Source organism: Pseudomonas sp. NFX71, from assembly GCF_048079215.1.
In the GTDB taxonomy this organism is placed as follows: domain Bacteria; phylum Pseudomonadota; class Gammaproteobacteria; order Pseudomonadales; family Pseudomonadaceae; genus Aquipseudomonas; species Aquipseudomonas fluorescens_B.
On record NZ_CP182230.1, the window covers coordinates 1,452,857 to 1,509,985 of the forward strand.

52 protein-coding genes and 1 riboswitch (2 of these 53 only partly in view) are annotated in these 57,129 nt (G+C 60.5%); of the genes, 22 read left to right on the forward strand and 30 right to left on the reverse strand.

All coding sequences use genetic code 11. The annotated features are described in order from the left end of the window. Positions 1–1,360 carry the 5' portion of a transketolase gene (gene tkt / locus ACM1ZW_RS06705; protein WP_017341228.1) on the reverse strand. It extends 638 nt beyond the left edge of the window, so the window shows 1,360 of its 1,998 coding nt (coding positions 1–1,360); it begins with the start codon at positions 1,358–1,360; its stop codon lies beyond the left edge, outside the window. A 273-nt stretch (positions 1,361–1,633) separates the two neighbouring features. On the opposite strand from tkt, the gene ACM1ZW_RS06710 reads away from it, so the two are divergent. The 4 genes from ACM1ZW_RS06710 to ACM1ZW_RS06725 all read left to right on the forward strand — a co-directional run bounded on the left by ACM1ZW_RS06710 (position 1,634) and on the right by ACM1ZW_RS06725 (position 6,261). Continuing rightward, on the forward strand, positions 1,634–2,629 hold the full coding sequence (locus ACM1ZW_RS06710; RefSeq protein ID WP_017341229.1) for an ArsR/SmtB family transcription factor: 996 nt from the start codon (positions 1,634–1,636) through the stop codon (positions 2,627–2,629). Between the two features lie 18 nt (positions 2,630–2,647). Further along, entirely contained in the window at positions 2,648–3,838 is a 1,191-nt protein-coding gene (metK, locus tag ACM1ZW_RS06715) for a methionine adenosyltransferase (protein WP_008033298.1), read from the forward strand. Between the two features lie 253 nt (positions 3,839–4,091). Further along, positions 4,092–5,765, forward strand: a complete 1,674-nt coding sequence (gene ligB / locus ACM1ZW_RS06720; RefSeq protein WP_416740342.1) for an NAD-dependent DNA ligase LigB — start codon at positions 4,092–4,094, stop codon at positions 5,763–5,765. A gap of 100 nt (positions 5,766–5,865) precedes the next feature. Further along, on the forward strand, positions 5,866–6,261 hold the full coding sequence (locus ACM1ZW_RS06725; RefSeq protein WP_017341231.1) for a DUF1090 domain-containing protein: 396 nt from the start codon (positions 5,866–5,868) through the stop codon (positions 6,259–6,261). Positions 6,262–6,455: 194 nt separating this feature from the next. On the opposite strand, the gene ACM1ZW_RS06730 is transcribed toward ACM1ZW_RS06725, so the two are convergent. After that, positions 6,456–6,905 (reverse strand): c-type cytochrome, encoded by a 450-nt coding sequence (locus ACM1ZW_RS06730; protein WP_017341232.1) that lies wholly within the window; start codon positions 6,903–6,905, stop codon positions 6,456–6,458. A gap of 128 nt (positions 6,906–7,033) precedes the next feature. Here ACM1ZW_RS06730 and ACM1ZW_RS06735 point away from each other — a divergent pair, with 128 nt between their 5' ends. Then, on the forward strand, positions 7,034–8,206 hold the full coding sequence (locus tag ACM1ZW_RS06735) for a murein transglycosylase A (protein WP_017341233.1): 1,173 nt from the start codon (positions 7,034–7,036) through the stop codon (positions 8,204–8,206). Positions 8,207–8,314: 108 nt separating this feature from the next. Here ACM1ZW_RS06735 and ACM1ZW_RS06740 read toward each other — a convergent pair whose 3' ends face one another. Both ACM1ZW_RS06740 and ACM1ZW_RS06745 read right to left on the reverse strand, forming a co-directional pair. Further along, complete coding sequence (locus tag ACM1ZW_RS06740; RefSeq protein ID WP_017341234.1) at positions 8,315–8,698, reverse strand: MAPEG family protein; 384 nt, start codon at positions 8,696–8,698, stop codon at positions 8,315–8,317. Positions 8,699–8,753: 55 nt separating this feature from the next. Next, positions 8,754–9,587, reverse strand: a complete 834-nt coding sequence (locus ACM1ZW_RS06745) for a DMT family transporter (protein WP_017341235.1) — start codon at positions 9,585–9,587, stop codon at positions 8,754–8,756. 558 nt (positions 9,588–10,145) lie between these two features. On the opposite strand from ACM1ZW_RS06745, the gene ACM1ZW_RS06750 reads away from it, so the two are divergent. Then, on the forward strand, positions 10,146–12,179 hold the full coding sequence (locus ACM1ZW_RS06750; RefSeq protein ID WP_414880175.1) for a patatin-like phospholipase family protein: 2,034 nt from the start codon (positions 10,146–10,148) through the stop codon (positions 12,177–12,179). A 45-nt stretch (positions 12,180–12,224) separates the two neighbouring features. Here ACM1ZW_RS06750 and ACM1ZW_RS06755 read toward each other — a convergent pair whose 3' ends face one another. Together ACM1ZW_RS06755 and ACM1ZW_RS06760 are read right to left on the reverse strand one after the other, a co-directional pair. Further along, positions 12,225–13,112, reverse strand: a complete 888-nt coding sequence (locus ACM1ZW_RS06755; protein ID WP_017341237.1) for a formate/nitrite transporter family protein — start codon at positions 13,110–13,112, stop codon at positions 12,225–12,227. A gap of 209 nt (positions 13,113–13,321) precedes the next feature. Further along, positions 13,322–13,723, reverse strand: a complete 402-nt coding sequence (locus ACM1ZW_RS06760) for an acyl-CoA thioesterase (RefSeq protein ID WP_017341238.1) — start codon at positions 13,721–13,723, stop codon at positions 13,322–13,324. Positions 13,724–13,921: 198 nt separating this feature from the next. Beyond that, positions 13,922–14,020, forward strand: a riboswitch (S-adenosyl-L-homocysteine riboswitch). A 23-nt stretch (positions 14,021–14,043) separates the two neighbouring features. Between ACM1ZW_RS06760 and ahcY the strand changes: the two genes are divergently transcribed. From ahcY to ACM1ZW_RS06780, 4 genes are all read left to right on the forward strand, one after another. Further along, positions 14,044–15,453 (forward strand): adenosylhomocysteinase, encoded by a 1,410-nt coding sequence (ahcY, locus tag ACM1ZW_RS06765; protein ID WP_017341239.1) that lies wholly within the window; start codon positions 14,044–14,046, stop codon positions 15,451–15,453. A gap of 128 nt (positions 15,454–15,581) precedes the next feature. Further along, positions 15,582–16,427 (forward strand): methylenetetrahydrofolate reductase [NAD(P)H], encoded by an 846-nt coding sequence (gene metF / locus ACM1ZW_RS06770; protein WP_017341240.1) that lies wholly within the window; start codon positions 15,582–15,584, stop codon positions 16,425–16,427. 208 nt (positions 16,428–16,635) lie between these two features. Beyond that, positions 16,636–17,451: a substrate-binding periplasmic protein gene (locus ACM1ZW_RS06775; RefSeq protein ID WP_017341242.1), complete on the forward strand. Its 816-nt coding sequence runs from the start codon at positions 16,636–16,638 to the stop codon at positions 17,449–17,451. Between the two features lie 223 nt (positions 17,452–17,674). Continuing rightward, entirely contained in the window at positions 17,675–19,549 is a 1,875-nt protein-coding gene (locus ACM1ZW_RS06780) for a DEAD/DEAH box helicase (RefSeq protein WP_017341243.1), read from the forward strand. A gap of 147 nt (positions 19,550–19,696) precedes the next feature. Here ACM1ZW_RS06780 and ACM1ZW_RS06785 read toward each other — a convergent pair whose 3' ends face one another. The 3 genes from ACM1ZW_RS06785 to ACM1ZW_RS06795 all read right to left on the reverse strand — a co-directional run bounded on the left by ACM1ZW_RS06785 (position 19,697) and on the right by ACM1ZW_RS06795 (position 22,889). Next, a complete protein-coding gene (locus ACM1ZW_RS06785; RefSeq protein ID WP_010466914.1) occupies positions 19,697–20,281 on the reverse strand; it encodes a YceI family protein in 585 nt (194 codons plus the stop codon). 32 nt (positions 20,282–20,313) lie between these two features. Beyond that, positions 20,314–20,865: a cytochrome b gene (locus tag ACM1ZW_RS06790; RefSeq protein ID WP_414880174.1), complete on the reverse strand. Its 552-nt coding sequence runs from the start codon at positions 20,863–20,865 to the stop codon at positions 20,314–20,316. A 251-nt stretch (positions 20,866–21,116) separates the two neighbouring features. Continuing rightward, positions 21,117–22,889 carry a flavin monoamine oxidase family protein gene (locus ACM1ZW_RS06795; protein ID WP_414880173.1) on the reverse strand — a complete coding sequence of 591 codons (1,773 nt, stop codon included), beginning with the start codon at positions 22,887–22,889 and terminating at the stop codon, positions 21,117–21,119. Positions 22,890–23,112: 223 nt separating this feature from the next. On the opposite strand from ACM1ZW_RS06795, the gene ACM1ZW_RS06800 reads away from it, so the two are divergent. Further along, the gene (locus ACM1ZW_RS06800) at positions 23,113–24,519 is read left to right on the forward strand and encodes an adenosylmethionine--8-amino-7-oxononanoate transaminase (protein ID WP_017341246.1); all 1,407 of its coding nucleotides are present in this window, start codon (positions 23,113–23,115) and stop codon (positions 24,517–24,519) included. Positions 24,520–24,697: 178 nt separating this feature from the next. Further along, positions 24,698–25,417 (forward strand): 16S rRNA (uracil(1498)-N(3))-methyltransferase, encoded by a 720-nt coding sequence (locus ACM1ZW_RS06805; RefSeq protein ID WP_416740343.1) that lies wholly within the window; start codon positions 24,698–24,700, stop codon positions 25,415–25,417. A gap of 45 nt (positions 25,418–25,462) precedes the next feature. Here the strand turns inward: ACM1ZW_RS06805 and ACM1ZW_RS06810 are convergent, their stop codons facing one another. Genes ACM1ZW_RS06810 through ACM1ZW_RS06820 form a run of 3 tightly spaced genes read right to left on the reverse strand, consistent with a single transcriptional unit; the run spans position 25,463 to position 28,003 of the window. Next, positions 25,463–26,365, reverse strand: a complete 903-nt coding sequence (locus ACM1ZW_RS06810) for a transporter substrate-binding domain-containing protein (RefSeq protein WP_017341248.1) — start codon at positions 26,363–26,365, stop codon at positions 25,463–25,465. A 27-nt stretch (positions 26,366–26,392) separates the two neighbouring features. After that, positions 26,393–26,743, reverse strand: a complete 351-nt coding sequence (locus ACM1ZW_RS06815; RefSeq protein WP_414880172.1) for a RidA family protein — start codon at positions 26,741–26,743, stop codon at positions 26,393–26,395. A gap of 18 nt (positions 26,744–26,761) precedes the next feature. Beyond that, positions 26,762–28,003 (reverse strand): D-amino acid dehydrogenase, encoded by a 1,242-nt coding sequence (locus tag ACM1ZW_RS06820; protein ID WP_416740344.1) that lies wholly within the window; start codon positions 28,001–28,003, stop codon positions 26,762–26,764. Positions 28,004–28,110: 107 nt separating this feature from the next. On the opposite strand from ACM1ZW_RS06820, the gene ACM1ZW_RS06825 reads away from it, so the two are divergent. Next, on the forward strand, positions 28,111–29,019 hold the full coding sequence (locus ACM1ZW_RS06825) for a LysR family transcriptional regulator (RefSeq protein WP_017341250.1): 909 nt from the start codon (positions 28,111–28,113) through the stop codon (positions 29,017–29,019). Between the two features lie 113 nt (positions 29,020–29,132). Here the strand turns inward: ACM1ZW_RS06825 and trhA are convergent, their stop codons facing one another. After that, entirely contained in the window at positions 29,133–29,750 is a 618-nt protein-coding gene (trhA, locus tag ACM1ZW_RS06830; RefSeq protein ID WP_414880169.1) for a PAQR family membrane homeostasis protein TrhA, read from the reverse strand. A gap of 138 nt (positions 29,751–29,888) precedes the next feature. On the opposite strand from trhA, the gene ACM1ZW_RS06835 reads away from it, so the two are divergent. Next, positions 29,889–30,803 carry a LysR substrate-binding domain-containing protein gene (locus ACM1ZW_RS06835; protein WP_414883069.1) on the forward strand — a complete coding sequence of 305 codons (915 nt, stop codon included), beginning with the start codon at positions 29,889–29,891 and terminating at the stop codon, positions 30,801–30,803. A 93-nt stretch (positions 30,804–30,896) separates the two neighbouring features. Here ACM1ZW_RS06835 and madM read toward each other — a convergent pair whose 3' ends face one another. From madM to pilG, 15 genes are all read right to left on the reverse strand, one after another. Continuing rightward, a complete protein-coding gene (gene madM / locus ACM1ZW_RS06840) occupies positions 30,897–31,661 on the reverse strand; it encodes a malonate transporter subunit MadM (RefSeq protein WP_084322497.1) in 765 nt (254 codons plus the stop codon). Between the two features lie 5 nt (positions 31,662–31,666). Beyond that, positions 31,667–32,059 carry a malonate transporter subunit MadL gene (madL, locus tag ACM1ZW_RS06845; RefSeq protein ID WP_010466888.1) on the reverse strand — a complete coding sequence of 131 codons (393 nt, stop codon included), beginning with the start codon at positions 32,057–32,059 and terminating at the stop codon, positions 31,667–31,669. A 65-nt stretch (positions 32,060–32,124) separates the two neighbouring features. Beyond that, a complete protein-coding gene (gene mdcH / locus ACM1ZW_RS06850; RefSeq protein ID WP_017341254.1) occupies positions 32,125–33,036 on the reverse strand; it encodes a malonate decarboxylase subunit epsilon in 912 nt (303 codons plus the stop codon). Next, complete coding sequence (locus ACM1ZW_RS06855) at positions 33,033–33,644, reverse strand: malonate decarboxylase holo-ACP synthase (RefSeq protein ID WP_414880167.1); 612 nt, start codon at positions 33,642–33,644, stop codon at positions 33,033–33,035. Before ACM1ZW_RS06855 ends, mdcH begins: the two co-directional genes overlap by 4 nt. Further along, on the reverse strand, positions 33,638–34,441 hold the full coding sequence (mdcE, locus tag ACM1ZW_RS06860; RefSeq protein WP_017341256.1) for a biotin-independent malonate decarboxylase subunit gamma: 804 nt from the start codon (positions 34,439–34,441) through the stop codon (positions 33,638–33,640). The genes ACM1ZW_RS06855 and mdcE overlap by 7 nt, the downstream gene beginning before the upstream one ends. After that, a complete protein-coding gene (locus ACM1ZW_RS06865; protein WP_017341257.1) occupies positions 34,438–35,289 on the reverse strand; it encodes a biotin-independent malonate decarboxylase subunit beta in 852 nt (283 codons plus the stop codon). The genes mdcE and ACM1ZW_RS06865 overlap by 4 nt, the downstream gene beginning before the upstream one ends. Next, the gene (locus ACM1ZW_RS06870) at positions 35,282–35,581 is read right to left on the reverse strand and encodes a malonate decarboxylase subunit delta (RefSeq protein ID WP_017341258.1); all 300 of its coding nucleotides are present in this window, start codon (positions 35,579–35,581) and stop codon (positions 35,282–35,284) included. Before ACM1ZW_RS06870 ends, ACM1ZW_RS06865 begins: the two co-directional genes overlap by 8 nt. Further along, entirely contained in the window at positions 35,581–36,438 is an 858-nt protein-coding gene (locus tag ACM1ZW_RS06875; RefSeq protein WP_416740345.1) for a triphosphoribosyl-dephospho-CoA synthase, read from the reverse strand. Before ACM1ZW_RS06875 ends, ACM1ZW_RS06870 begins: the two co-directional genes overlap by 1 nt. Beyond that, positions 36,438–38,108 carry a malonate decarboxylase subunit alpha gene (gene mdcA, locus ACM1ZW_RS06880; protein ID WP_017341260.1) on the reverse strand — a complete coding sequence of 557 codons (1,671 nt, stop codon included), beginning with the start codon at positions 38,106–38,108 and terminating at the stop codon, positions 36,438–36,440. The genes ACM1ZW_RS06875 and mdcA overlap by 1 nt, the downstream gene beginning before the upstream one ends. 250 nt (positions 38,109–38,358) lie before the next feature. Further along, positions 38,359–38,814, reverse strand: coding sequence for a chemotaxis protein CheW (locus tag ACM1ZW_RS06885; protein WP_017341261.1), 456 nt, complete (start codon positions 38,812–38,814; stop codon positions 38,359–38,361). After that, entirely contained in the window at positions 38,807–44,815 is a 6,009-nt protein-coding gene (locus ACM1ZW_RS06890) for an Hpt domain-containing protein (RefSeq protein WP_416740346.1), read from the reverse strand. Before ACM1ZW_RS06890 ends, ACM1ZW_RS06885 begins: the two co-directional genes overlap by 8 nt. 37 nt (positions 44,816–44,852) lie before the next feature. Further along, positions 44,853–46,910: a methyl-accepting chemotaxis protein gene (locus ACM1ZW_RS06895; RefSeq protein ID WP_017341263.1), complete on the reverse strand. Its 2,058-nt coding sequence runs from the start codon at positions 46,908–46,910 to the stop codon at positions 44,853–44,855. Between the two features lie 102 nt (positions 46,911–47,012). Further along, positions 47,013–47,561 (reverse strand): chemotaxis protein CheW, encoded by a 549-nt coding sequence (locus ACM1ZW_RS06900; RefSeq protein ID WP_414880163.1) that lies wholly within the window; start codon positions 47,559–47,561, stop codon positions 47,013–47,015. A gap of 10 nt (positions 47,562–47,571) precedes the next feature. Further along, positions 47,572–47,937: a twitching motility response regulator PilH gene (gene pilH, locus ACM1ZW_RS06905; RefSeq protein WP_008068134.1), complete on the reverse strand. Its 366-nt coding sequence runs from the start codon at positions 47,935–47,937 to the stop codon at positions 47,572–47,574. A gap of 60 nt (positions 47,938–47,997) precedes the next feature. Then, a complete protein-coding gene (gene pilG / locus ACM1ZW_RS06910; protein ID WP_414880162.1) occupies positions 47,998–48,402 on the reverse strand; it encodes a twitching motility response regulator PilG in 405 nt (134 codons plus the stop codon). Between the two features lie 235 nt (positions 48,403–48,637). Between pilG and gshB the strand changes: the two genes are divergently transcribed. The 7 genes from gshB (at position 48,638) to ACM1ZW_RS06945 (ending at position 54,704) form a co-directional block, all read left to right on the forward strand. Further along, on the forward strand, positions 48,638–49,591 hold the full coding sequence (gshB, locus tag ACM1ZW_RS06915) for a glutathione synthase (RefSeq protein WP_017341266.1): 954 nt from the start codon (positions 48,638–48,640) through the stop codon (positions 49,589–49,591). A 77-nt stretch (positions 49,592–49,668) separates the two neighbouring features. After that, positions 49,669–50,565 (forward strand): energy transducer TonB, encoded by an 897-nt coding sequence (locus tag ACM1ZW_RS06920; RefSeq protein WP_017341267.1) that lies wholly within the window; start codon positions 49,669–49,671, stop codon positions 50,563–50,565. Positions 50,566–50,807: 242 nt separating this feature from the next. Continuing rightward, the gene (locus ACM1ZW_RS06925) at positions 50,808–51,380 is read left to right on the forward strand and encodes a YqgE/AlgH family protein (protein WP_017341268.1); all 573 of its coding nucleotides are present in this window, start codon (positions 50,808–50,810) and stop codon (positions 51,378–51,380) included. Then, complete coding sequence (gene ruvX, locus ACM1ZW_RS06930) at positions 51,380–51,817, forward strand: Holliday junction resolvase RuvX (protein ID WP_003195067.1); 438 nt, start codon at positions 51,380–51,382, stop codon at positions 51,815–51,817. The genes ACM1ZW_RS06925 and ruvX overlap by 1 nt, the downstream gene beginning before the upstream one ends. Before the next feature lie 83 nt (positions 51,818–51,900). Further along, positions 51,901–52,404: a bifunctional pyr operon transcriptional regulator/uracil phosphoribosyltransferase PyrR gene (pyrR, locus tag ACM1ZW_RS06935; RefSeq protein ID WP_084322407.1), complete on the forward strand. Its 504-nt coding sequence runs from the start codon at positions 51,901–51,903 to the stop codon at positions 52,402–52,404. Between the two features lie 27 nt (positions 52,405–52,431). Further along, complete coding sequence (locus ACM1ZW_RS06940; protein WP_017341269.1) at positions 52,432–53,436, forward strand: aspartate carbamoyltransferase catalytic subunit; 1,005 nt, start codon at positions 52,432–52,434, stop codon at positions 53,434–53,436. Beyond that, positions 53,433–54,704 carry a dihydroorotase gene (locus ACM1ZW_RS06945; protein ID WP_017341270.1) on the forward strand — a complete coding sequence of 424 codons (1,272 nt, stop codon included), beginning with the start codon at positions 53,433–53,435 and terminating at the stop codon, positions 54,702–54,704. The genes ACM1ZW_RS06940 and ACM1ZW_RS06945 overlap by 4 nt, the downstream gene beginning before the upstream one ends. Positions 54,705–54,798: 94 nt before the next feature. Here the strand turns inward: ACM1ZW_RS06945 and ACM1ZW_RS06950 are convergent, their stop codons facing one another. Further along, complete coding sequence (locus ACM1ZW_RS06950) at positions 54,799–55,230, reverse strand: NINE protein (RefSeq protein ID WP_017341271.1); 432 nt, start codon at positions 55,228–55,230, stop codon at positions 54,799–54,801. Positions 55,231–55,479: 249 nt separating this feature from the next. Between ACM1ZW_RS06950 and ACM1ZW_RS06955 the strand changes: the two genes are divergently transcribed. Continuing rightward, positions 55,480–56,097 (forward strand): C40 family peptidase, encoded by a 618-nt coding sequence (locus ACM1ZW_RS06955; protein ID WP_017341272.1) that lies wholly within the window; start codon positions 55,480–55,482, stop codon positions 56,095–56,097. Between the two features lie 50 nt (positions 56,098–56,147). Here ACM1ZW_RS06955 and ACM1ZW_RS06960 read toward each other — a convergent pair whose 3' ends face one another. After that, positions 56,148–57,129: the 3' portion of a type IV pilus twitching motility protein PilT gene (locus ACM1ZW_RS06960; protein WP_017341273.1), read on the reverse strand. 53 nt of this gene lie beyond the right edge of the window; 982 of the gene's 1,035 nt are visible here — the last part of the coding sequence; its start codon lies off the right edge, out of view; the stop codon is at positions 56,148–56,150.

Here is a 57,129-nt window from a genome sequence, read left to right on the forward strand (position 1 = left end):
GCTTCTTCATCAGCGAGGCCATGCGCACGGCGTTGCGGGCGTATTCCATGAACATCAGGAAGGTCGCGCCGTAAGGCACAAGACCGCCGTGCAAGGCCACGCCGTTCATGATCGCGCTCATGCCGAATTCGCGGACGCCGTAGTACACGTAGTTGCCGCTGGCGTCTTCGGCGGTGACACCTTTGCAACCTTTCCACAGGGTCAGGTTGGAACCGGCCAGGTCCGCGGAACCGCCGAGGAATTCCGGCAGCATCGGGCCGTAGGCGTTCAGGGCGTTCTGGCTGGCCTTACGGCTGGCGATGGTTTCGCCCTTGGCCGCGACTTCAGCAATATAGGCAGACGCTTTTTCAGCGAAGTCGGCCGGCAGTTCGCCGCTCAGGCGACGGATCAGCTCGTTGGCCAGCTCAGGGAAAGCCGCGGAATAGGCAGCGAAACGCTGATCCCACTCGGCTTCAACGGCGCGGCCGGCTTCCTTGGCGTCCCACTCGGCATAGATGTCGGCCGGGATTTCGAACGGACCGTGGTTCCACTTCAACGCCGCGCGGGTCAGAGCGATCTCCGCGTCACCCAATGGGGCGCCGTGGCAATCTTCTTTACCTTGCTTGTTCGGCGAACCGAAACCGATGGTGGTCTTGCAGCAGATCAGGGTTGGCTGCGCGCTTTTGCGAGCAGTCTCGATGGCAATCTTGATCTCTTCCGGATCATGACCGTCGACGTTGCGGATCACCTGCCAGTTATAGGCTTCGAAACGCTTAGGGGTGTCGTCGGTGAACCAGCCTTCGACTTCACCGTCGATGGAGATTCCGTTGTCATCGTAGAAGGCGATCAGTTTACCGAGGCCCAAGGTACCGGCCAGGGAGCCGACTTCGTGGGAAATGCCTTCCATCATGCAGCCATCACCGAGGAACACGTAGGTGTGGTGATCGACGACATTGTGGCCCGGACGGTTGAACTGCGCCGCCAGGACTTTTTCTGCCAGGGCGAAACCCACGGCGTTGGCCAGGCCCTGGCCCAGTGGACCGGTGGTGGTTTCCACGCCAGGGGTGTAGCCGAATTCCGGGTGGCCCGGGGTGCGGCTGTGCAGCTGGCGGAAGTTTTTCAGGTCATCGATCGACAGGTCGTAGCCGGTCAGGTGCAGCAGCGAGTAGATCAGCATCGAACCGTGACCGTTGGACAGCACGAAGCGGTCACGGTCGGCGAACGATGGATTGCTCGGGTTGTGCTTCAGGTAGTCACGCCAAAGTACTTCGGCGATATCTGCCATACCCATAGGGGCACCGGGATGGCCGCTGTTGGCTTTTTGCACGGCATCCATGCTGAGGGCACGAATGGCGTTGGCACGCTCACGACGGCTGGGCATCGCTGTTCTCCTGCGGATATTGAATCGAGAGTGAATAAAACGAAACGGAAAAAAGGCGAGCATTTTCCCTCACCGACCCGCCTCGGGGCAATGACAGATAATCATCTGAAGGCGTTTTTCCGGTGGATAAAGTCGCATTCGCCTGGTGAAACCTTTCCGCTGACGATTTGTAGAGTGACCCTTTCCACGAGAAGTGCCATCTATCGAGCAATATCAAAACTTTTTGATATTGCTCTTGCGGGGATTTCTGACCATCACTAGACTGCTGGCCCTATGAATTTACGCGTGCCTTCCATTCAACATGACGAGTGCGATGAGCTGGCGGCCCTGTGCAAGGCCGGCGGCGATCCTCTGCGGCTGAATGTATTGCGCGCGCTGGCCAACGATTCGTTTGGCGTACTGGAACTGGCGCAGATCTTCGGCATCGGCCAGTCGGGCATGAGTCATCACCTCAAGGTGCTGGCCCAGGCCGACCTGGTGGCAACGCGCCGTGAAGGCAATGCGATTTTTTACCGTCGCGCCCTGCCCCACACCGATCTGCTGGGCGGCAAGTTGCACGCCGCGCTGCTCGAAGAAGTGGACAACCTGACCCTGCCGGCCGATGTGCAGTCGCGGATCGGTCAGGTCCACGGGCAACGGGCGGCGGCCAGCCAGGACTTTTTCTCACGGGTCGCGGAGAAGTTTCGCGCCCAGCAAGACTTGATTGCCGGCTTGCCGCAGTACCGCGAAAGCGTGGTGGCGTTGCTCGACAAACTGAGCTTCAGTGAAGGGGCCACGGCCATTGAAGTCGGCCCAGGTGACGGCGCTTTTCTGCCTGAACTGGCACGCCGCTTCACTCACGTCACGGCACTGGACAACAGCGCGGCGATGCTCGAACTGGCGCGCCAGGTCTGCGAACGTGAAGCGCTGGCTAACGTCAGCCTGCAACTGGCCGATGCATTGAATGGCGTCAGCCTCAAGGCTGATTGCGTTGTACTGAACATGGTGCTGCACCACTTTGCCGCGCCGGCCGATGCACTCAAGCACATGGCCGACTTGCTGCAACCGGGCGGTAGCCTGCTCGTGACAGAGTTATGTAGCCACAACCAGAGTTGGGCCAGGGAGGCCTGCGGTGATCTCTGGTTGGGGTTTGAACAGGACGATCTGGCCCGTTGGGCCACCGCTGCGGGACTCGTTCCCGGGGAAAGCCTCTATGTAGGCTTACGTAATGGTTTCCAGATTCAGGTCCGCCACTTTCAGCGGCCGACTGGCGACACTCACCATCGGTAAATTCAGGAAAAAATCGAGATGAGCGAATACTCCCTCTTCACCTCCGAGTCCGTGTCCGAAGGGCATCCGGACAAAATCGCCGACCAGATTTCCGATGCGGTGCTGGACGCCATCATTGCTGAAGACAAGTTCGCCCGTGTGGCGTGCGAGACGCTGGTGAAAACCGGCGTGGCAATCATCGCCGGTGAAGTCACCACGTCGGCCTGGGTCGACCTGGAAGAAATCGTGCGTAACGTCATTCTGGACATCGGCTATAACAGCTCCGATGTCGGCTTCGACGGCGCCACTTGTGGCGTGATGAACATCATCGGCAAGCAGTCCCCTGACATCAACCAGGGTGTCGACCGTGCCAAGCCTGAAGATCAGGGTGCCGGCGACCAGGGCCTGATGTTCGGCTACGCGAGCAACGAAACCGACGTGCTGATGCCAGCACCGATCACCTTCTCGCACCAGCTTGTGCAACGGCAGGCCGAAGCCCGTAAATCCGGCCTGCTGCCTTGGCTGCGCCCGGACGCCAAGTCGCAAGTGACTTGCCGTTACGAAGGCGGCAAGGTTGTCGGTATCGACGCCGTTGTACTGTCGACCCAGCACAACCCTGAAGTGTCCTACAAAGACCTGCGCGAAGGCGTGATGGAGCTGATCGTCAAGCACGTGCTGCCTGCCGAACTGCTGACCAAGGACACCCAGTTCCACATCAACCCGACCGGCCAGTTCATCATCGGTGGCCCGGTAGGTGACTGCGGCCTGACCGGTCGCAAGATCATCGTCGACAGCTACGGCGGCATGGCCCGTCACGGCGGCGGCGCGTTCTCCGGTAAAGATCCATCGAAGGTTGACCGTTCGGCTGCCTACGCCGGTCGTTACGTAGCCAAGAACATCGTCGCTGCCGGCCTGGCCGAGCGTTGCGAGATTCAGGTTTCCTACGCGATCGGTGTTGCTCAACCGACTTCGATCTCGTTGAACACCTTCGGCACCGGCAAAATCAGCGACGACAAAATCGTCAAACTGGTTCGCGAAGTGTTCGACCTGCGTCCATACGCAATCACCACCATGCTCGACCTGCTGCACCCGATGTACCAGGAAACCGCTGCGTACGGCCACTTCGGTCGCACCCCGGCCACCAAGACCGTCGGCGAAGACACCTTCACCACGTTCACCTGGGAAAAAACCGACCGCGCCGACGACCTGCGTTCGGCTGCCGGCCTGTAAGACTTCCCCGGCGGTACCAAAAGCCCTGCACGGTTCGCCGTGCGGGGCTTTTTATTGCCTTTCGCTTTGCGCCGTGTCGCCGCCATCGCGAGCAGGCTCGCTCCCACAGGGAAATGCATTCCAATGTGGGAGCGAGCCTGCTCGCGATGAGGCCAGCCCAGTCACCCGGAAATACAAGGCAAAACACCCGCCCTTCCCGCCTGACAATAAGTGACTAGCCTTCAAGCATTCCACTTGAGCAAGGACGCTCACCATGCTTCTGCGCCTGTTTTCCATTTTCCTCCTGACCCTGGTCTGCTCAATCTCAAACGCTGCCGATTGCCCCGACTGGCCACCCGCCAGGGCTCTGGACGAAATCACTACCCTGCAAAAACAGATCGACCTTTGGGACCACAGCTACCACCACAACGGACGCTCATTGATCGCCGACGAACTCTACGACCAGTCCCGTGCACGGCTGGCCGATTGGCGTGAGTGCTTTAACGCGGGTCCGGCGCCCGAACCTTTGCGCACGGCAGGCGGCAAGATCGCCCACCCCATTGCTCACACGGGCCTGGAAAAACTTCGCGATGGTCGCGCGGTCGAGGCTTGGCTGCGCGATCGCAAGGACATCTGGATTCAACCCAAGGTCGACGGCGTAGCCGTGACACTGATCTATCGCAACGGCGTACTGCATCAGGCGATCAGTCGCGGTGACGGCGTGAACGGTCAGGACTGGACGGCCCCGGCGCGACTGATCCCCGTTATCCCACGACAACTGGCGCAACCCGTGGATTTGCTCGTGCAAGGCGAACTCTTCTGGCGCCTGACCGGCCATGTACAAGCCAAGGTCGGCAGTCTCAATGCCCGTTCGACGGTGGCCGGCCTGATGGCCCGCAAGGAACTCGCCCCCGAGCAAGCCGCTGGTATCGGGCTGTTTATCTGGGATTGGCCGCAAGGGCCCGCCAGCCTGCCCGCCCGTGTCGCGCTGCTGGATGAACTGGGGCTGCCGGGCACGGTGCCTTACAGTCAGCCGATCCAGACATTCGCCGACGCCGAACACTGGCGCGACCACTGGTACCGCTCGCCATTACCCTTTGCCAGCGACGGTGTCGTCCTGCGCCAGAGCCAGCGCCCCTCAGCCGCGCGCTGGCAGGCGAAAACACCGTACTGGGCCATCGCCTGGAAATACCCCTTTGCCCAGGCGCTGACCGAGGTGCGAAAAGTCGATTTCAAGGTCGGTCGCACCGGACGGATCACACCGGTGCTGGAGCTGAAACCGGTGACACTCGATGACCGGCAGATCAAACGCGTGAGCGTCAGCTCCCTGCGACGCTGGGAGGAACTGGATATCCGCCCCGGCGATCAGGTGTCCGTCAGCCTGGCGGGATTGACCATTCCCAGGCTCGACGGCGTGGTTCTGCGCGCCGCCGAACGCGCCGAATTAAACATACCGTTAGCGGCAGACTTTCATCCGTTGAGTTGCTGGCAGCCGACGCCTGGCTGCGAAAGCCAATTCCTCGCGCGACTGGCCTGGCTCAGTGGCAAGCAAGGGCTGGCCTTGCCTCATGTCGGCCCCGGCACCTGGGAGAAACTTCTCGAAACAGGCCGCCTGAACGGCCTGCTGGATTGGTTGACCCTCGATGCTCAAGAGCTTGCTAACATTGACGGCTTCGGCGAGCGCAGCACGACTCGTCTTTTAAACAGTTTCAACAGCGCCCGCCAACGCCCTTTCATTCGCTGGCTCAAAGCCCTGGGATTACCACCGACCGGCCAGGCGCCGTTGGCTGATTCATGGCAGGCACTGGCACAACGAAACACCGGACAATGGCAGGCAGAGGCCGGTATCGGCCCGGGACGTGCGGCGCAACTGAGCGCATTTTTCCGCGACCCGCAGGTCCTGGCCTTGAGTGACACATTACGTGCGGCGGGAATCGACGGGTTTTAGCGACCGCCGATGCTCGCCCACCCGGGAACCCAAAGGTGCCAATGGGCTCAAACGCCCACCGCCCTATCGATCCGATTTGCACTTTGTACATGGAGCTTTTATGAAATTTCTTTCACCGCTCGTCCTGCTGACTCTATGCGGTGTGATGGCCGCTCCACTGATGGCCGCCGAAGAGGCCCCGGGGCTGACCGGTTGCGCCGCCAAGAAACAGGGCATCATCAATCAGATCGAACTGGCCAAGTCCCACGGCAACGCCGATCAGCAGGCTGGCCTGGAAACCGCCCTGAGCGAAGTCACCGCTCATTGCACTGACGCCTCGCTGAAAAAGGAACGGGAGAACAAGGTCCTCGACGCCAAGCATGAAGTCAGTCAGCGTCAGGCCGACCTGGACAAAGCCATGAAGAAAGGCGACCCAGAGAAGATCAACAAGCGCAAAGACAAACTCGCCGAGTCCCGCAAGGCATTGCAGGACGCGCTCGACGAGCTGGACAAGTAATCCACCGGATTAGCGAGCGAACTGTTGTGGCGAGGGAGCTTGCTCCCGTTCGGCGGCGAAGCCGTCGCAATCCGGCACGCAGAATACAGCTGACGAAACTCGGTCGAATGGTTTTGGGGCCGCTTCGCCGCCCAGCGGGAGCAAGCTCCCTCGCCACCGTTGCGCAGCAAGCACCACCCAGTCACATCCGAGAATCAATGATCCCGAAACTCTTTATGGCACGCACTGCAGGCATCTTCGACTTTCTGCACCGCCGGCCCGAGGTTACTGGCCTTGTAAGGCTGGACCTTGCTGGCAATCACCAATTCACCGGTGCTGGTTTCAAGGGTGCGGGCCATTTCCTGAAAGCGTGCCTGTTTCTGCCAGACATCGCTCTTGGCACTGGTGTGATCTTCTTCGCGCACCTGTGGAAAATGCTTCCACGGTTCATGGGACAGCGCATCGAGCTTGATGGCGCCCTCAGCGAACTTCGGACCGTCGAATGGAATGCGGCCGCGCAACATGCCGCCCAGGTCTTCGCCGGTCTTGAGCATTTGCTTGAAGATCGCCTTGCGCTGGCCCAGTGGCGAGTTCGGGTCGACACCGCCACACGCAGACAACGTCAGGCAGGCCAGCAATACAACGGAAAGTCTTTTAAATGTCATGGTGGCTTCAGGTCACGGGAAACGGCGGCCAGTATCCTCGCGTCATCGACAAACACCAATAGCCCTAATATCAATACGGGTTGTGCGAGCGCAGTGAGCACTCGCGCAACCGGCAAAGGAATTACTCCATGAACAGCCGTTTCAAGGCCTGGCGTCATCGCCTCGCCTGGACTCTCCCGATAGTGGCCGTGCTCGCAGGCTGCACCGGTGGTGACAACAACAAACCAAAAACCCACGCACTGGCGACTTATTCCAGCGCCACCTGGGAAGCGCTGCCTGCAGTGTCCGATAACGATCTGATCGCCGGTTTCGGTTCGTGGCGCAGCGCCTGTACCCGACTCAAGGCCGATCCGGTGTGGGGCCCAACCTGCGCCGCAGCCGCCAATGTGCCGCAAACTGCCACCGACATCCGCGGCTTCCTCAAACAGAACCTCGATGTCTACGGCCTGCGCGCCGCCAACGACAATCCCGACGGCTTGATCACCGGTTACTACGAGCCGGTCTACCCCGGCAGCCTGACCCAAACCGCCGTGGCGAACATTCCGGTGTATGGGGTTCCAGAGGACATGATCATCGTCTCCCTGGACAGCATCTACCCGGAGCTCAAAGGCAAACGCCTGCGCGGACGGCTCGAAGGCCGCGTGCTCAAGCCGTACGACGATGCGGCAACGATCGAAAACAAAGGAGTCAAGGCGCCGGTGGTGGCATGGCTGACCGACCCGATGAACCTGCAGTTCCTGCAAATCCAGGGCTCGGGTCGCATCCAGCTCAGTGACGGCCGCCAGCTGCGCATCGCGTACGCCGACCAGAACGGCCATCCCTATCGGCCGATCGGCCGCTGGCTGGTGGAACAAGGTGAACTGAAAAAAGAAGACGTGACCATGGGTGCGATCAGCAACTGGGCCAAGGCCAATCCGACGCGCATTCCGGAACTGCTCGGCAGCAATCCCAGCTATGTGTTCTTTACCCGCAACCCCGACAGCAACGAAGGCCCTCGCGGCTCGCTGAATGTTCCGTTGACCGCAGGCTATAGCGCCGCCGTGGACCGCAAAGTGATTCCACTGGGCAGTCTGATGTGGTTATCCACGACGCGGCCGGACGGCACGCCGCTGGTTCGCCCGGTGGCCGCCCAGGACACTGGCGGCGCGATTGCCGGTGAAGTTCGGGCCGACCTGTTCTGGGGAACCGGAGAAGCGGCCGGGCAATTGGCCGGCGACATGAAACAACAGGGGCAAATCTGGATGTTATGGCCCAAAGGCGCGGCATTGCCGCAAGTGCCTCAGGTGGCCGACAAGCTCTAAAGTCAAAGATCGCAGGCTGCGCCAGCGCCTGCATGGATCAATGCTCATCCGCCATGTAGCGGTGAACCCGGCCAATGTAGGCGCTGGGCAGCCTGCGATCTTTTGCTCTTAGACAGAAACCACAAATAAACTGATGATCAACCCCAGCCCCACAAACCACACCAACGACCGCAAGATATGCCAGTCCGCCAGGTAACAAATGATGTACAGCAACCGGCTGGTGATAAATAAGACCGACAGCACATTGATGGTCACCAGCTCGGCATTGCCAGCCAGGTGCGCCACGATCACCGCCGCAGCGAACGCCGGGAAGATTTCAAAACTGTTCAGTTGCGCCGCATTCGCGCGCCTGCCCAAACCTTCCAGTGAATCAAGAAAATCCCGGGGATCATGGTTGTCGTCCAGCCTGTAACCGCCACTGATCTTGGCCACGACCGTGCACAGGTAAGGCAGGAAAATCGCGATCAAAATGCACCACAAAGCAACCGTCATAAAGTCATCCCTTCTTCAAGTTTCATGCGTCGAGCTCTCGTCGACAGTGAGCCAGTCAAAACTTCATCACCAATATACCGATCAACACCAGCCCACAGGCCAGGAGCCGAGGCCGGCCGAAAGGTTCTTTCAGGTAGCGCATGCCAAACAGCACCACCAGGATCACGCTGATCTCGCGCAATGCCGCTGCTTCGGCTATCGACCCCAGCTGCATCGCCCACAGCACCAGAGCGTAGCTGAACAACACGCAAAACCCGACCGCCAATCCCAGCTGCCACTGTTCACGCCAGAACAGCATGAACGCCGGTCGCTTGCGCACCAGTGCGAGCAACGGAAACGGCCAGGCGCTGAGCAACGTCACCCAGACCAGGTAATCCAGCGGATGCGACCAACGCCGCAGCGCCTGGCCATCGATAAAGGTGTAGCAGCCGATGCACAGACCGATCAGTGCTACCACCGGCAGCATCGACCAAGGCAAACGCGCGCCGCCACCGCCCTGCCACAGCAAACACAGCATGCCGAACGGGATCAGCAGGATTCCGAAGATCTGCTGATGGGTCAGCACTTCTCCGGCAAAGATCAGCGTCAGGGCCAGCACCACCAGCGGCGACAGTCCGCGCATCAATGGATAGACCAGCCCCAGATCACCGACCCGATAAGCCTTAATCAGCAAATAGCGATAGAGCAACTCGAACGCCGCCGACGCCAGGATCCACGGCCAGATTTCAATCGGCGGTAACGCCACGAAAGGCAGCATCAGGGCGACAAACAACATCGCCACGCTGTCCATGCAAGCCACGACCAACAACCGTTCCGCGCTGAACTTGATCAGCGTATTCCACGCCGCATGCAGCAACGCCGCCACCAACACCAAAGCCGTCGCAAGCACGGCACGCTCCTTTTGTTCATCATCCTCACCTGGCAGGAGCATGGTTTGCCGTGGAAGGCGTTCTTGAAATCGCCATCGCCGGCAAGCCTCGCTCCTGCAGGAAGCGGTCAGATAATTGATTCGTCATAAGTCAGCAGCTGTTTATACTGCAAGCGACCACGCCGCACTCAGTTGCGCACAGACTAATTCCAAAAAATTCTGCCTCGGCCGGCTCTCCTCGAGAACGGTCTCCCAGATTGAATGCAGTAACGCTGTCGTCAATGTATCGGGTTGACAAGCAGGTCATGAAATCACCGGACAGACCTCATGACACCCGTCAGAAAATCGACCGGGAACTTCGACGCATTCAGGACGCACTCTGTATGAATTTTCTACAGGGCATTTTATCCGCCCTCCAAAACTGCCTGAAATCCCCTAAACAGAGCCTTTCAACTCACAATCGAGCGCGACACCAAGCGACTTCGTGTTTGTGTTCCCAATTGATACACCGTGCTCTCGCCTGCCTTCGCCTCTCCTAAAGTGCTGCTTCCGAAACCGCTCTCAAAGGAAGAGAAACTCATGACTGTTATCAGCCCCGTACGCCCCTCCTCATCACCTCCCTCAAGCAGCCTGAACAACGCGACTCAAGGTTCACCGACAAGTCCCTCTGACGAAGATTGGGGCGACTTCATGCAAGGCACCCGGTGCAAAGGTGAAGGCCTGTGCGAAACGCTGGCGAGCTCGTCGACCGGCCGAGAGCTTTCGATCCGCCGTTATGAGAACGACGTGGTCGAAATGGACCTCAAGCGCCCTGATATCAAAGACCTTGTGCTAAGCGGCGGAGGGGCCAAAGGGGTCGCCTTCTCCGGAGCGGTAAAAGCACTGGAAGAAAGTGGTCATCTGGACAAAATCAGCAACCTGCGAGGTTCATCGGCAGGCGCCATTACTGCGGCGGTGCTCGCCTGCGGAATGACACACGCGCAAATCGACAAACTGTTGGACGACATCGATCTTGTGTCGCTGCTCGACAGCCAAAGCAAGGTGCTTGGACCGATTCAGCACCTCAGCTCCACCATTGGTAAAGGTGTCGCAAAGGCCCCGGGCAAGACTGGCAAAATCGGACAGCTGCTGTTCGACCTGCTGCCTCGACTTCAATCCAAAGGCAGGCCACTGGAGGCACTGGTCCGTGACAAATCGGTCGAGTCGATCCTGTCTCGCTTCAGCCAGGCCCCTAAAGATGATCAGCGGCAAATTTCGGAGGCAAGCAAAGCTTGCGTAGAACAAATAAAAACCAATCGCTACGTGACCTTTGGTGATCTGGCGACCCTGAGCAAGGACATGCCTGAAATCAAGCAACTGCACATCACCGGCACTGCCATGTTCGACGGGCGCCCGCAAATGGTGGTGTTCAATGCCAGCCTGACCCCGGATCTGGATGTGGCTCACGCAGCCCTTATTTCAGGTTCATTGCCCGTCGTTTTCCAATCACCCTCAGAACAAGGTCTGCCCTTCCAGGGTGAGGGAGAGCGAACTTCCTTTCAGGATGGCGGGATCATGCTCAACACTCCGGTCCTGGATCTATACGATATTCAAATCCCGATGAGCGCAATTCCCGAAAGAGATCAGTTGATTCTCAAATTCGAGAGTGAGAATGGCGGTAAAAAAAACGATAGCGGCACACTTCTTTCGAGAACGATCGACAAGGCCATCGGCGTGGACCACTCGGCCCGAGACGCACAAGAAGAGAAAGGCATCGTCGCGTTTAAAGGACAAACGGTGATCGCTCCCCTGAAGACCGATGAGGGCGACTTCACTACCCTGCTGGGAGGCACGGTCAACTTCAGCATGCCGAAAGAGCACAGAAACCTGCTGCAGGAAAAACTGCGCTCCAAAGTTGAAGAACACCTGAAAAGCCATGACCGCAGCGAAACGTACACCTTCAAATCCATTGGTAGCGCTCTACTGGCCCTTGATGATGCATTGTTCGATACGGTGGCGCTTGAACTGAACAGTGATCAATCATGTGAAGCGGTCATCAGTTTCCGGCAGAAAGCTCAACAGGCGCTGACTGATTTAAAGCACGCTCTGGATGTCGTCTCCAAAGCCAGAGACAAAGAAGACCCAGGCAAGAAGAACGCCACACTGGAACTCACCCCAGAACTGCGTGCAGTGATCAATGCCCTGGATCAGCTCGGCGACACACCGGAAAAAACCGATTGGCTGGCGAAAAAACTCAATCATGGAAACCACCCGGATTACATGGAGCTGCTCCAAGCCGTCAAACGCATGGATGCCGGGGCACCAGGGCAAAAGTCTGCTGTCATGACCAAAGCCATCGAGGAAATGAGCATCCGCGACATCAAAATCAAGAGCGAAAACTTCATTCGCGAAGTGCTCTTTCCCTCCCTGTATCGTGTTGGCCAGCCTGACTCGAACGTCAAGCTGATAGGAGAGGCAATCATTGACTTGCGAGAAGCCAAGACCCCCGAGGATCAGGAGAGAGCAGGCAAACGGCTAATCGACAATTACGTCTCGCGTAACTCTCTATTCTCGAGTTTTGTCAGCTCGACGACGGTTGAACAAACCCGAGCATGGCTGATTCCTGCCAAGTAACCGTACTGCACCGGCAGGCCGGGCAAGTGGATACCTCGCCCGGCCTCATCGCTTGGCGTCCTCGTCTGCGGTCGGCCGGGCTTCGCTTTTCTTCTCTTTAGGGGCGCCGCTTTCACTGCGAATCTGCGCATGGCTGATCAGTGCAAAAATAAAGCTGCCGCCGATGATATTCCCCAGCAGCGTCGGACCGGCGAACACCAGCCAGAAATCCTTCCACGGCAGTTCCCCGGCAAAGACCAGATATGAAACCTCGGCTGAACCGACCACGATGTGGGTGAAGTCCCCCAGCGCCATGAAGTAGGTGATGAGGATGATGATCCACATCTTGGCGCTTTCCATGGATGGGATCATCCAGACCATGGTGGCGATCATCCAGCCCGAGACAATGCCCTTGGCGAACATCTGGCCGGCATCGTTTTCCATGACCTTGCGGCCGATGTCGAGGAAAGCCAGGTCAGTCTTGCTGTCGAAGATCGGCAGATGCAGCATCACATACGCCACCAGCAAAGTGCCGCAGAGGTTGCCCACCAACACCACCGACCACAACCGAAGCAAGCGGCCGAAGTTGGCCAGTGTGGGCTTGCTCATGATCGGCAGGACCGCCGTCAGGGTGTTTTCGGTGAACAACTGCTGGCGGGCGAGGATCACCGCGAGAAAACCGGCGCAGTAGCCGAAACTGGCGATGACCTTGAAACCTTCGGCGTCCGGCAGGCGGGAATTGAGCAACCCCATGGCCATCAGCGACAGACCCATGGTCAGGCCGGCGGCCAGCGCCGACCACCAGAGCGCGGCGATGCTGCGCTCAAGTTCCTGATCGCCCTGGGTGCGGATGATTTCGTGCAGCACCGCTGCGCGCGGAGGCTGGTTCTTATCGACTTCGTGCTGCTCTTTCGCCGAGAGGTCGGGGGTCTTGCCGTCTTTGTGCGTGTCCATTGAAGCTCCTGAACCTGTGGCGTGTCATGTAGGTACGACACGTGGGGTCCGGCGCTGTTCAGTGGTCCGCTGAATCATCGTCGGCGGGTCGACCGCTATCGCTAGCAGGCTAGCCCCCACACTGGATCTGCGTCGTTCATAAAATCAGTGTTCACTGAAGATCTAATGTGGGAGCTGGCCTGCTAGCGAAGGGCGCACCGCCGATTCCATTAGCTGACGACGTCATCCTGAAACTGATCTTTGACGTACTTGATCTCGGTCCGGCCATGTGGCGCAGGCAAGCCGTCCTCACCGAGGTTGACGAAGACCATTCTCTCCACCGTCAGGATGCTTTTACGGGTGATCTTGTTGCGCACTTCGCAGGTCAGGGTGATCGACGTCCGGCCGAACTCGGTCGCGGTGATGCCCAGTTCGATGATGTCGCCCTGGCGCGAGGCGCTGACGAAGTTGATTTCGGAAATGTACTTGGTGACCACACGCTGATTGCCCAGCTGGACGATGGCATAGATCGCCGCTTCTTCGTCGATCCAGCGCAACAGACTGCCGCCGAACAGCGTGCCGTTGGGGTTGAGGTCTTCGGGTTTTACCCATTTGCGGGTGTGGAAATTCATATTCACTCCTGACCGTCTTGCCGATTGATGCCGTCCATCATGGCAGAGCCCGGACTAGAGCTCTATCAAGCATCGACTATGGTCTCGATTACCGTTCGGACATTGACCTGCAGAAAGGCTTTGGAAGATCAGCATAGCCCGCTATAATCGCCACCGTTTCAAAACGGTCATCTCCAATTGATACCGTTTTCCCGCCACCTGTCCGAGGGGCGCTGCAGCAGGTTCGACCTGTCAGGCTCGGATGGGGCGTTGCCTGGCCACGGCCAGACACTAAACGCACAACGGCGCCCATTCGCATACATTACGAATGGAGGCTCATCATGAGCGCTGTTATCACGCCTGCAGATTTTAACGATTACAAAGTCGCCGACATGTCCCTGGCTGCCTGGGGCCGTCGCGAAACCATCATCGCTGAATCCGAAATGCCAGCCCTGATGGGTCTGCGCCGCAAGTACTCCGCCGAGCAACCGCTCAAAGGCGCGAAGATCCTCGGCTGCATCCACATGACCATTCAGACTGCCGTGCTGATCGAAACCCTGGTTGCCCTGGGTGCCGAAGTGCGTTGGTCGTCCTGCAACATTTTCTCGACCCAGGACCAGGCCGCTGCTGCCATCGCTGCTGCCGGTATCCCGGTTTTCGCCTGGAAAGGCGAAACTGAAGAAGAGTACGAGTGGTGCCTGGAGCAAACCATCCTGAAGGATGGCGCGCCTTGGGATGCCAACATGATCCTCGACGACGGCGGCGACCTGACCGAGCTGCTGCACAAGAAATACCCGGCGATCCTGGACCGCGTCCACGGCGTGACCGAAGAAACCACCACTGGCGTTCACCGCCTGCTGGACATGCTGGCCAAGGGCGAGCTGAAAATCCCGGCCATCAACGTCAACGACTCGGTGACCAAGAGCAAGAACGACAACAAGTACGGCTGCCGTCACAGCCTGAACGACGCAATCAAGCGCGGTACCGACCACCTGCTGTCCGGCAAGCAAGCGCTGGTCATCGGTTACGGTGACGTGGGCAAGGGTTCGGCCCAGTCCCTGCGTCAGGAAGGCATGATCGTCAAGGTTTCCGAAGTCGACCCGATCTGCGCCATGCAAGCCTGCATGGACGGCTACGAGCTGGTTTCGCCGTTCATCGACGGTATCAACAACGGTACTGAAGCCAGCATCGACAAGGCCCTGCTGGGCAAGATCGACCTGATCGTGACCACCACCGGCAACGTCAATGTTTGCGATGCAAACATGCTCAAAGCCCTGAAGAAGCGCGCTGTTGTCTGCAACATCGGCCACTTCGACAACGAAATCGACACCGCTTTCATGCGCAAGAACTGGGCATGGGAAGAAGTGAAGCCACAGGTTCACAAGATCCACCGTACCGGCCCTGGCGCATTCGATGCCCAGAACGACGACTACCTGATCCTGCTGGCCGAAGGCCGTCTGGTTAACCTGGGTAACGCCACCGGTCACCCAAGCCGCATCATGGACGGCTCGTTCGCCAACCAGGTTCTGGCGCAGATCTTCCTGTTCGGCCAGAAGTACGCCGACCTGTCGCCAGCCCAGAAAGCCGAGCGCCTGACCGTTGAAGTACTGCCGAAGAAACTCGACGAAGAAGTGGCCCTGGAAATGGTCCGCGGTTTCGGCGGTGTTGTGACTCAGCTGACCAAGACCCAGGCCGACTACATCGGCGTGACCGTCGAAGGTCCGTTCAAGCCGCACGCTTACCGCTACTGATAGGCGCTGACTGACCGCTCCCCTAGGAGCTGCCGCAAGCTGCGATCTTTTGATCCTTGAAAGATCGCAGCCTGCGGCGGCTCCTACGGGGGCCAGCATCCGGCTTACGAGTTCTAAAGGGTATTCCCATGTCCCAAGACCGCCGCTACAGCTTCGAGTTCTTCCCTACGAAGACCGACGCTGGGCATGAAAAGCTGCTCGCCACTGCTCGTCAGCTGGCCACGTACAATCCCGATTTCTTCTCCTGCACCTACGGCGCTGGCGGTTCGACCCGTGATCGCACGCTCAACACCGTGTTGCAGCTCGAAAGCGAAGTCAAAGTCCCGGCCGCACCGCATTTGTCTTGCGTTGGCGACAGCAAGGACGACTTGCGCGGCCTGCTGACTCAATACAAGGCTGCCGGCATCAAACGTATCGTTGCCCTGCGCGGTGACCTGCCTTCGGGCATGGGCATGGCCAGCGGTGAACTGCGCCACGCTAACGATCTGGTCGAGTTCATTCGTGAAGAGACCGGCGATCATTTCCACATCGAAGTCGCCGCTTACCCGGAAATGCATCCGCAAGCGCGCAATTTCGAAGACGATATCGCCAACTTCGTGCGCAAGGCCAACGCCGGCGCCGACAGCGCGATCACCCAGTATTTCTTCAACGCCGACAGCTACTTCTACTTCGTCGAGCGTGTACGGGCGATGGGCGTGAACATTCCGATCGTGCCGGGCATCATGCCGATCACCAACTACAGCAAGCTCGCGCGCTTCTCCGATGCCTGCGGTGCGGAAATCCCGCGCTGGATCCGCAAGCAACTGGAAGCCTACGGCGACGACACCCAGAGCATTCAACGCTTTGGTGAACAAGTCATCACCGAAATGTGTGAACGCCTGCTGCAAGGTGGCGCTCCAGGGCTGCACTTCTACACACTGAACCAGGCTGAAGCGAGTCTGGCGGTGTGGAACAACCTGAAGCTGCCGCGCTAAACATCGTTACAAGCAAGATCAAAAGATCGCAGCCTCGTTTCACTCGACAGCTCCTACAGAATGCGCAATCTCTTGTAGGAGCTGTCGAGTGAAACGAGGCTGCGATCTTTTGCTTTCAACGCGCTTTTATTGTGATGCAACACACGGAGATAGAGCATTCGCAGGCGGTTTCTGGCTCTTTCCTGTTTCTCGTCGTAATCTGAAGTCCATGCCATTGATCCCGCAGTTAATCGCCATGCTGGTTTTCACTTGCCTGAGCTTCGCCGCTCGGGGCGAGAAATTGCGCATTGTCACCGAACCATGGGCGCCTTACGTCTATGAGGAGAACGGTAAATCACTGGGGCTGGACTACGAAACCACGGCCATCGTCTTCAAGCGCCTGGGGATCGAAGTCGAATGGCAGTTCCTGCCGTGGAAACGCTGCCTGTCGATGCTCGAAACCGGCCAGGCCGATGGCGCGCTGGACATTTTTCACAGTGAAGAGCGCGACGCCACCCTGCTCTACCCCGGCGAACCGCTCTCGGAAGTCCAGTTCGTGATGTTTTACGCCAACGAGCGGCCTCATCCGTTTCGTACCCTGGACGACTTGAAAGGCCTGACGATTGGCACCTCCCCAGGCTATCTGTACAGCCCGGACTTTCGCGAATCGACACTGTTCACTCGCGAGCCGGCGCCCACTCACGAAGCCAACTTCGGCAAACTGGTGCGCGGGCGAATCGACCTGCTGATCACCGATCGCCGGGTCGGCCAGCATTTGCTCGACGAATTGAACATCCGCGACCAGATCAGCGAAAACCCGACCGTCATCAGCCAACAGAGCCAATTCCTGGCAGTTCGCCGCAATGCGGGCATGGACTTGCTGGTGCAACGCTTCGGCGCCGAACTCAAGCGGTTCAAGCGCGAGCCCGCCTATGCCGAACTGAGTGCCCGTTATGGCGCCGATCCGGCCGTCAGCAATCACGCTGCCGGGGCCACCGCCGTCCGCGAAAAAACCGTTGAGCAGCAGGAAAGCGGCGCGCAGTGATTGCTCTGTTATACTCCGGCCTTCCCGCCAGGCTCACGCCCGGACGCTCGGACTTGTTCAAGGCATCTCGACCCCGCTACAGCGCAGCTTTTCAGCCCGCGCGAGCGCTCCAGACGAGCTTTCAAGGCCCAGCAGGACCGGACGGGATTGCGTTCCTCTTAAACGCCATTCGCGCCAGGCAAGACTCCCATTGGGCCAAGCCCTAACTAAAACAGGATTACTCATGTCCTTTGCTTCCCTCGGTCTCTCCGAGGCTTTAGTCCGCGCCATCGAGGCAGCGGGCTATACCGAGCCTACTCCGGTGCAACAGCGGGCCATTCCCGCCGTGTTGCAAGGTCGCGACCTGATGGTTGCGGCTCAGACAGGTACTGGTAAAACCGGCGGCTTCGCCCTTCCGATTCTGGAGCGGTTGTTTCCCAACGGTCACCCGGACAAATCCCAGCGTCACGGCCCGCGCCAACCACGCGTGCTGGTCCTGACCCCTACCCGCGAACTCGCGGCTCAGGTTCACGAAAGCTTCAAGGTCTATGCCCGTGACCTGAAGTTCGTCAGCGCCTGCATCTTCGGCGGCGTCGGCATGAACCCGCAGGTTCAGGCCATGTCCCGCGGCGTTGACGTGCTGGTGGCCTGCCCTGGCCGTCTGCTCGACCTCGCCGGCCAAGGCAGCGTCGATCTGTCCCACGTGGAAATCCTCGTGCTGGACGAAGCCGACCGCATGCTCGACATGGGCTTTGTCCATGACGTGAAAAAGGTCCTGGCCCGTCTGCCGAGCAAACGTCAGAACCTGCTGTTCTCGGCGACGTTCTCCAAGGACATCACCGACCTTGCCGGCAAGCTGCTGCACAACCCGGAACGCATCGAAGTCACGCCGCCGAACACCACGGTCGAGCGCATCGAGCAACGCGTATTCCGTCTGCCGGCCAACCACAAGCGTTCGCTGCTGGCGCACCTGATCACCGCAGGCGCCTGGGAACAGGTGCTCGTGTTCACCCGCACCAAGCACGGCGCCAACCGTCTGGCCGAATACCTGGACAAACACGGCCTCACCGCCGTCGCGATCCACGGCAACAAGAGCCAGAACGCACGCACCAAAGCCCTGGCCGACTTCAAGGCCGGTGAAGTACGCATCCTGGTCGCCACCGACATCGCCGCTCGCGGCCTCGACATCGATCAGTTGCCACACGTGGTCAACTTCGAACTGCCGAACGTCGACGAAGATTACGTTCACCGCATCGGCCGTACCGGCCGTGCCGGTCGTTCGGGCGAGGCGATCTCGCTGGTGGCTCCGGACGAAGAAAAGCTGCTGAAAAGCATCGAACGCATGACCAAGCAGAAAATCGCCGACGGCGACCTGATGGGCTTCGATTCCAGCGCTGTAGAAGCCGAGAAACCGGAAGTCCGCGAGCGTCCGGATGTGCGTAACCCGCGCAACCCACGTGGCCCGCGCGGTGACGGTCCGAACGGCAGCGGCGGTGGCGGCGGTCGTAAAGACAAAGGCAAGGACAAGGGCGGCAAGGAAAAACCTGCAGCCACTGGCCGTGGCGATCGTCCGGCCCGTGAGCAGAAACCACGCGAAGGCACCCCGGCTCGCGAGCAACAGCGCCCGGCGCCACGCGCTGCCGCTGATCGCGCTCCGGACGAGTTCCTGGACGACGATATCGATAACTTCGGTAACCGCGTCGACTACGTGCCTCAAGCCAAACCGGCTCAGGGTCGTGGCCGCCGTCCGGGCGCTCCGGCACAAGGTTCGGCCGCTGGCACAGGTGCTCCGCGCACTGGCGGCAAGCCTCAGGGTCGCCAAAGCGGTCCGCGCAGCAGCGACGGCGCCACCACCGGCACGCCGCCGGCCAAGCGCAGCGGTCCACGCAACGGTGCTCCACGTGACGGCCAGGCCCGTCGCGAAGAAGGCCGCAACCGTCGCCCGGCGCGTGACGACCAGCCGCGTTCGGAACCCGCCGTGCAAAACCCGCGTGGTCCGGCACCGAAGATCATTCACAAGGAGTCGAAAACCGATCGTTTCCCGACTCCCGAACAACTTGATCAATTGCCAGGCCGTCCCCGTGGTGAGAAACCAGCATTGCTGACTCGCAATCGCTGATTTGGCACTGCCATGAAAAATGCCCCGGATCTCGCGATCCGGGGCATTTTTTTATGTATTACAAATTGCTTTTTGTAGGCGCTGGCGAAGCCTGCGATCTTTTGATCTTGAAAGATCGCAGCCTGCGGCAGCTCCTACGACTGAGCATTACTTCGCTTTGACACCTTCAAACGAAACGTACAACTCGACTGCATCGGACGCTGGGCCCAGGTCTTTCTGCTTGCCGAAGTCGGAACGCTTGATGCTGGTGGTGCCCTCGAAGCCGGCACGGTAGCCGCCCCATGGATCCTTGCCTTCGCCCAGGAAGGTAGCCTTGACCACGACTGGCTTGGTCACGCCAAGGATGGTCAGGTCGCCGGTCACGTCGGCAGTGTCTTTGCCAGCGGCGTTTTTGCCGGTGGATTTAACGCTGGTGGAGACGAACTTGGCTTTAGACCCATCCAGGAAGTCTTTGCTGGCGATGTGCTTGTCGCGCTCGGCATGGTTGGTGAACACGCTGGCGGTGTTGACGTTGAACTCGATCTTGCTCGCTTCCGGCTTGGCCGCATCGAAGCTGAACTTGCCATCGATGTCCTTGAAGGTACCGGTGATGTAGCTGTAGCCCAAGTGGCTGATCTTGAAGTCAACGAAGGCATGCTGGCCTTCCTTGTCGACGACGTAATCAGCTGCCATCACGTTAGCGGACAGCAGAGCCGAACCGATTGCCACAGCAGCGAGTGTTTTTTTCAACATGCTTTCTATTCCTTTGGAGTCGAGGTTGAACTTCAGGCTTTGCGGCCCAGCATACGAATGAGGGTCGCATCACGATCGATAAAGTGGTGCTTCAATGCTGCCAACGCATGGAGACCGGAAAAAATTACCAGTACCCACGCCAGATACAGATGGATCACACCGGCGGTGTCTGCCTGGTCCGGTATTCCGGACACCAGTGCAGGAACTTCAAACAGGCCAAACACCGGAATCCCGACACCGTCTGCGGTGGAAATCAGGTAACCGGCAATCATCACAGCAAACAGGCCGAGGTACAGGAACGAATGGCCGAACTTCGCGCCAATGCGCGTCAGACGGCTGTAGCTGTCGAGTGTCGGCGGTGGCGGACTGACAAAGCGCCACAACACACGCAGCAACATGACGGCAAACAGCACCAGGCCAATGCTCTTGTGCAGGTCCGGCGCGTCTTTGCGCCAGGTGCTGTAGTAGTCGAGACCGACCATCCACAACCCCAACGCGAACAGACCGAAGACCGCAAGCGCCACGCACCAATGCACGAAGATGCTGACCCAACCGTAGCGGGAAGAAGAGTTACGTAGCTGCATGCCCAAATCCTGTGAGAACTGCGACCAAGACTATCGAGTTATCTATCGATTTAAAGCGGAAAATTTCGCTTTGAAATATCGAGAAATACGATCAAGAGTCTGAAATGGGTGAGTTAAGGAAAGATTAAAGATCACTGAGTGAGAAATGATGACGTCCGAACCAAGAACACCTGCGCCATGAGATTTATTCGTTCTTTTCTTCAGGCATAAAAAAACGCGGCATTTCTGCCGCGTTTCTTTAATCCCGAAGCTTACTGCGCCTTGGTATCTGTCGCCGCGGTCGCAGCGGGCTTGGTCGCTGGTTTCTTCGCCAGTTCAGCTTTCTTCACAGGCGCCTTGGCCGGGGCTTTTTTGGCGTCGGTTTTGGCAGCGGGCTTTTTCGCCGGCGCTTTGGCCGGAGCCTTCTTGGCTGGCTCGGCTTTTACCGGTGCGGCAGGCTTCGGCGCTTCCACTGGCGCAGGCGCCGGGGTTGGCACTGGAGCGGGTGTCGGTGCTGGCGGTGTTACCGGCTCGGGTGCCTTGACCGGTTCCGGCTTCTTGTCTTCATCGGAGGATCCACCAAACAGATTGCTGAAGAAGTTGCCCTTCTTCGCCGCCACTGCACCGGCCGCAACAGCTGTCGCTGCCGGAACCACTTTCGCCGGCTCAAACGACTTGCCTGCCGCCAGGTCTTCAACCTGACTGGCTGCGCGCTGACCGGTGCGCAATGCGCCCTCCAGCGTGCCTGGGTACAAGGTGTCGGTATGTTCGCCAGCGAACGCTACGCGTTGCAGCGGACGTTCCCACAGGCGCCAGTACTTGCTGATCTGGCCCGGGCCGAAGGCCAGGTAAGCGCCGCCCATCGACGGATCGGTGCTGTAGCGGCGGATTTCATAACCGGTGAACGAACCGCGTGCCTGTGGATAAAATGCGTGCAGACGAATCAGTACCTGATCGGCCATCTGCTTGTCGCCGAAGGCCTGCATCACCCGCGCATTGTCGCCGGACAGGTTGATCACCACGTTGGCACCCCCCTTCAGGGCTGGCTCGACCCACAACATGCCCAGGCCGGTGTTGCTGTAGATCTCGCCGGACATGCGCGCCTTGCTTTCCCATACCGGCGTCTTGAACTTCAGCATGATCTGGTCGCGCCAACCGTAGTTGGTGCCTTTGATCGCGCCCAAGTGCTGGGCATCCAGCGCCGGGGTCATCTGGATCTTGTTCAGGGCGCGCAATGGCACGGCGACCACGACGTAGTCAGCCTGATAGCCGACGCTGCCGACTTTGACGGTCACGCCATCCTTGTCCTGGATAATGGCCGAGACCGGGGAGCTGGTCTTGATGGTTTTCAGTTGTTTGACGAAGGCCTGAGCCAGCACCGGACTGCCGCCGAGCAGGCGCGAAGCGCGCAGGTCACGATCGGACACACCGCGATAAACCCGGCTCTGTTGTGCGTAGTACAGCAGCGACAGGCGCGAAGGTTCGTCATAACGGGTACGAATTTGCTGATTGATCAACTGCCGAGCCGTGGCGGGCAACGTCAGTCGATCAAGCCAGTTGGAGACGTTGATCTGATCCAGGGCATGCAGCGTGCTGGTCGCGGCCGGGTTCTGCGGGTCTTCGATCGAGCGCGCCAGATCGTCCAGCGTCTTTTCGTAACGCTTGAGCGCGTCACTGGTGGCCGGTTCCTTGGTCGCCAGATCAGCGGCGGTGTAATACACGCCGTCGATCAGGTAGCTCGGCGTGCGCACGAATTCCGGTGCCGGCGTAGTGCTCAGCTTGAATGTCGAAACGTATTTGTTCAGCACCGGCTGGGTCTTGTCGTTACCGATCCACTCGCTGGTGGCCATGCCGGAGCGGCCGCCCAGGCTCGGTTTGGCTTCCAGCAGCGTGACTTGCCAGCCTTTGTTCTGCAGTTCGTATGCCGCCGTCAGGCCCGAAAGCCCGCCGCCGATCACGATCGCTGTTTTATCCTTGGCCAGCGCAGACACGCTGAACAGCCCCAACATCACCAGCGCACAGGCGCGCAGCCAACCAGCAGACATTCAGCGAACTCCGGAAATACACGTAGGAAAAACGGTTTTGCGAGTCAGACGACTCAAAGAACCGCGAAGAATACGTTAGCCATCATTGGGCCGCCAGCGACGTCTATCGCCCTATACAAAGTAGCTCAATCGACACAATGGGTTGTTCCCGCGCGATGCATTGCATAGGCTTGCGCGATTGTATGTCCGCGCCTGTCGGCGGATCGCCTCGAGGAGACTGAACATGGGCCTGAACAATCAGTGGATGCAACGCGATCTCGCGGTGTTGTGGCATCCCTGCACCCAGATGAAAGACCACGAACAGTTGCCGCTGATCCCGATCAAGCGCGGTGAAGGCGTGTGGCTGGAAGACTTCGAAGGCAAACGCTACCTCGATGCCGTCAGTTCCTGGTGGGTCAACGTGTTTGGCCACGCCAACCCGCGCATCAACCAGCGCATCAAGGATCAGGTCGATCAGCTGGAGCACGTGATCCTCGCCGGTTTCAGCCATCAGCCGGTCATCGAGTTGTCCGAGCGTCTGGTGAAGATGACGCCCGAAGGCCTGACCCGATGCTTCTACGCCGATAACGGTTCGTCCTGCATCGAAGTCGCGCTGAAAATGAGCTTTCACTACTGGCTCAACCGCGGCCAGCCGAACAAGAAGCGCTTCGTCACCCTGACCAACAGCTATCACGGCGAGACCATGGCGGCGATGTCGGTGGGCGACGTGCCGCTGTTCACCGAGACCTACAAGGCGCTGCTGCTGGACACCATCAAGGTGCCAAGCCCCGATTGCTACCTGCGCCCTGAGGGCATGAGCTGGGAGGAGCATTCGCGCAACATGTTCGCCGCCATGGAGCAGACGCTGGCCGAGAACCACGACACCGTCGCGGCGGTGATCGTCGAGCCGCTGATTCAGGGCGCCGGCGGCATGCGCATGTATCACCCGGTTTATTTGAAGCTGCTGCGTGAAGCGTGCGACCGTTATGGCGTGCACCTGATCCACGACGAAATCGCCGTCGGCTTCGGCCGCACCGGGACCATGTTTGCCTGTGAACAGGCCGGCATCCGCCCGGACTTCCTCTGCCTGTCCAAGGCCCTGACCGGCGGTTACCTGCCGCTGGCGGCCTGCGTGACGACCGAAGACGTCTACAGCGCTTTCTACGACGACTACCCGACCCTGCGCGCCTTCCTGCATTCCCACAGCTACACCGGTAACCCGCTGGCGTGCGCGGCGGCCTTGGCGACGCTGGATATCTTCGAAGAAGACAACGTCATCGAAAACAACAAGGCGTTGGCCCAGCGCATGGCCTCCTCCACCGCGCACCTGGTCGATCACCCGAACGTCTCGGAAGTACGCCAGACCGGCATGGTGCTGGCCATCGAGATGGTCAAGGACAAGGCAACCAAGGAAGCTTACCCGTGGCAGGAACGTCGTGGCTTGAAGGTGTTCCAGCATGCACTGGAACGAGGTGCTTTACTTCGACCGTTGGGCAGCGTGGTGTATTTCCTGCCGCCTTACGTGATCACGCCGGAGCAGATCGACTTCCTCGCGGAAGTGGCTAGTGAAGGGATCGACATTGCGACCCGCAATAGCGTGAGCGTCTCGGTGCCGAAAGACTTCCACCCCGACTTCCGTGATCCGGGCTAGAAGTCACCGAGAACCCCTGTGGCGAGGGAGCTTGCTCCCGCTGGGTCGCGAAGCGGCCCCGCTTATCCCTGGAAAGAAGAGGACTGCTGCGCAGTCCAGCGGGAGCAAGCTCCCTCGCCACAAAAAACCAGCCACATTTGCGACTTGATCCAACTTACTGATTCAGTAGAGACCCAGCATGAGACTGTCCCGCTTCTTTATCGACGCCCCCCTGAGCACCGGCGAGCACGAGTTGCCCGAGGCCCAGGCCCATTACATCAGCCGCGTGCTGCGCATGGCCGAGGGCGATGTGCTGCAATTGTTCGACGGCTCGGGCCATGAGTTTCGCGCCAGGCTGGTGGAGGTTGGCAAGAAGCGCGTGGTGGTGCAGATCGATGAAAGCTTCACCGGTCAGGTCGAATCACCGCTTGCGATCCATCTCGGCCAGGGTTTGTCCCGTGGCGAGCGGATGGATTGGGCGATTCAGAAAGCCACTGAACTGGGCGTGACTGAAATCACCCCGATCTTCAGCGACCGCTGCGAAGTCCGGCTGAAGGACGAGCGCGCCGACAAGCGCCTGCTGCATTGGCGCCAGGTGGCGATCAGCGCGTGCGAGCAGTGCGGGCGTTCACGGGTGCCGGTGATTCATCCGCCGCTGTTGCTGGCGGACTGGTTGAAGCAGACCGAGGCGGATTTGAAGTTGGTGTTGCATCCGGTGGCTGAGCCGTTGGTGAGTCATGCCAAACCGACAACCTTGGCGTTTCTGATCGGGCCTGAGGGCGGGTTGTCCGACGCTGAAGTCGAGCAGGCCAAGGCTGGCGGTTTTCACGCCGCCCGCCTCGGTCCTCGCGTATTGCGCACCGAAACCGCACCCGTCGTGGCGTTAGCGGTGGCGCAACAACTGTGGGGCGACTTCTAGGTTCTGATCGTTCCCACGCTCCACGTGGAAACGATCTGTCCGCATCTACTGCACCGGATCACTCACCGGTTTGGCGATGATGGCTTTCAGCTCGCTGGTCATCGGGAATTCCAGGTTCAAGCCTTTGGGCGGGATCGGCTGTTGGAACCAGCGGTTGTAGATGCCGTTGATTTCCCCTGAGCTGTACAGGTCGGCCAGTGTGGAGTTGACCAGTGCCAGGAACTGCGGATCATCCTTGCGCACCATGCAGCTGTAGATTTCCCGCGACTGCTCCTCACCCACCACCACCCACTTATGCGGATCGCGGGCCTTCGCTCGTTCACCATAGAGCAGCGCGTCGTCCATATAGAACGCCGCCGCCCGACCCGACTGCAGCATCTGGAAAGCCTCGCCATGGTCCTTGGCGCTGATCACGAACATATCGATCTTGTGATCGACGTTGTAGCTCTTCAGAAACCGTTCATTCGTTGTGCCCGCGGTGGTCACGACGTTCTTGCCGCGCAGGTCAGCGAAACTCTTGATGCCGCTGTCCTTCGCCGTGAGCAACTGACCCTTCACGTAGATAAACCCGTAGGAAAACGCCACTTGCTGCATGCGCTCGGCGGTCACGCCGGTGGAGCCGCACTCAAGGTCGACCGTGCCGTTCTGCACCAGCGGAATGCGCGTTTGCGAGGTCACCAGGTTGTACTTCACCTGCAGATCCGGCAGTTCAAGCTTTTGCTTGATGCGCTCGACAATCTTGCTCGCCAGGTCCACCGAATAGCCCATCGGCTGCCCCGTGTGATCACCCACGTAGGAGAACGGCACCGACGCGTCGCGATAGCCCAGCGTGATGCTCTTGGCATTGGCAACCTTGTTCAGCGTACCGGTCAGTGGCGTTTCGTTGGCCTGGACCTGACTGGCGAGCAGCAGACCGAGGGTGCAGCCGATCAACGTGATTTTTTGCATTGTTATTCTCCGTTGTGGGTTGAGCGATTAGCGGCGCGCTGCGATCACGGTGATTTCCACCAGGACCTCGGGACGGGCCAGTTGCGCCTGCAAAGTCGTGCGGGTTGGCGCTTTGCCCGGTGACAGCCACTGCGACCAGACCTCATTCATGGCGGCAAAGTCGCGGCCAATGTCGTTCAGGTAAATGGTCACGTTGAGCAGATGATCCTTGTCGCTGTCAGCTTCGGCCAGCAACGCATCGATCTTCGCCAGCACCTCGGCGGTTTGGCCAGTGACGTCGAGGCTGTCACCCGGAACCTGTCCCGAGAGAAACACCAGATCGCCAAAGGTCACCGCGCCAGAGAGCCGGCTGTTGCTGTTGATACGGTTGATGCTCATCGGTTTTTCCTTTTCAAGTCAGGCGACGCGGGGGGCGAGGCCCTGCATTTCAATCGAGGGTGCGCGCCGGGCGATCAACTCGCTGAGCAACCGGGCGCTGCCGCAAGCCAGGGTAAAACCCAGGGCGCCATGGCCCAGGTTGAGCCACAGGTTGCGATACGCCGTGGCCCCGATCAACGGCACGCCGCTGGGGGTGGCCGGGCGCATGCCGGCCCATTCGATGGCGGCGGTGAAATCGCCGGCATTGGGTAAGGTTTCCTGCGCCTGGCGCTTGATCAGCGCCAGACGTTTGGGGTCGAGCGCCGGGTCGAAACCGACGATGTCGACCATCGCCGCCACGCGCAGTTGATCACCGATGCGGGCATAAACGATCTTGCGGTTGTAATCGGTGATGCTCAGCTCCGGCGCGCGATGTTCGGTGCGCACGGGCAAGGTCAGGCTGTAGCCCTTGAGCGGATACAGCGGCAGGTGCATGCCGGGCAGCGCCAGCGCCGGACTGCGATGACCGGCGGCGATCACCAGTTGCTCGACCGGCAGCACGTGCGAACCCATTTCTACAGCCTGCACCGCGCCATCCGCGTGGCGAATGCCGGTGACCTTGCGTCCCAGCAAAAACTCGCAACGCCCCGACGCCTGGAGCCGAGCCAGCAGTTGCTGGCAGAAAGCATGGCAATCGGCGACTTCTTCGTCAGGCGTATAAATCGCGCCCACAAACGGCGCCTCGGCAAGCGCAGGCTCCAACTGTGCGCATTCGGCACGCGACAGCACGTGCTGCTGTTGCGGATCGGCCAGGCCATGGCGCGCATGCTCAAAACTCGCGGCTTCACGAAACGTCACCAGTTTGCCGTTGCGCCGCCAGGCGAAGGCGTCGAGACGGTCTTCGTCCCGCCAGCCTTGCAGCGTGGACTGGCTCAGCAGCGCCAGACGCAGCAGGTGCGCGCCGTTGCGCTGATTCACAGAACGACGGCACGCCGCCAGGAAGGACGCCATCCAGCGCCATTGCGCCGGGTCCAGGCGCGGACGCAACTTCAGCGGCGAGTCACCGCGCAGCATCCAGCCAAGCGCCTGCAACGGCACACCGGCATCGGCCAGAGGCGCGACGTAACGGTAGGACAACTGGCCGCCGTTGGCGAAACTGGTCTCGCTGCCCAGCGAATCCCGGGCCTCGATCAGCGTCACGTCGATGCCGTCGCGAACCAGTGCGTAAGCCGTCGTCAGGCCGATGACGCCGCCACCGATGATGCAAACCCGCAGAGCCATGTCTGTCCTTAACCGTTGTTGAAACAGGCTTCAGGTTAGGACCAGGTGACAGACCTTGAACAATGCATAAAGATGCCTGACCCATAAACAAAGGTTATGGACTTGCCATGCGACTGCGACACATCGAGATTTTCCAGGCCATTCGCCAGACCGGTTCGGTCAGTGGCGCCGCGCAGTTGCTGCACGTGTCGCAGCCGGCGGTGAGCAAAGTGCTGCAACACGCCGAGCAGCAACTGGGCTTCCCGTTATTTCTGCGGGTGCGCGGTAAATTGCAGGCCACGCCCGAAGCGCTGGAGCTTGAGCGCGAAGTCGACAAGGTCACCGAAAGCCTGCAAGGCGTGCGACGTCTGGCCCAGAGCCTGCGTCGCGAGCCGGGTCACAGCGTGAGGATCGGCGCGATCCCGGCGCTGGCCTTATCGCTGCTGCCGCCGGCCATCAACGAGTGGACGCAACGCTACCCGGACATTGTCTGCGAGCTGTCGAGCGCCCACAGCCGTGAGTTGATGCAGAATTTGTTGATGCGCGAAGTGGATGTCGCGCTGACCTTGCAACCTCCGGATCATCCGGGCCTGAAGGCGCAGCCCCTGGCCTGCGGGGTGTTGGTGGCGCTGGCGCCGTTGGGCTATTGGACCGACGACGCCTTGGGCCAACCGTTGCCATTGATCGAACTGGCCGGTGCGCCGCTGATTGGCCTGTCCAGCGCCGACCCGCTGGCGGCCAGGCTCGACAGCTACCTTGAGGCGGTCGATCCGCCGCCACGGGTTCGTATCGCCGTGCAGACCTATTCGCTGGCGCGGGCGATGGTTGAATCCGGTGCCGGGCTGGCGGTGATCGATCCGTTTACCGCGCTAGGCGCGTCCCCCGCCACCACGGCGATTCGACCTCTGGCGCCAGCGTTACCGATCACGTTGTATGCGGTCACCCGCGCCGACGAACCGCCGCCCCATACCTTGAGCGACTTGTTGCAGGTGTTCAGCCGACGGGCGCAGGCACAACTGGACCGCCTGTGCCACTGAGGGAGCATGCCTGCTCGCGAATGCGGTGGATCAGTCAGCGATGATGTCGACTGACCTGGCGCTTTCGCGAGCAGGCTCGCTCCCACAGGTTTTTCATATAGCTGCGGTGCGATCTACAAGACATAAAACATAATCGCCACGAAGTGCAGCAGACTCCCGGCGATCACGAACAGATGCCAGATCCCGTGGGCATGGCGCAAACGACTGTCCAGCGCAAAAAAGACAATGCCCACGGTGTACAGCACGCCGCCCGACGCCAGCCAGGCGAAACCTGTACTGCCCAATGCCGCCAATAACGGTTTGACCGCCACAAGTACGATCCAGCCCATCACCGCATAGATCACGATCGACAGGATCCGCGCTTCCGAACGCGGTTTGATCTCTTGCAGGATGCCGATCAGCGCCAATCCCCAGACAATTCCGAACAAGGTCCAGCCCCACGGCCCGCGCAGGGTCACCAGACAAAACGGCGTGTAACTGCCGGCGATCAACAGATAGATCGAAAAGTGATCGACCTTCTGCATGATCGCTTTCTTGCGCCCGCGCACGCTGTGGTAAACGGTCGATGCGCTGTAAAGCACCATCAAGGTAAATCCGTAAATCGCCACGCTGACAATCTTCCACGGGCTGCCGTCCATGCCGGCAATCACCAGCATCCACACCACCCCGACAACCGCTGCCACCGCCCCGACCAGATGCGTCCAGGCGTTCAATCTTTCCCCGTGATACATGTGTTGCTCACCTCAAGATTCGTTGCAACTTCGCGTAAGGCTCACGCCTGAAGGTTAAAAGCGCAATGTTTCAAAACACAAATCCCCCAAGAACCCACATACGTGCACAATCGAGCCATTCGAATAAGAGTCCGGCCCATGCTGATAGACGAAGAGTTGACCCTGAAAAAACTCGAGGTGTTCCTCGCCTTCATGCGCTCCGGCAATCTGGCTCGCGCCGCCGCCGAGTTGCAAACCAGCAACGTCAGCGTGCATCGGGCGATCCATTCCCTGGAAAGCGCCCTGCGTTGTCCGCTGTTCAAACATGAAGGGCGCAACCTGACGCCGCTGGAAAGCGCTTATGTGCTGGAAGAGCGAGCGCAGAAGCTGATTCAGGACGTGGTCGAAACCGTGCGCCTGACCCGCGAAGCCGCTGGATTTTCCGCTGAACGCTTCAAGTTGGGCTCGCTGTATTCGCTGACGGTAAAGACCGTGCCGCAACTGATCATGGGCCTGAAAATCCGCCGCAGCGAACTCAACATCGACCTGATCCTCGGTTCGAATTTCGATCTGCTGTACAAGCTCAAGAACATGGAAGTCGACGCGATCCTGGTGTCTTTGGACGACAGCGTGAACGACCCGGATTGCGAGCAGATTCCGTTGTTTTCCGATGACATCTTCCTGGCGACCCCGGCAGACTCGAAGTTTGCCCAACGCACCGAAGTGGATCTGGCCGAGGTCCGCGACGAGACGTTCATCACCCTGACCCAAGGCTTCGCCACGCACCAGGATGGCAATCGGGTGTTCAAGCAAGCGGGGTTCGAGCCGAAGGTGGCGATGCAGGTCAACGACATTTTCACCCTGCTGAGCATGGTCAGCTCGGGGGTGGGTTATGCGTTGCTGCCGGGGCGGATTGCGGCGGTGTATGAGAACCGTGTGAAGCTGATTCCGTTGCAGGAAAAGTATCGGTTGCAGCAGCACATTGGCGTGGTGTTTTTGAAAGCCAAGGAGCGCGATCCGAATCTGCTGGCGTTGCTGGCGGAGTGTCGGATGTATGCCAATCGCCAGATTTGAAACCGCGGCGCGGCCTTCGCGAGCAAGCCCGCCCCCACAGGAGAATGCATTCCAATGTGGGAGCAGGCTTGCTCGCGAAGGCGTCCGAAAATGTCAGCCCATCAACCCGCGCATGATCAGATACAACAGCGACGGCCCAAGTAAACAGCCTAGGGCGGTGTAGAACGCCGCCGTCAGGCAACCATACGGCACCAGTTTCGGATCTGTGGCGGCCAAACCGCCGGCCACACCGCTGGAAGTGCCCATCAATCCGCCGAAAATCACCGCACTGCGCGGGTTGTTCAGCCCGATCATCGGGGCCACGAACGGCGTCATCACCATCACCAGGATGGCTTTGATCAGCCCCGCCGCAATCGACAGCGCCATGACCTCGGAACTCGCACCAATCGCTGCCCCGGTTACCGGACCGACGATGTACGTCACCGCGCCCGCGCCGATGGTAGTCAAGCTCACCGCATCGGTGTAACCGAACGCCATCGCCACCGCGACACCGGCTATGAACGATGTCCCGACGCCGACGAACAACGCCAGCACACCGACAAAACCGGCACGCTTGAGCTCATCGACACTGACACCGAACGCCGTGGCGACAATCGCGAAATCACGCAACATGGCGCCGCCCAGCAGGCCGATGCCCGACAACAACGGAATGTCCACCACGCCTTTCTGGCCACCGGTCAGCGCGCCCCCGATATAAGACAACAACAACCCCAGCAGAATGGCGATGGCCGAGCCGTGCAGGCGACCTTTGGTGAATGTATTGGAAATCCAGTAGGACACCCACATGGTCACACCGACAATCAGAAAGCCGCTGATCAGGCCGTAACCGGTAATTACCTTCATCATCGATTCGTACATGACGATCACCCTACCGTCTTCGGAGGAATGACCGAGGCGGGTTCCTTGTTGCCGATGCGTACCAGCACCGGCACCAAGGCAAAGGCGATAACCACCGCTGCCGTCCCCGCCAGGATCGCCATCGGCCCACCCTTGAGTGCGCCATAGACGTTTTGTTGTGCCGCCATGGCGACGACGATCGGGATATAAATTGCGCTCCAGAACTCCACGCCCTGCTCTGTCTTGCCTTTGAACCAACCACTTTTATTCAGGTAACTGCCGAGGCCGATCAACAGCAGCATCGCAATACCTACACCGCCAACGTTGGCCGGTACACCAATCAGCTTGCCGAGCAGTTCACCGACAAAAATACCCACCAGGGTACAAAAGGCGAGAAACGCCACACCGTAAATAATCATTGTTGTTGTCCTCAAAGTGCATCGTCGAATGTTGTTTTTGTTGTTCGAAGGCTTGAGTCGATGGTCTAGGGTTGGCGGCTTCCCTCCTCACGCAACAGCGCCTGCAAGGTATCGAGGCGAGCACCGTCGAAGGCAATCACGGTGCCCTGCTCGAACACCCGGCGCGCCAGCCCGGTCAGCACCGCGCCGGGTGGCAGTTCAATCTGCAGGCGTACGCCGCGCTCGTAGGCGCTTTGCACGGTGCCACGCCAATCGACGACGCGGCACATGTTAAAAGCGAGGTCATCGCGCAAGGCTTCGACATTGATGATTGGCCGGGCGCGACTGCCACTGAGGTAACCCAGAGCCGGCGTTTTCAGCGACACCTTGGCGAATGCATCCGCCAGCGTTTTAGCGGGCGCATCCAGCAGGGGGCAATGCGACGGCACACTGACGGCGAGTCGTTTGGCCAGGCCTGCACCGCGACCTTTCGCCAGCTCGGCGACGGCTTTCATCGCGCCGTCGCTGCCGGCAATCACCACCTGGTTATCGGCATTGATGTTGGCCAGGTAAACCGGCGTGTCGACGCTGTGAACCTGCGCCAGCAAGCCTTCCACTGTGGACAAATCGAGGCCGATGATCGCGGTCATGCCGTAGCCCTGTGGATAAGCCTGCTGCATCAGTTCACCGCGCAGGCTGACCAGATGCAACGCATCGCTGAAACCCAAGGCACCCGCCACCACTGCCGCCGGATAGGCACCAATGGACAATCCCGCCACGTAATCCGGCGCCATGGATAACTGGCGCGACGCGGCGACACCGGCGATCAACAGGCAAAGCTGAACCGCCCGTGTCGACTTCAACGCTTCGGCAGAATCCAGCAGCAACGCCTCTTCACCGAGCACGTTACTCGCCTCGTTCACCGTTTCGCGAGGCAAACGATGGAGCATGCCCGGCTGTTGCGCGCCCTGGCCGGGGAACACCAGCAAACTGCTCACGCTGCTTGCTCCCACGGATCAATGACCAGGCAGGCCTCGCGGGCGTTTTTCAGCAAAACCCGACGGGCAGGACCGGCCCATTCGCGCAGGGCGACGGCGCCGAAAGGTGTTTGCAACTGCATGTCCACTTGGCACACAGCCGCGTCCAGAATCTTCACCAGCGCCTGCGCTTTCAATCGGTCGAGCGGTTGCGGCGTGCGCAGGATCAAGTCGAGATCGCTGCGCTCATGCAAGGCCTGAAAACCGCTGGCCAATTCAAACCCGGCGCTGCCGCTGACGCCCCACGCCCAACCATAATCATCCAGCAGTGGCCGCAGCTGAGTGAGGGCGTGGACTGCCGGCAAATCCCGGTCAATCGAGACATGACAAAGTGCTTCGGGTGTGACGCGACGCGAAATCGTATCGATCGACATCACTGTTGCAAAGCGCTGTTCACGTAACCGCCCACGCACCCCGACCGCGATGAAATCCGGCGCACTCAACGCACGCCGAACCACCACCGGCTGACCCGCGCTGATCGACTCGACCACCCACGCAGGCGCGTCCACCGGCAGCTGCTCTGGGGTCATGCCCCAGAGCAGGTCGTGGGCCAGAAAGGTATTCACCACTGCTCTCTCAGCAGTTGGCGAACGTTGCTCGAGGCCGCGCGATTGCTCGCACCCAAGCGGCCGCTCAAATCGCGACCGCTTGCGGCGACATCGCCAATCGCCAGGCCCAGGCACTCAGTCACACGCGCCAGATCGGCGGCCGTCGGCTGCTCGATCTGTTCAACCGACAAGGTTTCCCAAAGCAAACCCAGACTGGCGTAGCTGTCGATGTCATACGCCATCGGTGGCACGCTGGCAGCCAGCGCTTCCAGCTCTTCGACGCTGCGCAAGGTCACCCGCGCCGCCGAAGCCTTGCCCATCGCATGCACCATCACGCCTGGATCACGCAGCGCGATCAATCGATTGGCCTGATACCCATGGGCCAGGAATGCCCCGGACATTGCCTTGCCCACCAGCAAACCGATCACCGCGTGGCCAGCCAATCGGGCACGGGCATAACTGTCTGCCGCAGCGGCCAGTGCCTGATGAATGCCGAGTGCTTCTTCGCGCCGACCGTAGGCCTGACTCGGCACATCGATGATCGCGATCACGGCGCGCTTGTGCGGTTTATCAACGTCAGCCGTGATGACTTCATCCACCGCCCTGGCCAAACCCCAGCCTTCCAGCAAACCCACCTCGCCGTTGCGAGCGCGGACAAAGCGGTTGTCGGGATCCGCCACCACCGCAATGAACCGAACCGACTGATCACCCAACACACCGTCGGCCACCTTCAACGAAGCAGGCAAACCTTCGACCGGTGTCGCGCCCGCACTCAAGGCATTGAACCAGCTCAAACCTCTCAGGGAATACGAATTCATGAGCGCTCTCCTTGATACAGATCGCGAACCGTCGCCGGATCGATTTGCGGCGTGGCGTCCAGACGGGCCAGCCGTTGCAGGAACAGATCGGCCTGACGACTGCGTTGTTGCGCTGGCAGGCCTTGTTCAAGCAACTCACTGACCTGCTGCTGAATCTGCGCCACGTCGTCAGCCACAAAACGATCCGCCAGACCGCTGGCAAAACGTTGCTCGCCGCCGGTCAGGCTCCAGATGAAAGGACGGTCGCGGGAGTCGTATTCCTCAAGCCCCGCTTCCTGTTCGATCACTTGTGGACCGTTCAGGCCAAGACGCGCTTCCTGGGTCACCAGCAAATAGCTGCACAACCCGGCGGCAATCGACATCCCGCCAAAGCAGCCCACGCTACCGGCCACGACGCCGACAACGGGTTGGTACTGGCGTAAATCGACGATCGCCGCATGAATATCGGCAATCGCCGCCAGCCCGAGGTTGGCTTCCTGCAACCGCACGCCGCCCGTTTCCAGCAACAACACGGCGCGGGTCGGAATCCCGTTGCGGTTGTCTTCGGCAGCCAGTTCCAGCGCGCCGGCAATCTTCGCCCCGCCGACTTCGCCGAGGCTGCCGCCCTGAAACGCGCCTTCGATCGCCGCGATAACCACCGGCATACCGCCGATGCTGCCCTTGGCAATCACCACGCCGTCATCGGCTTGCGGCACCACGCCCTGGCGCGACAACCACGGCGACATGATCCGTTGGAACGGGTCGAGCAATTCGCGGAAGGTGCCGGCATCGAGCAAGGCTTTCGCCCGTTGCCGCGCACCGAGTTCGACGAAACTGTGTTTATGCAGGAGGTCTGCGCTGTCAGTCATGGCCGATCTCCTCAAAGCCTTGTTCCAGACGCAAGCGCACCACGCCGGGGGTTGCGCCGAAGTCGTGGATATCGATGGCCATCGCTGGCGGGACCTGGCCGTCGAACATCCGCGCAAACAGATGCTGCCAGCGTTGTTCGGCGCCATTGACCGAGGTCTGCACCTTGATGGTCAGCTTGCCGGCCTGACCCGGTTCGATCAGCACTTCCAGATCGCCAGAGCCGACACAACCCACCAGGGTGCGGCCACGTGGCGGCTGCCCGGCGGGGAATTCAAAGGATAAGGTTTCCATCAGAAAGCTCCGGACTCGATGCGATCGATAAACAGGCAGGCGGCGAGTAAATCCGCTGCACCGCCGGGCGACGCATTCAATGCGATTAATTGTTCGTCCAGTTCGTGCAGACGGCGACGACCGGCGAGGCTGGCGCTGCCGCCGGCATCGAGTACCGCCTGGGCGCCGAGTTGCATGGTGTGCAGGCCGTGTTCGCCGGCGCGGTAGAGCACGCAGGTGTCGCTCAGTTGAGTCATGATCGCCAGCAACGCATCGAGCCGGGAGTTCTGTTCACCATGGCCGGCGGCGCGGCTGATTTTGAGTTGCGGCAGTGCGCGTTGCAGCACTGAAGGAAAGCCCAGTTGCGCCTCTTCACGGGCACCGCGCGCGCCATAACGTTGGGCGACTTGGGCACCGTGGCTCAGAGGCCTTGGAGCGTAACGATCGTCGAGCAGCGCGAGGCGAGCGGCGCGCAACGTGACCGAGCCTGGGCCCCTGGACTCAGGTTCAAGCGCCGCCGCCGCGGCCAGCAATCCCAACGCCCAAATCGCGCCACGGTGGGTATTCACCCCATTGGTGGTGGCAAGCATCGTTTGCTCCCCTTCCCGGCCAACTCGGCCGAGGGCCTCACGCAGCGGCAAACCCACTTCGCCAATTTCGATAGCCGCTTGCGCCATTTCCTTGAACGCTGGCCACAACGACAACGCCGAAGCGTGCATCAGCCCAAGGTGCAAATCGGTATGCGCGCCGTTGCCACGACGATCGACCAGCGCCGGTTTCGGCGACAAATCCGCTTCGTCGATCAGCGCATCCACCGCCAGGTCCGCCAGCCGCTCGGCCAGGGTTAAGGTTTTCGGTTGCAGGTTGAAGGCGTGCATTACCAGCTCCTGAATTTGGCGGGCGGGTTGTAGAGGCCACCGGACCACTCGACCAGATCCGCCACGCTTTTGGCGGCGAGCAATTCGCGGGTGGCGTCGGTGCGACGGATGCCGAGGTCTTCGGGCAAGGCGATCAAGCCTTCACGGCGCATGCGGGCGGTGTCTTTCGGGTTGTGACGCAAGCCGATCACGGTCACGCCAGCGACAGCGGCGATCATCGCCTGACGCTCTTCCAGCGAACGCGCCTTGTACAGATAGGCGATGCCCTCTTCGGTCAGCAGGTGAGTGACGTCGTCGCCGTAGATCATGATCGGCGCCAGCGGCATGCCGCTTTTCTTCGCCACTTCAATCGCATCGAGGGTTTCGACGAAGGTCGGTTTGCCACCTTCCTGGAAGGTCTCGACCATTTGCACCACGAGTTTTTTGCCGCGTTCGAGCAAGGGCTCCGGCGCGTCACCGTGGCGCATGTCGAGCCAGGCCGGAGTGCCATGGCGGCGACCGCGCGGGTCGTGGCCCATGTTCGGCGCACCACCGAAACCGGCGAGGCGACCACGAGTCACGGTGGAAGAATGGCCGTCGCCATCGACTTGCAGAGTCGCACCGATGAACAGGTCGACCGCGTATTGCCCGGCCAGTTGGCTGAACATTCGGTTGGATCGCAGCGAGCCGTCGCGACCGGTGAAGAACACGTCCGGCCGCGCGGCAATGTAGTTTTCCATGCCCAGTTCGGTGCCGAAGCAATGCACGCTTTCGACCCAGCCGCTTTCGATGGCAGGGATCAGGGTTGGATGCGGATTGAGCGTCCAGTTGCGGCAGATCTTGCCTTTGAGGCCGAGGGATTCGCCGTAGGTCGGCAGGATCAATTCGATGGCGGCGGTGTTGAAGCCGATGCCGTGGTTCAGCGACTGGACGTTGTGTTTTTCGTAGATCCCGCGGATCGCCATCATCGCCATCAGCACGTGCACAGGCTTGATATGCCGGGGGTCGCGGGTGAACAGCGGTTCGATGTAGAACGGCTTGTCGGCCACCACCACGAAATCGACCCAGGAGGCGGGGATGTCGACGCGTGGCAAGTCAGTAACGTCGTCCACCAACTGATTGACCTGAACGATGACGATGCCGTCGCTGAACGCCGCCGGTTCGATCAGCGCCGGCGTGTCTTCGGTGCTGGGGCCGGTGTAGATGTTGCCGGCGCGGTCGGCCATGAAACCGGCGGAGAGCACGACGTTGGGAATCAGGTCCACCACCAGCCGTGCGTAGAGTTCGATGTAGGTGTGGATCGCGCCGATTTCCAGCAGGCCGTCTTCCAGCAACTGGCTGATGCGCAGACTCTGGGTGCCGGCAAAGGAAAAGTCGAGCTTGCGGGCGATACCGCGTTCAAACAGGTCCAGGTGTTCGGAGCGTCCGACGCTGGGCATGATCATGTGCAGGTCATGCAGCTTTGTCGGATCGGCTTTTGCCAGTGAGCGCGAAAGGAAATCCGCCTGCTTCTGGTTGTTGCCCTCCAGAACCACACGGTCGCCAGGCAGGATCAACGCTTCGAGCGCCGCCACGATGTTGTCGGTGGGCAGGACCACACCGTCGGCCAGGCCCTTGACCAACTCGAGGCGCCGCTGCTTTTCGCTGCGCCGCCGCGTCCATCGCGAGTCGGGGGATATTGTTGTTGTCATGACCACTCCACGGGTTCGCTGTCGTGGGGGTCACCTTAGGAGTGTTGGGTGGGGGGCATCAATCAAGCAGAGAGACGGATCGTTACGGTCACCGTAACGAACACTCCCCTTGTGGCGAGGGAGCTTGCTCCCGCTCGGCTGCGAAGCAGTCGTAAAGCAAACGACCGGATTTATCTGATGGACCGCATTTGCTGGTCTTGGGGCCGCTTCGCGCCCCAGCGGGAGCAAGCTCCCTCGCCACAGGGGCCGATCAGGCGAGCCCGGCACTCACAAGCAACTCCTCCAGCGCCAGCAAGTCCGGCACCTTGGCCACTTGATCACCCACTTGCACTGCCGCCTGCTCCAGCGCACACAGCGGCACATCCACATAGCTCAATTGGCTATCGAGCTTGTAAGACCGCGGAATCCCCTGCACCAGCAACGCCATGAATTTCAGCTCCGGCCGCCCCCCCAGCGCATTGAGAATCACAATTCGCGCCCGTTCGCCGATGACGATTTTCTGCCCGCAGGCCGACTCGAAACTCAGCAACGGAATCTGCCGGTCCCGCCACGTTACCCGCCCCAGATACCACGGCGGCGAATCGAGATCGAACGCTCCCGCTTGATAGTCGATCAGCTCTGCAATCGCCACGTTGGGCAAAATCAGATTGCGGTCAGCCAGGGGCAGCAGCAGCCCGGTGAGGTTGCTGGTGCGGTGTTCAAGCATGGGTTTTGCTCCACAGCGCGATGCTTTCGAGCAGCACCGATTCCTGGTACGGCTTGCCGAGGTAGTCGTTGACGCCGATGGCCATGGCGCGGTCGCGGTGTTTCTGGCCGGTGCGCGAGGTGATCATGATGATCGGCAAGTGCTGCAAACGTTCGTCCGCACGCACTTGGGTCGCCACTTCGAAACCGTCCATGCGCGGCATTTCAATGTCCAGCAGCATCAGGTCCGGCATGTGTTCTTCGAGCAGCAACATGGCATCGACGCCATCCTTGGCCGTCAGTACGTTCATGCCGTGGCGTTCGAGCAAACGGCTGGTGACCTTGCGCACGGTGACTGAGTCGTCGACCACCAACACCAGCAACGGCTTGTGCGGCTCGGATTCTGCGTCCTGCCTCAGCGGTTGTTGCGGCACCCGCGCCTGCATCGCGCGGATCGGCGCCAGCAGATCGAGAATCAGCACCACCCGGCCATCGCCGAGGATCGTCGCCCCGGACAACCCCTGCACCGCCGCAAACTGCGGGCCGAGGCTTTTCACCACGATTTCCCGGGTACCGGCCATGGCATCGACCTGCACCGCGATGTGCCGTTCGTTGCATTGCACCAGCAACACCGGCAACGGCAGGCTTTGGCCCAGCAGTTTCGGGCGGGTGCTGGTTTTCAGCAGTTCGCCGAGGTAGCACAGTTCATAGTGCTGCCCGGCGTATTTGTAGGTCGGCGGATCGAGCCGGTAATGCCCTTCGAGTTCGTTGGGCAGCACCCGCACGATACCGTCGATGGTGTTCAGCGGGATCGCATATTGGTCCTCACCGCACTGCACCATCAGCGCCCGGTTGACCGACACGGTGAACGGCAGCCGAATGCGGAAATGCACGCCCTGCCCCGGCACAGAGTCGATGCTCATGCTGCCGCCCAGCTGTCGCACCTCTTCGTGGACCACGTCCATGCCCACACCACGCCCGGAAATCTGGGTGATTTTTTCCGCCGTGGAGAACCCCGGTTGCAGGATGAATTGCAGCACGTCACGGTCGCTGATATCGCTGTCCGGGGCCAGCAAACCGCGCTTGATTGCCTTGCGCCGTACCGCGTCCAATGGCACACCGGCGCCGTCGTCGCGGATGTCGAAAATGATGTCGCCGCCTTCGCGCGACAGGTCGAGGGTGATCCGCCCTTGCGCCGGTTTACCGGCCGCGATGCGCACCTCCGCGGGTTCCAGGCCATGGTCGACGGCGTTGCGCAGCATGTGTTCCAGCGGCGCGGCCATGCGTTCGAGGACGTTGCGATCCATCTCGCCTTCGGCATTGCCGACGATGAATTCCACGTCCTTGCCCAGTTCGCTGGAAACCTGGCGAACGATGCGTTTCAAACGCGGCAACATCCGCTCGAACGGCACCATGCGCGTACGCATCAGGCCTTCCTGCAATTCGGTGTTGATGCGGCCCTGCTGTTGCAGCAGGTTCTCCGCGTCCTGGTTGCGCCGGTCGAGGGTTTCCTTGAGGTCGAGCAAGTCAGAAGCGGACTCGAACAGCGCCCGCGACAGTTGCTGCAACTGCGAGTGACGATCCATCTCCAGCGGGTCGAATTCTTCGTAGTCCGAACGCTCGGCGTCGACTTGCTGACGGCTGAGAATCCGCCCCTGGGTTTCGGTATCGAGCCGGCGCAGTTGATCACGCATGCGCTCGATGGTGGTTTCCATCTCGTTCAACGCCACGCGCGCATCGTTGACCTGTTGTTCGATGCGGCCACGGAAGATCGAGGTTTCCCCGGCCAGGTTGACCAGGTCGTCGAGCAATTCTGCCGAGACCTTGACCATGTCGGCACCGGCATCGACTTGTGGCGCAAGTGGCTCGACCTTGGGTGCAACCGTTGCGGCAACCGGTGCTTCCGGCACCTCCGGATGGCTGAAATTGCGGATCACATCGATCAGTCGATCAGCGGGCGGCAACGGTTGACCGGCGCGGGTGGCGTCGAGCATCTGCGCCAGTCGGTCATGGCTGCTTTGCAACAACCCGAACAGCGCTGCCGTCGGTTTCAGCGTACCGGCGGACAAACCTTCGTAGAGAAATTCCAGTTCATGGGCGAGGTCGCCGATCGGGCCGATTTCCACCATCCGTGCACCGCCCTTGAGGGTGTGCAGGTCGCGCAGCAGGGTTTCCATTTCCTGGCGATTGGAAGGTTCTGCCTGCCAGCGCACCAACGCCGCGCCGGAGTTTTCGATGATGTCGAAACCTTCCTCGAGAAAGATTTCCAACAGTTCAGGATCATGCCCTGGCGAATCCTCGGCTCGCGCAGCCTCGACGGTTTCAGGCGCGTTGGCGTTGCCTTGGCGGAACTCGCGGATGGCGTCGATCAGCTCGCCCGGATCACCCAGCGGTTTGTGGTGCTGTAATTGCTCAAGCAACTGAGCCAGCCGCTCATGGCTTTGTTGCAGCAGGTGCGCCAACGCCTCGCTGTGGCTGTAACGGCAATCGACAAGGCCTTCGTAAAGGTTTTCCAACTCATGGGCGAGGTCACCGACCGGTTCGACCTCGGCCATCCGCGCGCCCCCCTTGAGCGTGTGCATATCCCGCTGCAAGGACAACAGCGGCGCGGCGTTTTCCGGGTCATTCAGCCAGCGCTGCAGGGCCTGGCCGGCGCTTTCGAGAATGTCCACCGCCTCTTCGAGGAAGATCGAAACAATCTCATCGTCTAGCTCATGATCCTTTGTGGGAGCGAGCCTGCTCGCGATGGATTCATAGGCCCCGCGTTTATCCTGCAATAATGCGTCATCGTTGACGTCCATCGCGAGCAGGCTCACTCCCACAGGGGGTACTGTGTTTTCAAGTTCGGCGGTAACGCTGCCCAGTTCGCGAATGCTCAGGGTGCGGCTGCCGTCACTGCGAATCAGGCCCATGGCCGACGGGTCGAGGCTCTCGTCGAGCAAACCGCGCAAGGCGCGGATGCGCTCCGGTTGCGGGCTGACTTCCTGGCCGGCTGCCAGTTCGTCGAGCATGTTGATCAGCGCTTCGTGAGCACTTTGCGCCTCGTGGAAAAACCGGTCGCTGACCGCCAGGCTGCTTTCTTCCACGGCACCGTAGAGATCCAGCAAGGCTTCGCACAACTCATCCACCGGATGCAGATCCGCCAGGTGTGCCCCTTCGCCAAGGGTGGTCAATTCATCCAGCAGTGCACTGAGTTCCTGACGTTCGCCGGGGTGTTGCTGCCAGCGCTGCAACAGGCTTTCGGCATCCAGCAGGATGTCCATGCCCTGGGCCAGGAAGTTGTTGATCAACTGCGGATCGCGCTTGGTTCGAAGCGCCGTGCTCGGCGTGCTCAACAGCGCTTCCAGACGCTCGGCCAGCAGCGTCTGGGTTCTCTCGATCAATGAACGGGCACCGGGAATCTCGGCCAGCGGATCGACCTTGAGCTGACGCAGCCCGAGGCGGAACACGCCTTCGGCTTCCAGCAGCAGTTCGACTTCGTCGAGGTCCAGGGCGATGAGGTGCGCCTTGTACTCGCGGGCCAGGTGATCCAGCGGTGTCGCCAGCTCGGCGATCGGCAGGACGCCGGCCATCGAGGCGCTGCCCTTGAGGGTGTGCAGCGCTCGCTGCAATTCGTCGCTGGCCTGCAACGGCACGTGTTCGGCGGCCTGTTCGAGGAAGCGATTGAGGGTGGCCAGATGGGTTTCGGCCTCGTTGCGGAAGATCTCCAGCAACAGCGGATCGAGGGCCGCGACGTCCTGCACGTCTTCATCGGACAAAGGCTCGTCACCCTTGGCGAGGGCATGTGCGCGGGCGGCCAATTGGTCGACATCGTTGCGCTGACGCTGGGCATTGTCGGCAAATTCGGCCACCAGTTCCGGCAGCAGGTTCAACACGTCGCCGAGCAGTTGTTGCACGGCCTGGCCCGGCTCAACGCTGTGCTCCAGCACACGGTTGAGCAGGTTTTCCACAGCCCACGCCAATTCACCCAGGACCAAGGCGCGAACCATCCGGCCACTGCCCTTGAGCGTGTGGAAGGCTCGGCGCAACTCGCTCAAGGCTGCTGTGTTGTCGGGATAGGCCAACCAGCGCGGCAGGTATTCGCGAAGGATGTCCAGGACTTCATCGGTTTCTTCAAGGAAGACTTCGCGCAACTCGTCGTCCACCGGCGCTTCGCCCACCGGCGGCGGCAACAGGCTGCCAGGGGTGTTCAGCGCGGGCGGGTTCACCGCAGAGACCGGGTTGGCCAGCACATCGGCCAGGGTCTGGACGACTTCCGGATCATCCAGTTCCTGCAGGTCCTGCATGACCTGCGCTTCGCTCGGGCTGAGCACGTCTTCAAGCACCGGTACATGCTGCTCGCTGGGGAAGACACCCAGTGACGCGAGGCTTTTTTCCGCGACGTCGAGCAACTGTTCGCCGGCCGCTTCGGGATCGTCGCTGAGGCGCTCAAGGTAATACTCGAGGCTGGTGATGACGTCGGCCAGGCTGTCCAGTTCCTGCCAGTCAGGCTGGCCCTGTTCCAGCAGCAAATGCTCACGGATGAAATGATTGCAGGCGTCGATCAGGCTCGCGGCCCGGCTCAGCGGAATCATCGCCAGCGCACCGCGCACCTGGGTCAGCAAGTCCGGCAACGGTTGCAAATGCTGGCGGTCCCAATCGGCGTCGATGTAATCGACAATCATATCCTTGGCCTGCTGCAGGCAGATGCGCGCTTCCTTGATTACGATCTGGTGGATCTGCGTCAGGTCGGTGGTCGGCAGACGGCTGTCTTCCTGGCTACTTTCCGGCTCCACGGTGCCGACCATGCCGGCCAGCGTCGCCTCGACGTAGAGCAAGGCCCCGGCGACGTCCATGAGGATCGCGTCGTTGGGTTCGCGTTGGCCTTGAGCAAGGCTCAGCACCACCGCCAGTTGATCGATGATGACCTTGCGCGGCTGGCCGAAACCGAGCACCGCCAAGGTGTCCGCGATCTGTCGCAGCGGTGCGAGCAGGCTTTCGAGGTCCGAGGTGTGCTGACGGTCGCTGCGCACGAACAGGTCCAGGCGCTCCTTGACCCGAACCAGTTCTTCGCACAGCGCCGCCAGTACCGAGCGCATGGCATCGCGGTCAGGACCCGCCAGCCGCGCCCGTTCTTCGTCGACCATCGCGCTGTCAGGCAACGCGTCGTCCAATCCGTAGCGATCTTTCATGGTCAGCATCTGCCCGGTGGGGTGTTCGGCCTTGGCAATGTAGAACAGCAAACTCTTGAGCAACTCCGGCGGTGCCGGCTGATTGATCGCGGACATGCCGTGCTCGAGCAGGCGCTTGAGCTCTTTGTCGGCGTCCTTGAACAGGCTGCGCAGGGCCGGGCTGTTGGCGATCGAACCGCCGCGCATGCCTTCGACCAGCGCCGAAGCGACTTGCCACAACGGGCTGAGGGGCGCGTTGCCACACAACCCCTCGAGGCGTGAAAACACCTTGGCCAGGTAACCGAGGTGGGTGTCGTCATCCTGCTCGCGCAGCAACCCGACCAGGGCCATCTGCAACATCTGGCGCAATTTGCGCAACACGTTTGGCAGGTCCGCCGGTTCCAGCCGCGCCAGTGATTGTTCATTCAGCGGTGGCAGCTCCGGCAACTGCGGAGTGAACAGGCTGGTTTCCGACAACAGGCTTTCGCCGCGGGCGCTGCGCAGATCGTTGATCAGTGGCAGCACCACCAGCGGCAGGTCGCGGCGCGCGCCTTGTACGCGGTCGAGATAGATCGGCAACTGACCGATTGCTTGCAGCAACAGGTGAATGGCCTCGTCACGATGGCTGACGCGGTTCTGTTGCAAGGCAGCGGCCAGTTGCTCCATTTCTTCGGCGAGCAGTGCCGCGCCGTAAAACTCGACCATCTGCAAACTGCCGTGAACCTGATGGATGCACGCCAGACATTCACTGAGGGCGTGCGTCGCCTGAGGGTCATCAAGCAACGTTTCAATCGCCTGGTGAGCCACTTTCAGCGTTTCGGCAATCTCGCCTTTGACCCACTCCAGGGCCACATAGTCGTGCCGATCACCCATAACTGCTCCGTTCATCGTTCGAACGCCCGTGGGCACTTCACACTTTATCCACAGTTTGCGCCTTGGCGGCCGGCAAGGTGAAACCCGACACCGAGCGCCGCAGCTGGCTGGCCATTTTCGCCAGGTTGCCGATGCTTTCGGCCGTGGCCGTGGAGCCGGACGACGTTTGCGTGGTGATCTGCTGGATCACGTTCATCGTCAGGGAAATCTGTCCGGCCGAAGACGTCTGTTGCTGAGCGGCGTTGGAGATGCTCTGGATCAGCGCCGCGAGGGTTTTCGATACGCCTTCGATTTCTTCCAGGGCTACACCGGCATCCTGCGCCAGACGCGCGCCACGCACGACCTCGGTGGTGGTCTGCTCCATGGAAATGACCGCTTCGTTGGTGTCGGCCTGGATCGCCCGCACCAGGGTTTCGATCTGCCGGGTCGCGGCGGACGAGCGTTCGGCCAACCGTTGCACTTCATCGGCAACCACCGCAAAACCGCGCCCGGCGTCACCGGCCATGGAAGCCTGGATGGCCGCGTTGAGCGCGAGGATGTTGGTCTGGTCGGCAATGTCATCAATCAGGCTGACAATGTCGCCGATTTCCTGCGAAGACTCGCCCAGGCGTTTGATGCGTTTGGCGGTGTCCTGAATCTGCTCGCGGATGTTGTCCATGCCGTGGATGGTGTTGTGCACCACTTCATTGCCCTTGTTGGCAATTTCCACGGAGCGCTCGGCAACTGCCGAAGATTCGGCGGCGTTGGCCGAGACCTGGTCGATGGACTGCGCCATGTCGTTGATCGCGGTGGAGGCTTCGCTGATCTGTTGCGCCTGATGTTCCGAGGCCTGTGCCAGGTGCATGGCGGTGGCTTGGGTTTCCTGCACGGCGGCGGCGACCTGGCCGGCGGTGAGGTTGATGGTTGCCACCAGATCGCGTAGCTGATCCACGGAATAGTTGATCGAATCGGCGATGGTCCCGGTGAAGTCCTCGGTCACCGATGCCGTCACGGTCAGGTCACCGTCGGCCAGGTCTTCGATCTCGTCCAGCAGCCGCATGATTGCGTTCTGGTTGCGTTCGTTCTTCTCGGCGGTTTCCCGTAGCTGACGGTTGGTTTCGCGAACCATTACCAGACCGATGAGGATGATCGACATCAGCGCCAGCAGGCCCAGCACGTAGCCACCGATTTCGTCGGTGTTACGCCCGCCGGCGAGGTTTTCGAAACCGCTGGCCAGGTGTGAAGCTTCGTCTAGCAGGGTTTGTGACAAGGAAAAAATGTTGGTGGCCGATTCGCGAACCTTGAACAGTTCTGGCGATGTTTCGAGGATTTCATCCACCGAACCGGAGACGAATTCGAACAACTCGGAAATCTCGACCAGTCGGGCACGGGCATCTCGGTCTTCGACCTGGCTGACCTTCAATGCCGGATTGCCCTGAAGCATGCCCGTGAGCACCTGGCCGAAACGCGCGGCGTCGCGACCGAAAGCGTCGGCGGCCTGTTGCGAACTTTCATCGCCAGACAGCACGGTGTTGACTGCGCCGAGAATCCGCTCGGCCAACAGTGACTGACGCTGGGCCATCGCGACCTGAGCGGCCGGCGCACCCCGTTGCAGAAGGATTTCGACGACTTTTTCGTACTCGACCTGCAATTGCGGCACGGTTTCAGCGAGGGTGGCGGCGACTTGATGCAGCGACAGCACCGTCTGTTCGCTGGACAGGATGGCGTCGGTGTTTTTCAGCAGACGCTCCCAGTCCAGTTGCACGGCGCGCATTTCCGGGCGCACGGTGGACGGCGCTGGCGGCAGGCCGGTAGACGGGTCGCCTTTCTTCAGATAACCCCAGCGCTGGGCGAAATCGTTGCGCGCATCGCTGAGCAACTTGAACGCGGCAGCCTTGCCGGCTGCGGCTTCGGTGGCGTTCTTGGCAATACGCTGGGACAGCACGCGCAGCTCGCCGGCGTGGCCGATGTACTGTTTATCGTACGTGGCTTGAGTGTTGAGGTAAGCGAAGTTGGCGAACAGCAGCATGATGAAGACAATCAACGCGATGAACAGCGCGATGATCTGCGATCGGCTGCGCGACCCTTCTGGCTTGCCTGTTTTTGCTTTTATCATCGGTCCTCGCCTGTTATCGCACCGTTAGAACCCACCATAAATCCCCTGTGGGAGCGGGCTTTTGTGGCTCACCACATAGCCCGGCGCCCACAGGGTCCGGGTTTACAGCGCTACATGCATGAAGCTTTGCGATCGCGCCAGCGCAAACGGGCTGAACACCTGCCAATTCTGCTCACGCCGAAACCGGCCCCTGATGAACGGTGCAATCGGGCCATTCAACGCCTCTACCGGCTCCAGGCTGTCCTGGGCAAAGTGCTGAAGGCCGAAAACCTCATCGACCATCAACCCGGCAAACACGTCGTGATGCTCCACCACCAGTACCCGCCGCTGTTTGCGCGCCGCCGACAACTCGTGGCCGAGCTCTTTATCCGAAAAGAAGGCGCACAAATCCATCATCGGCAGCAAGCGCCCGCGCAGGTTGGCCACGCCCTTGACCCAGGGCTTGACCCCCGGCAGTTGCGTGAACCGTGGTTCGTGCAGGACTTCGCTGACCTCGCCCATGGGGGCTACGTACCAGTGCTCGCCCAGGCGAAAACCGATGCCGCTCCAGTTGTCCTGCCGGGTCGGCTGGGAGGGCAGATCCGCCGCCAGCAGACGACAGCGCTGGTCGATCTGCAGCAGCAATTCGAAAGCCGTCAGCGACTCGGTCATGGCCGGACGATCAACCGGCCAGTACGTTGTTCAGGGTCTTGATCAGGGTTTCTTCGTCGACCGGCTTGGTCAGGTAGTCCTTGGCGCCCTGGCGCGTGCCCCAGACCTTGTCGGTTTCCTGGTCCTTGGTGGTGATGATGATCACCGGGATGTGCCCGGTTTCCGGGTCTTTGGTCAGTTGGCGGGTCGCCTGGAAACCGTTGAGGCCGGGCATGACGATGTCCATCAGCACCGCGTCGGGTTTTTCCTGACGGGCAAGTGCTACGCCGTCGGCGCCGTTTTCGGCTTTCAATACTTCATGACCGTGCTTTTCCAGCATGCCGGTCAGTTTGTACATTTCAGTCGGCGAATCATCGACGATCAGAATTCGTGCCATGGTTGTCCCCATTCTTCTTGTCGACGCCGGGCCCGCTGGCCGAGCGTCACTGTGCGTGTCCTACTGCGGCAAAACGGCGGCGAAGCCCGGTACATGGGCCTGGATCGCGTTCAGCAGTTCTTCCTTGCTGAAAGGCTTGGTCAAAAACTGGTCGGAACCGACGATGCGTCCCTTGGCCTTGTCGAACAACCCGTCCTTGGACGACAGCATGATCACTGGCGTGGACTTGAACGCACTGTTGTTCTTGATTAAAGCGCAGGTCTGATAGCCATCCAGACGCGGCATCATGATGTCGACGAAAATGATGCCGGGATGATTGTCGGCAATCTTGGCCAGGGCATCGAAACCGTCGACGGCCGTGATGACCTCACACCCCACGTTCTTCAGCAGCGTTTCGGCGGTGCGGCGAATCGTCTTCGAATCGTCGATCACCATGACCTTCAAGGCGCTGGAATGCTGGTCCATAAAATGCTCTACCGTCGCCTTTGCGAATCAATTTGTCCGTTTCCGATAACCGGAGGCTCGAAACCCTTGATGTTTAAGGGCCAGAACGATATGGCAGCCTTTTTAGCACAGTCTCCAAATGCAATCTATCGGGGGACTGGCGCGGTGGTTTTTCCTTGACCGGGAACACACTCGGCGCCACTCTGACGCCACTTTTTCGTGTCCTTTCGGACCACCCCATTTCGAGGAAAAACCCATGAGCGTTCGCGTCGGGATTGTCATGGACCCTATCGCCAGCATCTCCTATAAAAAGGATAGCTCGCTGGCCATGCTGCTGGCCGCACAGAAGCGCGGCTGGGAACTGTTCTATATGGAACAGGGCGATTTGTATCAGGCCGAAGGTGAAGCGCGGGCGCGGATGCGGCCGCTGAAAGTCTTCGCCAACCCGGAAAAATGGTTCGAACTGGAAGCCGAGACCGACGCGTTGCTGAGCGATCTGGACGTGATCCTGATGCGCAAGGATCCGCCGTTCGACATGGAGTTCGTCTACTCCACTTACCTGCTGGAGCAGGCCGAGCGCGCCGGCGTGCTGGTGGTCAACAAGCCGCAGAGCCTGCGTGACTGCAATGAAAAACTGTTCGCCACGCTGTTCCCGCAGTGCACGCCGCCGACCATCGTCAGCCGTCGCCCGGACGTGCTGCGCGAATTCGCCGATCATCACGGCGACGTGATCCTCAAGCCGCTGGACGGCATGGGCGGCTCTTCGATCTTCCGTCACACCGCCGGCCACCCGAACCTGTCGGTGATTCTCGAAACCCTGACCTTGCACGGCAAGCAGCAGATCATGATCCAGGGTTACCTGCCGGCGATCGTCGACGGCGACAAGCGAATCCTGATGATCGACGGCGAGCCGGTGGATTATTGCCTGGCACGGATTCCGGCGGCCGGCGAAACCCGTGGCAACCTCGCGGCCGGTGGTCGTGGCGAAGCCCGTCCGCTGACCGAGAAAGACCGCTGGATCGCCGCGCAAGTCGGTCCGACCCTGCGCGAGAAAGGCCTGCTGTTCGTGGGCCTGGACGTGATTGGCGAGCACCTGACGGAGATCAACGTCACCAGCCCGACCTGCATTCGCGAGATTGATAATGCGTTCGGCACCGACATCGGCGGGATGCTGATGGATGCCATCGATCAGAAGCTCAAGGCCCGTTGATATAGAACAGCCAAGATCGAACCAACATTGCGTTATCATGCGCGGCCTGTGAAAAACGCGATGTTGGTTTTCTTGTCATGACACTTCCGTCCGATCTGCCTGCAGAACTCGCCCACCGTGGTGTGCGCCCGGCCGATCGCCTCGGATTTACCCTGTTTCTCGCGGCGCTGATTCACCTGGCCTTGCTGTTGGGCGTCGGCTTCACGATGGTCGAACCCAAGCAAATCAGCAAAACCCTGGAAATCACCCTCGCCACCTTCAAGAGCGAAAAGAAGCCGACGAAGGCTGATTTCCTCGCCCAGGAAAATCAGGAAGGCAGCGGCACCCTGGATAAAAAGGCGATCCCCAAGACCACCGAGGTCGCGCCGTTCCAGGACAACAAGGTGCAGAAAGTCACGCCACCGCCGGCCGCCAAGCCTGAAGTGCAAGCGCCGCCCAAGGCTGCCGTGACCACCGTCGCACCGAAACCGAAAAAAGCCGCGGCCAAGACCGAAGAACCCAAGCCCGTGACCAAGCCCGCTGTCGCAGCGCCGACGTTCGACAGTGAACAGCTGTCCAGCGACATCGCCAGCCTGGAAGCGGAACTGGCCAATGAACAACAGCTGTACGCCAAGCGCCCGCGCATCCACCGCCTGAGCGCCGCGTCGACCATGAAAGACAAGGGCGCCTGGTACAAGGACGAATGGCGCAAGAAGGTCGAACGCATCGGCAACCTCAATTACCCCGACGAAGCGCGGCGCAAGCAGATCTACGGCAATTTGCGGTTGATGGTTTCGATCAACCGCGACGGTTCGCTGTACGAAGTGCTGGTGCTGGAATCGTCCGGGCAACCGCTGCTGGATCAGGCGGCGCAACGGATCGTTAGGCTGGCGGCGCCGTTTTCGCCGTTTACCGGGGATTTGTCGGACATCGATCGGCTGGAAATCATCAGGACGTGGAAGTTTGCGCGCGGGGACCGGTTGTCCAGTAACTGATTGGGGATTTTCTGCCCAGTGTTGACCCTGTGGCGAGGGAGCTTGCTCCCGCTGGGCAGCGAAGCAGCCCCAAAACCTGCAGGCCTTGTATTTCCTGACACACCGCAACAATCAGATCACGACTGCTGCGCAGCCGAACGGGAGCAAGCTCCCTCGCCACAGGGTTCTGCGGCGGCTTCAATCACCATTTCCTACGCATCCCCAGCTTGTCAGTTCGTCCCTCCAACGCCACACTAGCGCTCATGAAGAACGTCAGCCCCAGCTACCTCAAGCATCACTTCCTGATCGCCATGCCTCACATGGCCGACCCGAACTTTGCGCACACCTTGACCTACATCGTCGAGCACACGGCCAATGGTGCCATGGGGTTGGTGGTCAACCGTCCGCAAGACCTGAACCTGGCCGATATCCTCGAGCAATTGCGCCCCGATGTCGAACCGCCGATGCTCTGCCAGCATGTGCCGATTTTCATCGGCGGCCCGGTGCAGACCGATCGCGGTTTTGTCCTGCACCCGTCGGGCAAGAAGTTTCAGGCGACCGTTGATCTGGAAGGCGACCTGTCCCTCTCCACGTCCCAGGACGTGCTGTTCGCCATCGCCGATGGTGTCGGCCCGGCCAAGAGTGTCATCACCCTGGGTTATGCCGGCTGGGAAGCCGGGCAGCTTGAAGCCGAACTGGCGCAGAACGCCTGGCTCACCTGCCCGTTCGACGCCGACATCCTGTTCAACACCAGCAGCGAACTGCGCCTCGAAGCGGCGGCCAAACACCTCGGCGTCAACCTTAGCCTGCTCACCAGCCAGGCGGGGCACGCCTGATGGCCCTGCGCCTGATCCTGGGGTTCGACTACGGCACCAAACAGATCGGCGTGGCGGTCGGCCAGGTGATTACCGGCCAGGCCCGCGAACTGTGCACCTTGAAGGCGCAAAACGGTGTTCCCGACTGGAACCAGGTCGAAGCCCTCATTAAAGAGTGGAAGCCCGATGCAGTCGTCGTCGGCCTGCCACTGAACATGGACGGCACGCCGAGCGACATGTGCCTGCGCGCCGAGAAGTTCGCCCGCCGCCTCAACGGCCGCTACAACCTGCCCTTCTATACCCACGATGAACGCCTGACCACGTTTGAAGCCAAGGGCGAACGACGTGATCGTGGCGGGCAAAAAGGCAGTTACCGCGACAACCCGGTCGACGCCATCGCCGCCGCCCTGCTGCTGCAAGGCTGGCTCGACGAAAACACTGCACTGTTCGAATCCTGAAGAGCCGTAACAAGCGACTCTCTATAGCGACAACCCGGAGCCACCTCCAGCACCGCCCGGCCCGGGCCCAAGAAGGAGCAACCATGAGCCTGCCCAATCCCGCCGAACTGATCAGCCAGATGGCGATCCGTCTCAAGGCCCATCTGGAACACCGTGGCATCAGCGAACCGCGCTACATCGGTATTCGTACCGGTGGCGTCTGGGTCGCCCAGGCGTTGCTCGAGGAACTGGGCAGCGATGCGCCGCTCGGCACGCTGGACGTGTCCTTCTACCGCGACGATTTCAGCCAGAACGGCCTGCACCCGCAGGTGCGCCCCTCGGCCCTGCCGTTCGAGATCGAAGGCCAGGACCTGGTGCTGATCGACGACGTGCTGATGAGCGGCCGCACCATCCGCGCCGCAATGAACGAACTCTTCGACTATGGCCGCCCGGCCAGCGTGACGCTGGTGTGCCTGCTGGACCTGGACGCTGGCGAGCTGCCGATCCGCCCGAACGTCGTCGGTGCGACGCTGGCCCTCGCCGCTCACGAGCGCGTGAAGCTGTCCGGCCCGGAACTCAAGCTTGAACTGCAAGACCTTGCCCTTTAATTCGCCCTATTGAGAGTCCCCCTCGCGATGACGCCTCTAGAAACCAAGCGCCCGCTGCAGCTCAATGATCAGGGCCAGCTGCGCCACTTCCTCTCGCTCGACGGTTTGCGCCGCGAACTGCTGACGGAGATCCTCGACACCGCGGACTCGTTCCTCGAAGTCGGCGCCCGGGCCGTGAAGAAGGTCCCGCTGCTGCGCGGCAAGACCGTGTGCAACGTGTTCTTCGAGAACTCCACACGCACCCGCACGACCTTTGAACTGGCGGCCCAACGGTTGTCGGCAGACGTGATCACGTTGAACGTGTCGACATCGTCGGCGAGCAAGGGCGAAACCCTGCTCGACACCCTGCGCAACCTGGAAGCCATGGCCGCCGACATGTTCGTCGTGCGTCACGGTGATTCCGGTGCCGCGCACTTCATCGCCGAACACGTGTGCCCGCAAGTGGCGATCATCAACGGCGGCGACGGCCGTCACGCCCACCCGACCCAGGGCATGCTCGACATGCTGACGATCCGTCGCCACAAGGGCGGTTTCGAAAACCTTTCGGTGGCCATCGTCGGCGACATCCTGCACTCCCGGGTCGCGCGCTCGAACATGCTGGCGCTGAAAACCCTCGGTTGCCCGGACATTCGCGTGATCGCGCCGAAAACCCTGCTGCCGATCGGCATCGAGCAGTACGGCGTGAAGGTCTACACCGACATGGCCGAAGGCCTGAAAGACGTCGATGTGGTGATCATGTTGCGCCTGCAACGCGAGCGCATGGCCGGCGGCCTGCTGCCGAGCGAAGGCGAGTTCTACCGCCTGTTCGGCCTGACCACTGCGCGCCTGGCCGGCGCCAAGCCGGACTGTATCGTCATGCACCCGGGGCCGATCAACCGCGGCGTGGAAATCGAGTCGGCGGTGGCCGACGGCCCGCATTCGGTGATTCTCAACCAGGTGACCTACGGCATCGCCATACGTATGGCTGTGTTGTCCATGGCCATGAGCGGGCAGACTGCCCAGCGCCAATTCGAGCAGGAGAACGCCCAGTGAAGCTCAGCATTCTCGGCGCCCGCGTGATCGATCCAGTCAGCGGGCTGGATCAAGTGACTGATATCCATATCGAAGCCTGCAAGATCGTCGCCATTGGCGCCGCACCGGCCGGTTTCGTCGCCGTCGACACCCTTGATGCCCAAGGCCTGGTGGCCGCTCCTGGCCTGGTTGACCTCAACGTCGCCCTGCGCGAGCCGGGTTACAGCCGCAAAGGTTCGATCGTCAGTGAAACCCGCGCGGCCGCGGCCGGTGGTGTGACCAGCCTGTGCTGCCCGCCGAAAACCAAACCGGTACTGGACACCTCGGCCGTGGCCGAACTGATCCTCGACCGCGCCCGCGAAGCCGGCAACACCAAAGTCTTCCCGATCGGCGCGCTGAGCAAGGGTCTGGACGGTGAGCAACTGGCAGAGCTGGTTGCGTTGCGCGATGCCGGATGCGTGGCGTTCGGCAACGGCCTGGAAAGCTTCCGCAACACCCGCACGCTGTGCCGTGCGCTGGAGTACGCGGCGACCTTCGACCTGACGGTGATATTCAACTCCCAGGACCATGATCTGGCCGAAGGTGGCTTGGCGCATGAAGGCCCGACCGCCAGTTTCCTCGGTTTGCCGGGCATTCCGGAAACCGCCGAAACCGTGGCATTGGCCCGGGATCTGCTGCTGGTCGAGCAAAGCGGCGTGCGTGCGCACTTCAGCCAGCTGACCAGTGCTCGCGGCGTAGCCCTGATCGCTCAGGCTCAGGCCCGAGGGTTGCCGGTGACGGCCGATGTCGCGCTGTATCAGCTGATACTGACCGATGAAGCGCTGATCGATTTCAGCAGCCTCTATCACGTCCAGCCGCCGCTGCGGACCCGCGCCGACCGCGACGGCCTGCGTGAAGCGGTGAAGTCAGGGGTGGTCTCGGCCATTTCCAGCCATCACCAGCCACATGAGCGGGACGCCAAACTGGCGCCGTTCGGTGCGACCGAACCGGGGATCAGCAGTGTTGAACTGTTGCTGCCGCTGGCGATGACGCTGGTGGAGGATGGTTTGCTGGATCTGCCGACATTACTGGCACGTCTGAGCGCCGGTCCTGCAGAAGCCTTGCGCCTGCCGGCAGGCAAGCTGGCAGTGGGTGGCGCGGCGGATATCGTGCTGTTTGACCCGACGGCTTCGACCGTGGCCGGTGAAACCTGGTTGTCCAAGGGTGAGAATTGCCCGTTCATTGGGCATAGCCTGCCTGGCGTGGTGCGTTACACCCTGGTGGACGGGCGGATCAGCCACCAGGCTTGATACCCGGTTGCCCCAATCGCTAGCAGGACTAGCTCCCACACAGGATCTGTGAACAACACAAATCCGCCGTGGGAGCCAGCCTGCTGGCGATGACTTACTGGAAAGTGCCGCGATTCTGAGCGTTGCGAACCGACACCTGATCATTCAGCGTCCAGAAGTCATACAAGACCCCCAGAAAGAACAACCCGCCCGTCACCAGGTACAGCAACCCGCTGATCCACTTCCCTTGATACATGCGGTGTACGCCGAACACACCGAGAAACGTCAGCAGTATCCACGCAACGTTGTATTCGATCGGCCCCGCGGTGAAACGCAGGTCTGCTTCACGGTCCATCGCCGGGATCAGGAAGATGTCGATCAGCCAGCCAATGCCCAGCAAACCGAAGGTGAAAAACCAGATCGTCCCGGTCACCGGCTTGCCGTAATAGAAGCGGTGCGCCCCGGTAAAACCGAAAATCCACAGCAGGTATCCGATCACTTTGCTGTGGGTGTCCTGATGCGGAACGGGGTGTTGATAGGTGTTCATGGATGACCTCAATTCACACGATAGATAAATATTCTTTAAATCTTTGTGACTTTTTTACGAGTAGCCGACGTATGGCAGGTGCTACCTTGTCTGCCGTCAAACCCCTGTAGCAACTGAGTTCTGTCCGACAATTGCGTCCATTTAACGCTTATTTGGTTCCGTTGCACGCCGTTTGAATCGACCAACGGCCTCGGAAGGCCCAAAAAAGCTGTTATAAAGTTGCGCGCTAACCAATATGAGCCTTGCCTAATGCGTCCATTTTTCAAGACATGGCTAACCATTTGCCTTTTGATGCCACTGGCCGCCCACGCCACCAATCGTGAGCAACGTCTTCCTAACGTTAATGGTTACACCCCCAAATCCCATGCTTCTGCTCCTTCGAGCAAAAACAAACAAGCCGTAAAACGCGCCCCGCAGCTGGCCAGCAAAAGCAGCCTTGTCCCGCCAATGGCGACCAAGGAAAGCAGCAATGTGCTGAGCCGCGCCGTGAACGTCCTCGGTACACCTTACCGTTGGGGCGGCAGCAGCCCAAGCAAAGGGTTCGATTGCAGCGGCCTGGTGAAATATGCGTTCAACGACGCCACGTTCGACCTGCCGCGCACCTCGAACGCCATGGCCAGCGGTCATGGCGAGAAAGTCGATCGCAAGGATCTGAAGCCGGGCGACCTGATTTTCTTCAACATCAAGAGCCGTCGGGTCAACCATGTTGCCATCTACCTGGGCAACGACCGCTTCATCCATGCGCCACGCCGCGGCAAGTCGGTGACCATCGACACCTTGAAGAAACCGTACTGGGAAAGCCACTACGTGGTTGCCAAGCGGGTTCTGCCGAAAGAGAAGAACACTCTGCAGGTTGTTCAGCGCTGATTTGAAACAAGATCAAAAGATCGCAGCCTGCGATCTTTTGCTTTTGAGCCTCAGAAATTATCCGGCGACCGCGCCTTCTCCCGAGCGTGCTCGCGACTGATAAAGCCTTTGGTCACCAGATCCTTCAAGCACATATCCAGCGTCTGCATCCCCAGATTCCCGCCGGTCTGAATCGACGAGTACATCTGCGCCACTTTGTCCTCGCGGATCAGGTTACGGATCGCCGATGTCCCCAGCATGATCTCGTGCGCCGCGATGCGGCCCCCGCCAATCTTCTTCACCAGCGTTTGCGACACCACCGCCAGCAATGATTCGGACAGCATCGAACGCACCATCGACTTCTCGTCCCCCGGAAACACATCCACCACCCGGTCGATGGTTTTCGCCGCCGACGTGGTGTGCAGCGTGCCGAACACCAGGTGACCGGTCTCGGCAGCGGTCAGCGCCAGACGAATGGTCTCCAGATCGCGCATCTCCCCCACCAGAATCACATCCGGGTCTTCCCGCAGCGCCGAACGCAACGCCGTGGCGAAACTGCGGGTATCGCGATGGACTTCACGCTGATTGATCAGGCATTTGCGCGACTCGTGGACAAATTCGATCGGGTCTTCGATGGTCAGAATGTGGTGATGGCGATGGTTGTTCAGGTGATCGATCATCGCCGCCAAAGTGGTGGACTTGCCGGAACCGGTCGGTCCGGTCACCAGCACCAGGCCGCGGGGCGCTTCGGTAATCTTGCGAAACACTTCCCCCATGCCCAGGTCCTCCATGCTCAGGACCTTGGACGGAATGGTCCGGAATACGGCGCCTGCACCACGGTTCTGGTTGAAGGCATTGACCCGAAAACGCGCCACGCCGGGGACTTCGAATGAGAAGTCGGTTTCCAGATGCTTCTCGAAGTCCACCCGCTGCAGGTCGTTCATGATGTCGTAGATCAGCTCGTGCACCTCCTTGTGGTCCAGAGCCGGCAGGTTGATGCGCCGCACATCGCCGTCGACGCGAATCATCGGGGGCAAGCCTGCCGACAGGTGC

Coding starts and splice junctions, on each gene's coding strand:
- ACM1ZW_RS06740 (WP_017341234.1), bottom strand. CDS start 8,698: ATGACGGTTGCTTTGTGGTGCATTTTGATCGCGATTTTCCTGCCTTAC.
- ACM1ZW_RS06730 (WP_017341232.1), bottom strand. CDS start 6,905: ATGACATTTAAAAGACTTTCCGTTGTATTGCTGGCCTGCCTGACGTTG.
- ACM1ZW_RS06820 (WP_416740344.1), bottom strand. CDS start 28,003: ATGGCTCTGCGGGTTTGCATCATCGGTGGCGGCGTCATCGGCCTGACG.
- ACM1ZW_RS06790 (WP_414880174.1), bottom strand. CDS start 20,865: ATGCAGCTACGTAACTCTTCTTCCCGCTACGGTTGGGTCAGCATCTTC.
- ACM1ZW_RS06785 (WP_010466914.1), bottom strand. CDS start 20,281: ATGTTGAAAAAAACACTCGCTGCTGTGGCAATCGGTTCGGCTCTGCTG.
- ACM1ZW_RS06895 (WP_017341263.1), bottom strand. CDS start 46,910: ATGATAAAAGCAAAAACAGGCAAGCCAGAAGGGTCGCGCAGCCGATCG.
- ACM1ZW_RS06775 (WP_017341242.1), top strand. CDS start 16,636: ATGCCATTGATCCCGCAGTTAATCGCCATGCTGGTTTTCACTTGCCTG.
- mdcE (WP_017341256.1), bottom strand. CDS start 34,441: ATGAATTCGTATTCCCTGAGAGGTTTGAGCTGGTTCAATGCCTTGAGT.
- ACM1ZW_RS06870 (WP_017341258.1), bottom strand. CDS start 35,581: ATGGAAACCTTATCCTTTGAATTCCCCGCCGGGCAGCCGCCACGTGGC.
- trhA (WP_414880169.1), bottom strand. CDS start 29,750: ATGTATCACGGGGAAAGATTGAACGCCTGGACGCATCTGGTCGGGGCG.
- ACM1ZW_RS06955 (WP_017341272.1), top strand. CDS start 55,480: ATGCGTCCATTTTTCAAGACATGGCTAACCATTTGCCTTTTGATGCCA.
- ACM1ZW_RS06760 (WP_017341238.1), bottom strand. CDS start 13,723: ATGAATTTCCACACCCGCAAATGGGTAAAACCCGAAGACCTCAACCCC.
- ahcY (WP_017341239.1), top strand. CDS start 14,044: ATGAGCGCTGTTATCACGCCTGCAGATTTTAACGATTACAAAGTCGCC.
- ACM1ZW_RS06885 (WP_017341261.1), bottom strand. CDS start 38,814: ATGCTTGAACACCGCACCAGCAACCTCACCGGGCTGCTGCTGCCCCTG.
- pyrR (WP_084322407.1), top strand. CDS start 51,901: ATGAGCCTGCCCAATCCCGCCGAACTGATCAGCCAGATGGCGATCCGT.
- ACM1ZW_RS06800 (WP_017341246.1), top strand. CDS start 23,113: ATGGGCCTGAACAATCAGTGGATGCAACGCGATCTCGCGGTGTTGTGG.
- ACM1ZW_RS06890 (WP_416740346.1), bottom strand. CDS start 44,815: ATGGGTGATCGGCACGACTATGTGGCCCTGGAGTGGGTCAAAGGCGAG.
- pilH (WP_008068134.1), bottom strand. CDS start 47,937: ATGGCACGAATTCTGATCGTCGATGATTCGCCGACTGAAATGTACAAA.
- mdcA (WP_017341260.1), bottom strand. CDS start 38,108: ATGACAACAACAATATCCCCCGACTCGCGATGGACGCGGCGGCGCAGC.
- ACM1ZW_RS06725 (WP_017341231.1), top strand. CDS start 5,866: ATGAAATTTCTTTCACCGCTCGTCCTGCTGACTCTATGCGGTGTGATG.
- ligB (WP_416740342.1), top strand. CDS start 4,092: ATGCTTCTGCGCCTGTTTTCCATTTTCCTCCTGACCCTGGTCTGCTCA.
- ACM1ZW_RS06920 (WP_017341267.1), top strand. CDS start 49,669: ATGACACTTCCGTCCGATCTGCCTGCAGAACTCGCCCACCGTGGTGTG.
- ACM1ZW_RS06835 (WP_414883069.1), top strand. CDS start 29,889: ATGCTGATAGACGAAGAGTTGACCCTGAAAAAACTCGAGGTGTTCCTC.
- ACM1ZW_RS06925 (WP_017341268.1), top strand. CDS start 50,808: ATGAAGAACGTCAGCCCCAGCTACCTCAAGCATCACTTCCTGATCGCC.
- metF (WP_017341240.1), top strand. CDS start 15,582: ATGTCCCAAGACCGCCGCTACAGCTTCGAGTTCTTCCCTACGAAGACC.
- ACM1ZW_RS06825 (WP_017341250.1), top strand. CDS start 28,111: ATGCGACTGCGACACATCGAGATTTTCCAGGCCATTCGCCAGACCGGT.
- madL (WP_010466888.1), bottom strand. CDS start 32,059: ATGATTATTTACGGTGTGGCGTTTCTCGCCTTTTGTACCCTGGTGGGT.
- ACM1ZW_RS06950 (WP_017341271.1), bottom strand. CDS start 55,230: ATGAACACCTATCAACACCCCGTTCCGCATCAGGACACCCACAGCAAA.
- ruvX (WP_003195067.1), top strand. CDS start 51,380: ATGGCCCTGCGCCTGATCCTGGGGTTCGACTACGGCACCAAACAGATC.
- pilG (WP_414880162.1), bottom strand. CDS start 48,402: ATGGACCAGCATTCCAGCGCCTTGAAGGTCATGGTGATCGACGATTCG.
- ACM1ZW_RS06795 (WP_414880173.1), bottom strand. CDS start 22,889: ATGTCTGCTGGTTGGCTGCGCGCCTGTGCGCTGGTGATGTTGGGGCTG.
- ACM1ZW_RS06780 (WP_017341243.1), top strand. CDS start 17,675: ATGTCCTTTGCTTCCCTCGGTCTCTCCGAGGCTTTAGTCCGCGCCATC.
- ACM1ZW_RS06755 (WP_017341237.1), bottom strand. CDS start 13,112: ATGGACACGCACAAAGACGGCAAGACCCCCGACCTCTCGGCGAAAGAG.
- ACM1ZW_RS06710 (WP_017341229.1), top strand. CDS start 1,634: ATGAATTTACGCGTGCCTTCCATTCAACATGACGAGTGCGATGAGCTG.
- ACM1ZW_RS06750 (WP_414880175.1), top strand. CDS start 10,146: ATGACTGTTATCAGCCCCGTACGCCCCTCCTCATCACCTCCCTCAAGC.
- ACM1ZW_RS06805 (WP_416740343.1), top strand. CDS start 24,698: ATGAGACTGTCCCGCTTCTTTATCGACGCCCCCCTGAGCACCGGCGAG.
- ACM1ZW_RS06865 (WP_017341257.1), bottom strand. CDS start 35,289: ATGACTGACAGCGCAGACCTCCTGCATAAACACAGTTTCGTCGAACTC.
- ACM1ZW_RS06735 (WP_017341233.1), top strand. CDS start 7,034: ATGAACAGCCGTTTCAAGGCCTGGCGTCATCGCCTCGCCTGGACTCTC.
- ACM1ZW_RS06815 (WP_414880172.1), bottom strand. CDS start 26,743: ATGAGCATCAACCGTATCAACAGCAACAGCCGGCTCTCTGGCGCGGTG.
- ACM1ZW_RS06900 (WP_414880163.1), bottom strand. CDS start 47,561: ATGACCGAGTCGCTGACGGCTTTCGAATTGCTGCTGCAGATCGACCAG.
- ACM1ZW_RS06810 (WP_017341248.1), bottom strand. CDS start 26,365: ATGCAAAAAATCACGTTGATCGGCTGCACCCTCGGTCTGCTGCTCGCC.
- metK (WP_008033298.1), top strand. CDS start 2,648: ATGAGCGAATACTCCCTCTTCACCTCCGAGTCCGTGTCCGAAGGGCAT.
- ACM1ZW_RS06940 (WP_017341269.1), top strand. CDS start 52,432: ATGACGCCTCTAGAAACCAAGCGCCCGCTGCAGCTCAATGATCAGGGC.
- ACM1ZW_RS06875 (WP_416740345.1), bottom strand. CDS start 36,438: ATGCACGCCTTCAACCTGCAACCGAAAACCTTAACCCTGGCCGAGCGG.
- madM (WP_084322497.1), bottom strand. CDS start 31,661: ATGTACGAATCGATGATGAAGGTAATTACCGGTTACGGCCTGATCAGC.
- gshB (WP_017341266.1), top strand. CDS start 48,638: ATGAGCGTTCGCGTCGGGATTGTCATGGACCCTATCGCCAGCATCTCC.